We start from the raw sequence: 57,671 nt of genomic DNA, 5'->3' as shown, positions 1-57,671 counted from the left end.
TGCGGCCATGGATCCTCGTGCAAAACCGCTCAGGGAAGAGCGGCGAGCGCAAAGCCGATGCGCTCAAGCGAGTCGGCGAGTTTCTCTGCCTTTTCCGCCGGCAGGCTCGTCAAAGGCGGTCGCAGGATGCGCCAGCGGGGCCGGCCGGTATGCCGGGCGACGATCTCCTTCAACGCCGCCGATAGCGGATAGGCGAGAAACTCCTTGCGAACCGCCGTGAGCCGTGCCTGTGCCTCCTCCGCGGCCGCCCGGTCGCTGCGTCGCCATGCCGAGAATACGGCCGCTGCCAGCCGGGCCGCGACGTTGGACACGCCGGTGATACAGCCAGCGCCGCCGGAACGGAGCAGCGGCAGCAACAGTTCGTCCGAGCCGCTGAACACGTCAAAATTGGCAAAGCGCTTCGCCACGCCGGTCATGTTGGCGAGATCGCCGGAGCTGTCCTTCATGCCGACAACTGTCTCGGGGTAGGTATCGCGCAGCCGTTCGATCAGCGCGTGAGAGAAGGGAACGCCGGTCATTTGTGGGAAGTGGTAGAGATAGATTCGCAGCCGGCTATCGCCGACCTTCTGGATGACCTCGGCGATTGCCGCGAAAATCCCGTCGTCGCTGACGTTCTTGTAATAGAACGGGGGCAGCATCAGGACGCCGACAACGCCCAGGTGTACCGCGCGTTGCGTGAGGCGCACCGTGTCGCTGATCGCGCAGCAACCGGTTCCAGGCATCAGCACCTTTGCCGGAATGCCGTCGGAGACCAGCCGCTCGAGCAAGCCGATGCGCTCGTCGACCGACAGCGAATTCGCCTCGCCGGTGGTGCCGAGAACGGACAACCCGTCGCAGCCGTTGCTCAAGAGCCAGCGGCAATGCAGGGCCAGGGAAGCAGAATCCGGCGCGCCGGCAACAGTAAACGGCGTAAGCACTGCGGCGAATACGCCGGCGGGGCGGTTGAGGTTCAGGGCGTCCATGGCTGACGGTTGCTCCGACAACGCCCGGTCATGCGGGCCAAGTAACGATATGGTGCTCCAGTGGGCCGGCGCGATTTTCCGGCACCGCTCGTCCGCGAACGGACGCGCCAACGCGGTGGACGAGTTCCGGGTCCATCGAGATCAGATGATGCCAGAATGGCAAGTCCTTACCCTCCGCCAGCAGGCGGTAGGCGCAGGTCGACGGCAACCAGGAGAACATCCGCACGCTCGACGCATCGAGTTTTTCGCAGTTGGGCACGAAACGATGGCGCTCGCTATAGCGGGAGCATCGGCAGGTGCCGATGTCGAGCAGCCGACAGGCGACGTTGGTGTAACTGATCGCGCCGGTATCCGCATCTTCCAGCTTTTCGAGGCAGCATTTGCCGCAGCCATCGCACAACGATTCCCACTCGGCGCGGCTCATCCGCTCAAGCGGCTTCGTCTTCCAGAAGGGTTGCTCGGTCGGGCTCTCACGGTTCATGGCGCGCAATCATTCCGTAAATCGGCGGGCGCATCAATGTCGTCGGCGCGATTGATGAGATGAATAAACGATCCGCAGATACGGCCTTGAGCCAGCCCAGTGGTGCCAAGCGACCGGCCCGTGGCGTCATCGCAGTCGAACAGGGGCACGCCGGGCCCCTCGCAAAGCGTCCGCGCATAATGAAATTCGTGGCCAAAGATCCGTGCGCCGGCAGGGCCAAGCGGGCCGTCGGCGAGCACTGTTGCCATCCGGTAGCCGAGGTGCAGCCGCCGGTCGGCGAACGACGTCTGCAGGCGCAAGAGGCCGGCCATCGTGTGGTGTGCGCCTTCGGCGTCGATCAGTCCGTCACCCATGGTCATATACCCGCCGCACTCGCCGAAGACGACGGCGCCGCGCGCCGCGGCGAGGCGCAGTCCGCCAAGGAATGTGCCGTTGGCGGCGAGACGGCCAGCGTAAAGCTCGGGATAGCCGCCGGGAAGATAGATGGCGTCCGCGTCGGCGGTCGGCGCATGGTCGGCCAGGGGCGAGAAGGGAATGATTTCGCTTCCGGCTGCTCTCCAGCCATCGATCACCAGGGCATAGCGGAACGCGAAGGCGTCATCGTCGGCAACGGCAATGCGCTGGCCGGGTGGCGGGATAGGGGGAGTGGAGGGTAACGAGCCTGTTTCGGTTGCCGCTGGCCGAGCAAGTCCGCGCAAGCGGCGCACATCGACGTGCTCGGCGATGAGGTCGGCGGCGCGATCAAGGAAGACCGCGAGGTCCGGGTGCTCGCGCGCCTGTACGAGGCCCAGGTGCCGCTCCGGCAGCCTGAGACCGTCTGCGCGCGGCACCGCGCCGAGCACGGCGATGTCAGGGACGAAATGTGCGCACGCCTCGCTCAGGACTTCGGCATGGCGCCGCGAGCCCACGCGGTTGAACACGACTCCGGCAATGCGTACCTCGGCGCGGTGCGTGGCGAATCCGCGGACGACGGCGGCAACGCTTGCCGCCTGCGCCTGGACGTCGAGGACGAGGATGACCGGCCAGCCGAGGGCCGCTGCGACGTCGGCGGTCGAGCCGCGCGTGGCGGTCGCACCGTCGAACAGGCCCATCACACCCTCGCAGACGACGATATCGGCGCCCGCGGCAATTCGCGCCGCCGCGCCGGCCAGTCGCCCGACGGGCATGGCCCAGGGATCGAGGTTGATGCAGGACCGGCCGCTTGCGGCGGCGTGGAAGGCAGGGTCGATGTAGTCCGGTCCAACCTTCGCGGAGACGACAGTGCGCCCCGTACGCGTCCAATGACGGATCATGCCAAGGGTTAGAACCGTCTTTCCGCTGCCGGATGACGGTGCCGCGATGATCAGTCCGGGCGCGCTCACAACAGCCCTTTAATCTGCTCCGCCATTTCCTGCGCGCTTGTCTCATGCCGGAAGAACTGGACGAACTTTCCGTCGGGGTCGACCAGGTAGGTGAAGGACGAGTGATCCATAAGGTAAGTGGGCGAATCCTTCTGCTCGGCCTTGGCGTAGTAGACCCGATATGCCCGAGTGACCGCCTTGATCTGTTCCGGCGTGCCGGTCAGGCCAACCATGCGCGGATGAAAGAAGGCAATGTAATCCTTGAGTTTTTCCGGCGTATCTCGTTCCGGATCCACGGTTATCAATATCGGAACGACCGCTTCACCCTCCTTGCCCAGAAGATCGATCACGTCGGCGTTGCGGGCGAGGGACGTCGGGCAGACATCCGGACAGTACGTATAGCCGAAATAGACCAGCAACCACTTGCCGCGAAAGTTCTGATCGGTGACCGTGTGGCCGTCCTGGTCAATGAGGGTGAAGGGACCGCCGATTAGCGCGCCGCCGCTTCGCTCAGCCGTTTCGGCCGCGTTGCCGGCGTTCACGTCCCAAAATTGCCGGGCGGCGAGGACACCGACGACAAGCAGACCCGCAACGGCGAGTACGACCGTCAGGCCGTTGAATTTCGTGCCACCAGAGCGGGGTTTGTTCGGCTTCGCTTGAGTATTCATACGTCCTTGCGACCTTAAGGTTGAGCGATCATTACGCGAGTGTCCGCCAAGCGAGGTAGCTCAGCGCCGCGGCATTGATCAGCATGAGCGCCGGAGCCAAGCGCAACGCCGTGGCGCGGAACCGGTTTCCGGAGACGTGTCCGGCAAGGCCGACGGCGAGCAGCGCCGGGATGGTGCCCAAGGTGAATGCCAGCATCGCCAGGGCGCCCGCGAGCGGCCGTCCGCTCGCCGCCGCCGCTGCGAGCGCGCCGTAGAGGAGACCGCAGGGAAGGAAGCCGAGTGCGACGCCCAGCCCGTAACCGCGCCACCCGGTGGGGCGGGCAAACAGAGGCGCGGTGACGCGACTGATGGCTCGCGAAACGGTGCTAACGCGGCTTGGTGGACGCTTGGAATCGCGATCGACGACGGCGGGTTCACGCGCCGGTGCGCGATGCCAGCGCACACTTGCTTCTCTTAGCGCGTAGCCGAGAAAAAATACGGCGGCGCCAATCAGCAAGGCTGGCGAGATCCATTGCAGCCCGGACACGGCAATCGTTCCGGAGGCAAGCGCCGCGGCCATGGCCCCGAGGAATGCATATGGCGTTGCGCGGCCGAGGTGGTACGGGAGGAGCGCCGCGCCTGCCAAACGGTGCCATTCGCGCATCTGTGATGCCGGCAACCCCTCGAGGCGGGCGACGGTCTGTGCCAGGACGAACGGCCCACACATGCCGACGCAGTGGGTTGCACTGCCGATCAGGCCGGCGAGGAACAAGCTTGCCAGCAGGCCACCGTTCTCGATCGCGACCGTCCGGCAGTGGGCAACGCCGGAATTCAACAAGGTGAGCAGGAAAGGGTCGGGTTGCATCAATCACGAAACGCACGAGGAGCGCCGAGCGCCCGGAACGACGGTAGCCTTGATCCAAATCGCGGCAATGTCAAAGGCGTGTCTTTGTTCTCGGCTCACAGTTCGGTTATCCGTCGCCGGACGAACCCGGGTACTATCGGCGCATGAGCGATGACGTGGAAAAGCGTGCCTTGCGCAGAGGCTGGACGACGGGGACGTGCGCGACGGCGGCAGCGGCGGCAGCCTATCAGGCATACCTGACCGGTGCGTTCCCCGACCCCGTGACGGTACAGCTTCCCCGCGGAATGACGGCGACCTTGCCGCTCCATCGTGCCGAACTCGGTCTCGATTCCGCGACCGTCGGGATCATCAAGGACGCGGGGGATGATCCGGACGTGACCCACGGCGCCGAGGTGATCGTGACCGTCGTTCCCGGTGTGGTGGGGAGCGGCGTTACGTTTCGGGGCGGTGTGGGGGTTGGCACGGTGACACTCCCCGGACTGCCCATTCCCCCCGGCGAGCCGGCGATCAATCCCGGTCCGCGGGCGATGATCCGCTCCGCGGTGACCGAGATCGCCGCGCGCTGCAAAGCCGCGGGCGATGTCGTCGTGACCATCGCCGTTCCTGCCGGCATCACGCTCGCGGAGAAGACGCTGAACGGCCGGCTCGGCATCGTCGGTGGCCTGTCGGTTCTCGGGACGACCGGCATCGTCGTGCCGTTCTCCTGCTCGGCGTGGATCCATTCGATTCACCGCGGGATCGACGTCGCCCGCGCCGCCGGGCTCGAACATCTTGCCGCCGCGACCGGCAGCACGTCGGAGGCGGCGCTCAAGCGTCTTTACCGCCTTGCCGATCCGGCATTGATCGATATGGGCGATTTTATCGGCGGCACGCTCAAGTACTTGCGCGCGCACCCGGTTCGTCGGCTGACGATCGCCGGTGGCTTCGCCAAGCTTGTCAAGCTGGCGCAGGGGCACCTTTACGTCCATTCGGCGAAATCGCAGGTCGACGTCACGTCTCTGGCGGCGACGCTGGCCGATCTTGGCGCCGGGCCGGCAGCACTGAGCCAGGCCCGCGCGGCGCGATCGGCGGCGCAGGTGCTGGCAATCGCCCGCGCGGATGGTATCGCGCTCGGCGAGCGGATCGCATCCGACGCGCGCAAGGTCGCGGCGGCGACGCTGGCGCCGGCGTCGATCGCGCTTGAAGTCATCGCCTTCGATCGCGCCGGGCAGATGATCGGGCGCGCCGGCTTTGATGCCTGAGCGTGTGCTGATACTCGGCGGCACCGGCGAAGCGGCGACGCTGGCCGAGCGCGCCCTTACCGCCTTCGCGGGCCGGCTCGAGGTGACGACGTCGCTCGCCGGCCGCCTGGCGCGCCGCCCGGATCTCGCCGGGCGGGTGCGGGTCGGCGGCTTCGGCGGCGTCGAGGGACTTCTCCATTACCTGACACAAGAGCGTATCGAACGCGTGATCGACGCGACGCACCCGTTCGCCGCGACGATTTCGGCGAATGCGGCCGATGCCTGCGCGCGAGCGGGCGTTCCGCGGCTGATGTTGATCCGCCCGGAATGGCAGCCGCGGCCGGGCGATCGCTGGGTCTCGGCGGCAAGCCTCGGCGAGGCGGCGTTGCTGGCGCCGAGCCTGGGTCGCCGTGTCTTTCTTGCCGTTGGCTCCGGCGGTATCGGAGACTTTGCTGGCGCCCCTGGGGTCTGGTTTCTCGTCCGCCTGTTCCAGCCGTCCGTGGGCGCGCTCCCGCTCGCTGCATACGAGACGATCATCGCCCGCCCGCCATTTACGTTCGCGGGCGAGCGTGATCTTCTGGCCGGCCACCGCATCGACCTGGTCATCGCCAAGAACTCGGGCGGAACGACTGACGCCAAGCTTGCTGCTGCGCGCGAGCTTGGACTGCCGGTGCTGATGGTTCGGCGCCCTTTACCCCCATGGGGCGAATCGGTGGGCGATGTGGGCGGCGCGCTGACGTGGCTGGCTGGCATGGCTCGCCCGTAGCGCCTGATCCGCGCCGCTACAGCCGTGGGCGCAGGACGTGATGGTGATCCGCGGCGTAGAGCCTGCTGTTGGAAAAGTCCGACGCCGCGAAGACGCGGCCGACGAGGATAAGCGCTGTTCGGGTGAACCCTGCCGCCTTCACCTGGGCGCGGATCGTGGCGAGAGTGCCGCGCAGGAACGCCTCGTCTGGCCAGCCCACCCGATAGGCGACGACGACCGGACAGTCGTCCCCGTAATGCGGGACGAGATCGCGGATGACTTTTGCAAGGTTGGTGACCGAGAGGTGGATGGCTAGGGTCGCGCCGCTGGCAGCTAAGGCCGGAAGGTCTTCGCCCGCCGGCATCGGTGATGAGCGGGTTGCCGTGCGGGTGAGCACGATCGTCTGAGAGATGCCGGGCAAGGTCAGCTCGCACTTAAGCGCAGCCGCCGCGGCGGCGAACGACGGTACGCCCGGGGTGATGTCGTAGGCGATGCCGAGCGCGTCGAGCCGGCGCATCTGTTCGCCGATGGCTCCGTAGATCGAGGGATCGCCCGAATGCACCCGGGCGACGTCCTGCCCGCTGGCATCCGCCGCCCGCATTTCGGCGATGATCTCATCGAGATGGAGAGGCGCGGTATCGATGATCCGCGCGCTGTCCGGTGCTTCGGCGATGACCTCGCGCGGAACCAGCGAGCCGGCGTAAAGGCAAAGCGGGCAGCGGCGAATGAGGTTCAGCCCGCGCACGGTGATCAGGTCGGGAGCGCCGGGGCCGGCGCCGATGAAATGAACGGTCATTCGGCAGCCTGCTCCTTGCCTTGATCTGAAAAAGTGGGAATGCCGTCGGCGGTGCGTCCGGCGTGCTTTGCGGCGTAGCCGCGCGGGGTATAGACGAAGCGGTGCTGGCCGCGTTCGATCACCCGCGTCGTGCTGGCGCCGACGAGCACCAGGGTCAGCATATCGACGAGATCGGCGTTCAGATCAGCGAGCGGAACGACGCGGATCGTCTCTGCGTCGCGCCCGAGGTTGCGGGCGAGTACGACCGGTGTCGTTCCCGGGCGATGACGCAAGAAGATCTCCTTCGCCTGGGGCAGTTGCGTGCGCCGCCGCTGCGAGACGGGGTTATAGAGGGCGACGACGAAATCGCCTGCCGCCGCCGCTTGAAGTCGTCGCTCGATCTGCTCCCATGGCGTCAGGAGGTCGGAGAGCGAGACAGCGCAGAAATCGTGGCCGATGACCGCGCCCGCCCGGGCGGCGGCGGCCTGCAGCGCGGAGATCCCCGGAGCGACGGCGATCGCGAGCCGATTCCACTCATCGCGGTTCTCGCGGTCGAGCAGTTCGAACACCAGGGCGGCGAGCGCATAGATGCCGGCATCGCCGGAACAGACGAGCGCCACGTGTCGTCCCTCGGCGGCAAGGTCAAGGGCGACACGGACGCGCTCCTCCTCCTGTGCCAACGCCGTCGTATGCTGTGCCTTGCCGGCGATGAGGTCGGCGATGAGGTCGAGATAAAGACCGTAGCCGACGACGTCGCTCGCATCGCGCAGGATCTCGGCGACCTCCGCGCTTCGCCATGCCGACGAGCCCGGTCCGATGCCGACAACGCTGAGCCGGCCGCGCGCCCGTCCGATCGCGCGCGGCTCGATCGCTCGGATCGCCCGTCCGATCGCGCAGGTGGTGCGGGCGCCGCGTACCTTGGCGACGACGAGGCTTCCCCGGGCACCCACGGCAGCAAGTGCTGCCCCCTCGCAGACGCCGTGGCAGCCGACCTCTCGGAAGACGACATCGGACGGGTTTGCCAACCGCGGCGCTTCGGCTTCCAGATCGGCAACCGAAAAGAACCGGGCTGGAACGCCAAGGACGTCGGCGACTGCGTGCACGGCTTGCTCGTCGGCTTTGACGGCAATCGAGGCGACGCAGGCCACCGCCCCTTCGGCAAGGCCGTTGGCGGCAAGCGTCTCGCGGACAAGAGCGATGAGCTCGCCTGGCTCCGCTCCGCGCTCGCAACCGACGCCGATGGCGAGCACCGGCGGATGCAGAACGAGAGGCGACGCCGCCTGCGTCTCGTCGTCCTGTCGCGGCAGGCGATCGGTGACGATGATCGCGTGCTGCGCCTCGGGGGCGAACTGGATGCCGGCTGCCGAGAGCCAGTCCGCCTCACCGGCTTCGATCCGCAGAGTAACCGGCACTCCGCCGAGCATCGCCGCGGTGACCGACTTCGCCGCCTCGGGATTGGCCACCCGCCATCCCTGCGGCGGTTCGTCAAGACCGAAGCCGAGGCGGGTGTCACCGGCGGTGGTCACCGCTGCCGTGCCGCCCAGCGTCGCAGCAATGGCGCGCGCCAGCCGGTTGGCGCCGTGGTGACCACCGAGAAGCGGCACCGCGGTGCTGCCGTCCTGAGCGACGGCGAGGACGGGCGGCTCGCGGTGCTTGTTGGCGAGCAACGGGGCCAGCGCACGGACAAGGATGCCCGCGGCGCAGATGCCGACGATCGGTGTTCCGGCGAGGAACAGGGCGTGCAGATGGGCGGAGACGTGGGAAAACAGCTCATCGGCACCGTCCGCCCGACCGGCCAGGCCATGGACCCGGCTCGATGGCAGTCGCGGCTGCAGCCGGCGCGCCAGCGCCAGGCCGCCGGCGTCAAGGGCGACGAGCGCCACACCGTTCGGCAGCTCCGACGGGGTAAGCGCGGCCGCCGCCCGTGTCCGGCGGACGAGGATTGTGGCGAAGTAGGGAGCGGACGCGTCGTCGGCGAGGTCCGCCAACGGCGTGATTCGCTCATTGTGCATCGTCGCCCGCTCGACGTACGCGGCGTGCTCCTCCAGCCCCAGCCGGCGGAGGACACGGCGCACCTTCGCCAGATGTCGCCCCACCTTTAAAATCGCTATGGCGTCGGCGCGAACGATGGCGGTTTCGATCTCGGCCTCGGGCAGTGGCGCCGGCAGGACGGTGAACACCTCGTTGCGCGAGACGAGCGGCGTGCCGGCGGCGGCGGCGACCGCGCCCAGCGAAGAAACGCCAGGAACGACGACGGTCGGATGACGGGTCGACAGGCGTTCATAGAGGTACATGAATGAGCCGTAAAAGAACGGATCTCCCTCGCACAGCATGGCGACGTCGCTGCCGTCCTGCAGGTGTTGCGACAAGATGGCGGCGTAGCGGTCGTAGACCTCCTGTGCCGGGAAGCGTTCGATCGCCATCGGCGTTTCGATGACGACCTCGATCCGCCCGTCCGGCACGTTCGGCGCGGCGATCCGCCGGACGAGGCTCTCGCCCCCCTCCGGCGCCGGGTAGGCGATCACCGCCGCGCGGGCGAGGATTTCGCGCGCCTTGACGGTGATCAGATCCGGATCGCCCGGTCCGATGCCGAGGCCATACAAGGTTCCACTCATAACGGTTTCGTTCCCTGATATTGCGTAACCTCCATCAGCGCGCGCATCGCTGTCAGCCGGCCGACCGGTTCAGCGCGCGCGATGGAAAGTCGGGTAAGGTCGCCGCCGTGCCGGGCGTGAAACGTGATGAGCACCGCGAGCGCGTCGACGGTGACGACATTGGCGACGAGGCGCCCACCAGGCGCCAGGACATCCCAGCAGCGATCGAGGAGGCCGGCTCCGGTCGTCCCGCCGCCGAGAAAGATCGCATCGGGCGGTGGCGCATTTGAAAGCACGCCGGGCGCTTCGCCGTGAATAATTTCGAGATGAGGAACTCCAAGCGAGGCGGCATTGCGGGCGATGATTGCGCAACGGGCGGCGTCGCGCTCAATGGCGATCGCGCGGGCCGCGTTCCCCTCGGCGACGCGGTACGATGGCACGGCGCGCAGCCATTCGATCGCGATGGACCCGCAGCCGGCACCGACGTCCCAGAGGGTCTGACCCGGCAGCGGTGCAAGCGCGGCGATGCTCGCCGCCCGTACCTCGCGCTTGGTGAGCTGGCCGTCATTCTCGAAGTAATTGTCCGGCAGCCCCGGCACGGACGGCAGGATGAGCGGCCGCGGTCCCGTCCGGCACTCGATCGCGAGAGTATTCAGATCGGCGGCGCGCGGATGCGCCCAGGTCTCGGCGATGCCCTCGAAGCGTCTTTCGCATGCACCGCCGAGGTGTTCGAGCACGGTAACGACGCTCGGCCCGAATCCTCGCCGAGTGAGCAGATCGGCGACGAGCGCCGGTGTCTCACCGTCCCGGCTGAGGGCGAGCAGGCGGGTCCCGGGTTGCAGGAGCAGGTTCAGTGAAGCGATCGGCCGTCCATGAACGGTCGCGCAGACGCAGTCGGCGAGCGGCCAGAGCATGCGCGCGGCGGCGAGGCTGTAGGCGCCCGGTTGCGGAATGACCGTCATCTCGTCGGCGGCGAAAATGCGGGCGAGATTGGCGCCGCCGCCGAACCACATCGGATCGCCGGTGGCGAGAACGACGACCCGCCGCCCGCGCCATGCCGCGATCGTCTCGGCGGCGCGGTGCACGCCGCCGGTCCAGGTAAGTCGCTCAGCGGCGGTCGTCGGCACCATCGCCTGGTGGCGATCGCCGCCGACCAGCAATTCCGCGGTCGCGATGAGCGCTTGCGTCGACGCATTGAGGCCGGCGAGGCCGTCGTCGCCGATGCCAACGACGGTGAGCCACGGATTCATTCCGCCTCGCTTGCCAAGGCGTTGATCGCGGCGGCGGCATAGGCGCTCCCGCCACGCCGGCCGCGCAGGGCAACGAACGGCACGCCCGCCGGATGGGCGATGAGGGCGTCCTTCGATTCCGCCGCGCCGATGAAACCGACGGGAAATCCAAGGATCAGTGCCGGCCGCGGAGCGCCTGCGTCGAGGTGTTCGAGCAGGCGGAACAGGGCTGTCGGCGCGTTCCCGATGGTGATGACGGCGCCACCCCAGCGGTGTGCCCAGCGATCGACGGCGGCAGCCGAACGGGTGTTGCCGATGGCGAGCGCGTCTTCGGCAAGGCCTGGCTCGCCGAGCATGCAGACCACCGCGTTGTTCGCCGGCAGCCGGGCGCGGATGATCCCGGCGGCCAGCATCTGCGCATCGACGAGGATCGTCGCCCCTTTGGCAAGCGCCGCACGGCCGGTCGCCCCCGCGCCATCGCTCCAGGCGAGGTCGCGGGCGATGGCGGGATCGCCCGCGGCGTGGACCAGCCGGACCGCTAGCCCCTCGAGGTCAGCCGGCATGTCCGATACGTCGATTTCGGCGCGGACCGTCGCGAACGAGCGCCGATAGATTTCCTGCGGATCGCGAATGTAGCTGTAGGCCGATTTCGCTACGGTGGCGACGCGTTTGGCGCGCGCCGACGTTTCGATGCCGAGAATCCACGCCTCTTCGCGCTCGATCATCCGCCGCTGCTCCTGGGTCAGGCTCGAAGGGCCGCCGAACAAAGCGGAAAGCCGTCCCGCGTCGTCGAGGCCGGCGAGCTCCGTGATCACCGCCAGGACCTGGCGGGCATCCTTGATCGCGTGCTCAACCCGCGAGGAATCGAAGATAGAGGGATAGATCTCAGCGAACAGCACTCGCCATCCCTCCGCCGACGGCCGTTCCAATCGACGCAATCCGGTCTCGAACGGCCAGATGCGCGCCACGGCCTCAAGCCAGGGGTGATGGCGCAACGCGAACAGGCGGGCGATACCGAGCAACGACTGGCTGCCGACGCTGCCCGGATATGCCAGCTTCCACACCGGGTGAGGTCCGCCCGCCGCCCGGTCGCAATGCCGCAATTCCGCGAGGCCTTCACAGAAGCCGGCGGGCTTGGTCGTCGTCAGCATCGGACCTGCGGCTGAAGGTGGGCAGCCCCAGAACGGAAACGGGCCGCCGGAGAGCCGCTCGTTCAGGGCGGCGGCTACGGCAAAGCGGTCGTTGGCATTGTCCTCGTCATCGCGCAGGCGGAACGCGAGGTCTTTCCAGACGCTGCGCCAATCGGCGCCGGGACCGCTCAGACGCTCGGCAAAGCCGGCGGGATAGCCGAACGCGAAGTCGAAGCCGACGAGGGCGATCTGATCACGAGCGATCAGATCGCTGAGCAGGTCGGCGAGAAATGCCATCGCCGCCGCGCGCGTCGGAGGATTGACGAGCCGCGGCGCGACGAGCGCGCCATCCCTACGCTCCGACGCGGCGATCCAGACGCTATCGGCGCCGTCGACCGGGACAGCGGCGGCGCTCCAGTCGACCATGACATAGGCATCGAACAGTGACGGCATGGCAGAGCGTCATCGCCCGAAGGAACAGCCCGTCACCGCTCAGCCTTTCACGGGACTGACCTTGTCGTCGTCGAGATGGTCTCGGGAATGGTTCGCGTGCGTGTGGCTGTGGGCGTGGTCATGACCATGACCATGACCATGACCATGACCATGATGGTGCGCGTCGTGTCCTGGTCCGTGATCATGATGATGGTGGCCATGATCGGCGTCGGTGCCAATGCCGACGACGTGGAAATGGTGTCCCATCTGCGGCGCGCCCTGGTCTTTCTCGTAGCCGAGGACCTGCTCGCGGTACTTGCACAGCAGGCAGTTCATCTGATTGGCGCCGTTGAGGGCCTCGTCCAGCCGCTCGACGAACGTATCGATGACCAGCGGGTGATCGTTGAGATACTCCGCCTTGACGATCTCGATCTGCGGATGCGTCTCCTGGCAGGCATCGGCATGCGTGTAGATGCGATCGACGAGAATGCCGGTGAACAGGAAATAGGGAAAGACGATGATCCGCCGGTAGCCGAGCTTGACCGCGTGGCGCAGGCCCTCGTCGACCAGCGGATAGGCAACGCCGGAATAGCAAACCTCAGTCCAGCCGAAACCCATGCCCTCCCACAGCATCCGGGCGACCTTGGAAACGTTGGAGTTGGCGTCGGGATCGTTCGTCCCCCGGCCGACGACCATCAGCAGCGTGTCCTTGCGCGGGATCTGGCGTTCGCACGCGGCTTCGGCGGCCGCGATGCGGGCGGCCGATGCGCGCAGAAGCTTGGTTTCGATCGCAAGTTCGCGCCCGAAGGTCAGGCTGATCTGCGGATTTTCCGCGGCGAACGCGTTGATCTCCGCTGGCAGGTCGTTCTTGACGTGACCGGCGGCGAAGAGCATGCCGGGCAGGCAGACGATGCGTTTGGCCCCCCGAGCCTTGAGGGCCTCCAAGCCGTCGCGGATCACCGGCCGGGCAAATTCGAGAAAGCCACTTTCGACATCGCAGGCCGGCATACGTTGCCGCAGGTGTTGTGCCAGCGTATGGAATTCATCGACGGCGGCGTTGGAGCGGCTGCCGTGGCCGCAAATCATGACGGCGAACGGATGATCCGCCAGGTTGTCGAGCATTGCGCTTGGTCCCTTGCCTTCGAGCGTCTGATTGAGACTCACATCCGAAGAACCGGTGCGAGTCCTCGCTGCCGGATGGTCATGGCCTCCGCCCGGCGCGAAGCGGGATCATAGAGGGGGCATTAGTTGCTGTCAGCAGGCGTTCGCGCGAGCGATCCGTCCCTATTACGCCAGAGCGGCGGCCAGATTGTAGTTCTGGCCGCCGTCATTGTCAGGGGTGCGTCTTCAGCAGCAGCGTCCGCCGTTGGCGCCGCCATAGCGGGCGTCAAGACGATTGCGGAAGAACGCCTGCCGGTCCATCGGCGGACGATCGGGGTGATGCCGCCGGCAGTGCTCGACGTAGACGTCGTAATCCGGCACTCCGATCATCAGATGGGCTGTTCGCCCCGCGGCCTTCCACAGGCGTTGCAGGCGTTGTGTGATGGGCTGCCGGGGCTTGCGGCGCTGTGGAATGATATCATGCATGTGCGGCCGCTCCTTTCACGCTCGCTGGTGTCTCGCGAGCGGTCGGATTCGGATTGGCGTAGGCGCGCCACGCCGCCGTGACTCCGAAAATGGCCATTGCCATGACGATGGCAACAAAAACCGCGCAGAGGCTCGCATTGACATAGTCGTTGAAAACGATGCGCTGCATCTGTTCCATGGTCTTGGCGGGTGCCAGAACCTCGCCGCGGGCGACAGCATCGCCGAACTTGCCTGCGTGCGCGAGGAAGCCGATGCGGACGTCGGAATGGAAGAGCTTTTCCATCCCCGCTGTCAGCGTGCAGATCATCAGCCAAATGGTCGGCATGATCGTCACCCAGGCATAGCGCTGCTTTTTCATCTTGAAGAGCACGACGGTGCCGAGCATCAGCGCGATCGCCGCCAGCATCTGGTTGGAGATGCCGAACAGCGGCCACAGCGTGTTGATCCCGCCGAGCGGATCGATGACACCCTGATAGAGGAAGTAACCCCAGGCACCGACGCACAGGCTCGTCGCGATGATGTTGGAGACCCATGAGCGCGTCTGCTTCAGCGGCGCGTAGAAGGCCCCCATCAGATCTTGGATCATGAACCGACCGACACGCGTGCCGGCGTCGATCGCCGTCAGGATGAACAGCGCCTCGAACAAAATGGCGAAATGGTACCAGAACGCCATCGTCGCGGTGCTGCCGAACACGCCGGACATGATTTGCGCCATGCCGACGGCGAGCGTCGGCGCGCCGCCCGCGCGCGATAAGATCGTCGTCTCGCCGACATTCGTCGCCGTTTGCGCCAGCACGTCCGGCGTGATGACGAAGCCCCACTCGGAGATGACTTGCGAGGCGTTCTCGACGGTCGTCCCGATGAGGGCGCCCGGGCTGTTCATCGCGAAGTATTCACCCGGATCGAGGATGCACGCGGAGATCAGCGCCATGATGGCGACGAACGACTCGGTCAGCATGCCGCCGTAGCCGATGAAGCGCGCGTGGGTCTCGTTCTCCAGCATCTTCGGCGTCGTGCCGGATGAGATCAGCGCGTGGAAGCCGGAGACGGCGCCGCAGGCGATGGTGATGAACAGGAAGGGGAAGAGCGCGCCGGAAAAGACCGGTCCGCTGCCGTCGATAAAGTGGGTTACGGGCAGCATCTTGAGTTCGGGGCGAACCCAAAGAATGCCCAGCGCCAATGCGACGACGAAGCCGACTTTAAGGAAGGTCGAGAGATAGTCGCGCGGCGCGAGGAGGAACCAGACCGGAAGCACCGAGGCGACGAAGCCGTAGCCGATCAGCATCAGCGCGAGGTCGGGTCCGGAGAAGGTGAAGGCCGGACCCCAGACCGGGTCCTGGGCGACGGTGCCGCCAAATATGAGCGAGGCCATGAGCAGAACGAAGCCGATGATCGACATCTCTGCCACGCGTCCCGGCCGGATGAAACGCAGGTAAAGGCCCATGAAAATGGCGATCGGCACCGTCGCGGCGAGGGTGAACGTGCCCCACGGGCTCCCGGCCAGCGCCTTGACGACGACCAGTGCCAGAACGGCAAGGATGATGATCATGATCATCAGCACGCCGAACAGGGCAATGATCCCTGGCACCGATCCCATCTCTGAGCGGATCAGATCGCCGAGCGAGCGGCCGTCGCGGCGCGAGGAAATAAACAGGACAATAAAATCCTGAACCGCTCCAGCAAAGACGACGCCGGAGAGGATCCATAGCGTTCCCGGAACGTATCCCATCTGCGCCGCCAGCACGGGGCCGACCAGGGGGCCGGCGCCAGCGATAGCGGCAAAATGGTGCCCGTAAAGGATGTATTTGTTGGTGGGAACGTAATCCAGGCCGTCGTTGTACTTGACCGCCGGTGTCACTCGATTGGGATCAAGCCCCAGCACGCGCGAAGCGATGAACAGGCTGTAGAACCGATAGCCGATAAGAAACACACAAATAGCGGAAACGAGTAGCCAAACGGCGTTGATGGTCTCTCCTCGGCTCAGTGCGACATAACCAAGCGACACTGTGCCAAGAATAACGACTCCGATCCAGATTGCAGACGAGCGTAAGCGTTCCATAATCGAGCTTCCTCCCGCCGGCCGCTTGAGCGAGCGCGGCTTTTCAAACGCCCCCAATTTCGCAATTATTTATCGGGGCACTCGCATGGACCACATGACCACGCTGCAAAAATCTTGTGGGCGGGACATCGTGGTAAGACGAAAATGACTGGCCAGCGTCACTCGACCTCCCACCTGCAAACGATCTTTGTGCCTCTCTAGGCGTTGATTTTAGCTCTCATTCAAATTTGATGTCAACGCGCGGACATCTTCGCCGCTCTCTTGCCGGCGACAGTTTTTTAATGCCAACTTTGAGGCTTGGCGTCATCCGATCTCCGGAATGCGCGCGCCCGTGGCGTGGGATCGCGCAAATGTCGATCGGCTTTACTGGTCTCGGGAACAGCTTCCGGTCGGCGGATTCGAGGGCAGGCTGATCCAATCCGATCGCGGGGGGGACTGTTGCGCGCCGCCATCTGCTTCAGCGCGCGAAATGGGGTGACGGAAGGACTGGGCGCCTACGGCTGATTCAGTCCGCCATAATCGGCACGGTTGACCTGCCAATCCCGCTGAGGATTTCGTCGGCGCGCGCGAGTGCGCCGGCCGAACGGTACCACTGCACCGCTTCGTAGCGCTCCTGCTCGTTTCGGTCCTCGGCGCAGAGCAAGTCCGCAAGCGCCAGTTGCGCCGACCTGTGCCCGTTTTCTGCGGCGCGACGATACCAGTCGGATGCTGCCTGCGCGTCTGCTGGAACGCCGATGCCGAGCCGGTAGCAAACGCCGAGATTGAACGCGCCGTCGACGCTGTTCTGGGACGCCGCGCGGCGGAACAGCGCCACCGCAGCGGTGGGATCGGCTGCGCCTGCCTTGCCCTCGAGGAGCACCCCGCCGAGCAGAACCTGGGCCGCGGTGTTTCCCTGTCGTGCCGACGCGTCGAGCCACCGGGCCGCGTCCACCGCTCTCGGCTCGGTTCCGATTCCGCGAAGGTAGAATTCGCCAACAATGCGTTGTGCCAGCGCATCTCCAGCTTCTGCCGCCTTCAGCCAAAGTGCGAAATAGCGCGGCAGGTGTTCGGCACTCGACTTGCCGCGCCGGGCTTTCTCAGTGAGCACCGAAAGCGCGCCGAGGTGTCCTTGCGTCGCCGCTCGTTCGTACCAGGCCGCGGCGGCTTCGCGGTCGACAAGAACGCCGTGGCCCTGGCTGAGCACATCACCCAGCCACGCTTGAGCGGCGGCATTGCCGGCCTCGGCGGCGCGGGTAAACCAGCGTAGCGCTGCCGCTTCGTCGCGCGGCACATGCTTTCCGTCGTAGAACAACGTCGCGAGTGCGCTCTGTGCGAACGGATCGCCGGCTTCGGCGATCCGAAGCAGCAGGTCGACGACGCGGGCCGGCGATGGCCCGGGCTCGCCGGAATCGAGACGCAGGGCGAGGCGGCACGCCGCGCCGCCGCTCCCCATTTCGGCGGTTCGCTCCAGCCATTCGGTGGCGATGCGCGCATCCACCGGAACGCACACCCCGTCGGTGTGCAGGTTGTACAAGGCCCAGGAGGCGCTGCGACTGCCCGCCGCGGCGGCCTCTTCAAGACGTCTCAGCCCGCCGCTTAAATCGGCCGGAACGCCGAGGCCGCGAATGTGAAGGAACGCAAGATTGAACTTGCCGTCGAGGTTGCCCCGTTCGGCTGCGCGCTGATACCACGTTGCGGCAAGTTCATAGTTCTGCTCGACGCCGTCGCCGGTGGCGTAGAGCACGCCGAGACGCAGGCAGGCATCGCTGCTTCCCTGCTCGGCGGCGGCCGTGTAGCCGGCGAACGCCGCCCCGGGGTCACGCTCGATGCCGAGGCCCAATGACAGGAAATGCGCCAGATGAAAGGTCGCGTGGGCGCTGCCGGCTGCTGCCGCCTCGCGAAAGCAATCTTGGGCTCGCGCGAAGTCCTGCGGCACCCCCGTGCCTTCAGCGTAGAGGCGGCCGAGGAGATCGAATGCTTGCGGCAACTCCTGTTCAGCCGCGCGGGTCAGCCACATCGCCGCTTCGGCCGGGTCGAGGGGGACGCCCCAACCGCCAAGACAAAGCCGGCCCAGGGCGAACTGGCCGTCAGCGTCACCCAGTTCGGCCGCTTGCCGGTAAAGGATGGCGGCCGAGTCCCAGTCCGGGCGGTCGCGTCCTTCGGTCAGCAGCCGACCGAGCAGGACGAGTGCTCGGACATATCCCTTCGCCGCCGCGCGGCGCGTCCAGGTTTCCGCATGGGAAAGGTTACGTTCGACGCCGCGACCGGTTCGGTAGAGTTCGGCCAAATGGAACATCGCCTCGCGATGTCCCGCTTGCGCCGCCTCGGACAGGAGCCCGGCCGCTCGCCCGTCGTCCTGGGGACACCCGTCGCCGCGCAAGTGGAGCATTGCAAGACATGCCTTGGCGGCGGCACTCCCGCGTTCGGCTGCGCGCTCGAAGCACGCAGCCGCAGCAACGAAATTGGGCGCACCGCCGCAGCCACCGGCGAACAGCATGCCGAGAGCCAGTTGACCCAGGTCGGAGTCCTGGTCGGCGGCGGCGCGGAACAGGCGTTCGGCCTCGGCGGAATCGCTGTCGACTCCCATTCCGGTGGCGAACTGGTAGCCCAGGCGCACCTGTGCCAGGGCGTCTCCCGCAGCGGCGGCCTTTCCGTTCCACCGGGCGGCTTCCGTGAAGTTGGGGGTGATCGATAATCCATCGGGAAACAGACGGCGCAGAACATTGTCATCGTCGCCGCCGGCCGTCTCGTCGAGCTGCGCCGCGGCGGAGGCCGTTACGCGCGCGGGAACACCGCGGCCGCACAGGTAGATTTCCCCGAGGCGTGCCTGCGCCGTGACCGAGCCAAGTTCGGCTGCCGAAAGAAACCACTCGGCAGCGCGGCGGAAGTCTTGAGGTACGCCGCGGCCGCTTTCGTAAAGATCTGCCAGTCTGACTTGTGCTTCGATGTCGCCGTGTTCGGCGCAGGACCGATAGAATTCCGCGGCGCGGGCATGGTCACCCGTTTCAAGCGCCGCGTCGGCTTGTTGCAACGTTGAGACGCGTCGCGGCCAGAAGCGGGAGAAGAAACCACGAGTCATCGGCGGGATCGCTGTCGATGAGGATCAAGCGCTATAGTGCTCACGGTTCGCGCATCGCCTCTGATCCGGTTCGCAGGGCGCCTTCGATGATATACGAGATGATCGAGCGCTTGCCGACGATGATGTCGCCGGTGAGAGTCATGCCGGGGATCAGTCGGAAGGTCTCCGGAACGTCACGAAGATGTATGTCTTTCAGCGTCACGTTGGCGCGAAAATAGGGAGGCCGCGGCTGGTTGTTGTCGTCCTTGGCGAACGAACCCTCGCTGATGGCGCGAACCTCTCCTTTCGCGGTTCCGTGCTCAAGGAAGCGATAGGCATCGAGCTTGATCTCGACCGGATCGCCCGTGCGGATGAAACCGATGTCGCGCGGTTCGATGTCGATCTCCGCTTCGAGCGGCGCATCGAGGCGGGCAAGCGTGAATAGAGGATCGCCCGAGCCGTCGCCTTGGCCGTCGATGACTGAGCCGACGGAGATTTTGCCGATGTCGGTTACGATCGCATCGGCGGGTGCCGTCAGATCGACAAGATCGCGCAGCTTCTGTGCCTTTTTGATCTCTTCGTTGATCTCATCGAGCGCCTTGCGCGCATCGACGAGGCTCGTGCCGGTATCCGAGCGCCAGCGGTCTATGTAGACCGCCCGCTGCGCCTTCAGCGCGTCGGCCAGGTGCTGGTTTTCAGCAATCTGGTTTGTCGCTTGGGTCAGCAGGCGGTCGACTTCCATGCGGTTATCGGTTGCCGCCATGGTTTTGAGCTTGCTGTTCCATCCCTGGCGTTCGAGGGTCAGGTTCATCTGCTCGACGTTTGCGGCGATCTGCCGACGGTCCCCATAGGTTTTGGCGTCGTGCTCGAGTCGATTGATCGTCGCCTGTGCGTTCTGGATACGGGCATCGAAGTCGGCGAGCGACGAGCGGTATTCTCCCTGGCGCTGCTGGTAGATCGACTGTTGCAGAATCTCGTACGGGTTTCCGGCGGTCGGATGGTAGGGCTCGCCTGATTGCTCTGCCTCCAGGCGAGCGAGGTTCGCTGCGGCGCTTTGCTGTTTCTGCTCGAGCTGGGCGAGGTTTGCTCCGGCGAAGGTGGGATCGAGCGTGCCCAAAATCTGGCCTTGTCGCACGACGTCGCCGACGCGCACGCGGATGTCGCGGACGATGGCCCTCTCGATGGGCTGGACATAAAGGACGCCCTGGCTGGGAACGATGCGCCCGCTGCCATCGACCACACGGTCGAGATGGCCGACAAACATCAGCACGACGGCGAGTACGATCATGCCAACAAGGACGTGCAGGATCGCATGCTCGCTATAAGGGCGCGTGCGAAGGAAGACCGCCTGGGTGTCCGACTCGAAGGCGCCAACCAGCGCCGCGGTCGAAGCGTCAGACGTTCGGCGAGCGAGCGATGGCAAGCGGGACATGCGCGGCCCCTCGGTCAATGTGGCGATTTTGCTGAAACCATAAGTGCTTATAGATATCGCAGCGGTGCAGCAGTTCCTCGTGCCGGCCGATGTCGTAGACCTTGCCGCGCTCAAGCACGATGATCGCGTCTGCCGGCACAAGCATCGACAACCGGTGCGAAATGCAGATGATCGTCCGACCCTGCGCGATCCGCTGCAGGTTGGCGTTGATGATTGTCTCGCTTTCGGCGTCGAGTGCGCTCGTCGCCTCGTCGAGAATGAGGACAGGCGGGTCAATTAGCAGGGCACGGGCGATGGCAAGGCGCTGGCGCTGGCCTCCGGAGAGATTGGTCGCTCCTTCCTGCAGCCCCGTATCATAGCCTCGCGGCAGGCGTTCGATGAATTCCTCGGCGCCGGCCAATTGCGCCGCGCGCACGATTTCGGTGAAGGAAGCCCCAGGCTTCGCGATGGCGATATTCTCGCGAATGCTGCCGCTGAAAAGGAAATTCTCCTGTGGAACCACGCCGATATTGGTCCTCAAGTGGGCCAGATCGATCTCGCGCAGGTCCATTCCATCGATCTTGATAATGCCCTCGTAGGCCGGATTAAGCCCCTGCAGGAGCCGGGTGACGGTCGTCTTGCCCGACCCGCTCCGGCCCATGATGCCGATCATCTGGCCGCAGGCGACGTCGAAGCTCACGCCGTCGAGCGCCAGCGGTGCCGCCGGCGCGTAACGGAAGCGGACATCTTGAAAGCTTATCGCGCCCTTGACCGGTAGCCGCAGACCGGTCCCGGCGCGGCTTTGCTCCGGCGGCGTGTTCATGATACTGGCGACTTCGCCAATCGCGCCACGCACCTCGGCGAGGTCCTGCTGCAGTCGCGCGAGCCGGATCAGCGGCGCGCTCAGACGCATTGACAGCATGGCGAATGCGATCATCGCGCCTGCCCCCATCGAAGCGGGATTGGTCAGCATCAGCCAGGCGCCGAGCAGTAAGGATCCAGAATAGATCATCCGTTCGAACGGTAGGGTCATCGTCGTTGGGTAGTTGGCCAAAAGACCCAAGTCGTGGCGCGCCGAAATCGACTGGGCGACGAGCCTGTCCCACTCCTGCCGCCGCCGGCCCTCGAGAGCGAGGGATTTGATCGTCTTCATCCCATAGATGCTCTCGACGAGGTGCGCGCCCTTCGCCTGTTCGGCCCGAACGACCCGGGCATACTTTCGGCCGATTGGCCGAACAAAGACGAGAACGATTATAAAAACAACGGTGGTCAATGTAAAAACAAATAGTGACAGCTTCCAGTTAAGAATAACTAGTGCAGGAATCAGCCCGACAAGTGGCACAAGGTCGAGAATCGTTCCGAACATCTGCCCCGTTAGGAAATTGCGAATCTGCCATATCCGGCCGAGCTTGCTCAGAATCATGCCGGTTGGATTTTTCTCGAAATATTCCATTGGCAACGCGAGCATTTTTTCCAGGATATAGAGATTGAGCCTTCCGTCGATCCGGGTGGTGGCGATTTCAGTGAAAAACCGCCGCAGATGGCCGAGCGCCGTTTCGAACGCCACTATCAGGATGAGAACGACGCCGATGACGATCAGCGTCGACATCGAGTGATTGGTAAGCACCCTGTCCATGACGATCATGAATATGAACGGCGGTGCCATGGCGAACACCGTGCTTACCAGCGCCGCCGCGGCGATATCCGCGAACAGGCGACGTTCGCTAAGAGCCTGCCAGATCAGCCAGGCGAGACCGAAAGGGCGATCCTGATCCGCGACCGTGAAGCGGCGCTTAACGAGGATGATATCGCCGTCCCACACGGCCATGAGGTGGCCTTCATCAAAGGCAACCATGGCATCTGACGATGTCGTCGGATCACTAAGGACGACGACGCGCCCGACGGTTGGATCCTCGCGCACAGATTCGAGGACAAGCGCGGTGCCGTCCTTGAGCCGGAGGATCGCCGGCAGAGACTTCTTCAAGCGCGGCATATCCGACCATTTTGTCTTGACCGCCCGCGCGTCCAGGCCGCCATCGCGCGCCATGGCGACAAGGATCTGATTGTCGATGTGCCCAGCCGATAACACGTAAGTTCGGCGAAGATGTTCGACGGTGATCGTAACGCCGCAGCGCGATGCGACCTCCGTGAATGCGCGCAGGATGCTGTTCTGTGTTACGGCATCCCGACGCTCCGCCGCCGTATCGCCAGGTAACTTCGCTAATTCCCCCACCACGGCGCGAACCTTCCCCCCAACCCGCACGACGCCCATTATACGCGATGCGTGCCGTGAGCAACCCTCTCCCGTTCGTGTTTGTTGAGTGGACCCCGGAAGACCGGGCTGTTTTGGCAACAGGGAGGGGCGGTCGCGCGAGCGGAATCCCCGGTTACAACTTAATAAGCTCAAATAATGATGGTTATACGCTTATGACGCGACCAGTCAAAAATCATTAACCGTTTGGCATCATGCTGACACATTAATTTAGATTATTCGTTGAGTGAACCGGGGCTAAGGCACCGGGGGCGCGCCGGGCAACGGTGACAGGGGTGGAGGTTGGGACAAGCCGAGGCGGACGCTGCTGTTCGCTCGGTCAAGCAATAATCCGACAACGAAACATCCGTCCTTTCCGTACTCGCTTCAGCGTAGCGCACGGCCGCCCGAACGCCGAGCCGACAGATAAGGGAGCTATCAATGGCGGACGTTTCTCTACCGATCACGTTATCGGATCAAGGCCGATTCCTCTGGGATATCAGCAACAATGGCAGCATTGCTGATGGAACCGACGACGCGTTTGACGGAGGTGTTGTTTTATCCGGCTTTCCCGCCTTTGGAACGGGTAATACAGAAGACAACGGCCGCGAAGTTTTTATCGGTACGGCGACCGCTGGTGACGTCGATATCAGCCGTAAGGTTTTGGTTCCAACCAACCAATCCTGGGCACGGTTTCTTGATTCATTCACCAATACCAGTGCAACGACAGTCACCTACACCGTAACGCTGACGACCAATCTCGGCTCCGACAGCCAGACCCACGTCGTTGCCACTTCGGACGGCGATACGTCCTTCACCACGGACGACAACTGGATCGTCACCGATGACGTTGACGGGGCGGGTGATCCAAGCGTGCTGCATGTCATCGCCGGTGACGGCGCGCTGCGTCCGTCGTCAGTCGCACAGTACGGCGATATCGTCACCTATCAGTTCGAACTCACGCTCGATCCCGGCGAGACGCAAATAATCATGCACTTCGCGGCGCAGAGCCGGAACGGCGATGCCGGGATCACCAAGGGACTGGCGCTCGAGGATCTCGGCGGAAACGCCCTTCAAGGGATCAGTCCGGAAGAACGCGCGGCGATCGTCAATTTCGGCCTTGGACAGTTTTTGGAAGGGACCGACGGCGCCGATACCCTGATCGGATCCGATTTCGCCGATGAAATCACTGGATTGGCCGGGGAGGATCTGCTCGACGGTGGCATCGGCACCGATACGATCGACGGCGGGGACGGCAACGACACCGTTATTGGCGGCGACGACGACGACAGCCTTCTCGGTGGTGCGGGCGCCGATTCGCTGGATGCCGGTGCGGGAGTAGACTACCTCGATGCGGGCGCTGGCAGCGATACGCTCTCGGGCGGGGCCGACGGCGACTTTTTCTTCTTTTCCGCCGAAGCCGCGGCCGATGGCATCGCCGATATCGACGTGATCACCGATTATGACGGTGATTCCGGAGATGTTCTGATTCTGGCCAAGGGCGTCGAAGTCGAGTCCTCCGCCGTTGTCGGTGGCAATCTCGTCCTCACGCTGACGGGCGGCGATCAGATCCAGCTCAACGGTGTCACCGACCGGGCCGATGTCGCGGCGCTCATGCCCTCCCAGGGGAACGAACGCAGCGAAACGCTGGACGGCACCGATGCCGACGATTCGATCCAGGGGCTGCTCGGCAACGATACCGTTCGCGGTCTCGATGGACGCGATCTGCTTCGCGGCAACGAAGGCAACGATGTGCTGATCGGCGGCACCGGAAGCGACAGTCTGTTCGGCGGCGCCGGCAATGATTCGCTCGACGGCGGTGTTGGCAACGACGTCCTCGACGGCGGGTTCGGCGCCGATACCATGATTGGCGGCGTGGGTGACGATCAATACTTCGTCGGTGCTTCCGACGATCGCATCGTTGAGGCGAGCGGCGAAGGCACCGACGTCGTCAACAGTTTCGTTAACTTCGATCTGAGCGCGCCGGACAATCTCAATATCGAAAACCTCAATCTGCTGGGTGTCGCCAACATTGCCGGCACCGGAAACGCTGGCGGCAACATCATCGTCGGCAACGATGGTGATAACACCCTCGACGGCCTTGCCGGCAACGATACCATTGACGGTGGTCTCGGTGACGACTGGGTCCGTGGCGGAGCAGGCGCGGATCTTCTGACCGGCGGTGACGGCGGCGATCTTTTCTTCTTCGATCCGGAACAGGCGAGCGACGGCGTCGCGGAGCAGGATACCATAACCGATTACGACGCGCTGACCGGGGACATCCTGGCGCTGCGTCCTGGTGTCTCCGTCGTCTCCACCGCTACGGGCGCAGGCGGATTGCTGGTGACGCTCACCGGAGGGGACACGGTCCTGCTCGAAGGCGTGAGCGATCCCGCCGATGTTGTCGTCGCAATCGCCGGGACGAACGATTCAGACTCGATCACGGGAACGGGCGATCCGGACACCATTCTTGGATTCAACGGCAACGATACGATCGAAAGCTCCGGCGGCGGCGATTCCGTGCGCGGCTACGCCGGCGAGGACCTGATCGCCGCGGGTGACGGCGACGATACCATCTCGGGCGATAGCGGTAACGATACGCTCGACGGGGGCGCCGGGGCCGATTCGTTGCTGGGCGACGAAGGCAACGACAGTCTTTTCGGCGGTGCCGGCAACGATACGCTGGACGGCGGGACATGGCAGGATCAGATGTTCGGCCTCGACGGGGACGATACCTACCTCGTCGATAACAATGGCGACGTCGTTCTCGAATTGCTTGGCCAGGGCATCGATACCGTCGTCAGCACCGCGAGTTTCGTCCTCGGAGACAACGTCGAAAACCTCATCCTTGCGGGCAGCAATGCGATCGGTGAGCCGCTGAATCTGAACGGCAGCGGCAATGCGCTCGCCAACGCCATTACCGGCAACGACGGCGAGAACAGTCTCCAAGGCCAGGACGGAGACGATACGATTTCCGCCAACGGCGGCGACGATTCGCTCGTCGGCGGCGACGGCGCCGATGTTCTCGATGCGGGCGATGGCAATGACAACGTCCTCGCCGGTACCGGTAACGATACTGCCGATGGCGGCGCCGGCAACGATTCGCTCGAGGGCGATGACGGGGCCGACGACCTTACCGGCGGCGATGGCGACGATACGCTCGAAGGGGGCGGCGACGTCGATACGCTGACAGGCGGCACGGGACGCGACCTGTTCGTCTTCCTAGCAGCATCTGGATCGGCGTTCGGCTCCGGAGACCAACTCACTGATTTTGTAAGCGGTACCGACAAGCTCGATGTCGGCGGCGTTGCGCCGCTCGGCGTGTTCATCGGCGATGCCGCATTCACCGGCGGAGACGGGATCATCGAGATCCGCTTCGACGCCGGTGCCCAGCAGGCGCAGGTCGACGTCAACGATGACGGGGTTTTCGACGCCGGGGACCTAGAAATCAATGGCGTCAGCTCTCTGACGGTTGACGACGTCCAGTTCGTCACGCGGATAATCGGCACGACGGGCAGCGATACCCTCACCGGCACACCGGGTGACGACAGCATTTCCGGTTTCGCCGGCAACGATTCCCTGACGGCGCTCGGCGGCAACGATACTCTCGACGGCGGCGACGGCCGCGATACGCTGAACGGCAGCGAAGGCAACGACCTGCTGATCGGCGATAGCGAAACCTTCGGCTTCAATAATGCGGACTCGCTGTCGGGGGGCGATGGTGCGGATACGCTGCAAGGCGGCACCGATGCCGATACGCTTGCCGGTAACGTCGGCGATGACCTTCTCGACGGCGGCGACGGCAACGACAGCCTCTCCGGTGGGGACGGCAACGACAACCTGATGGGCGGCGACGGTGCTGACCGGCTCTCCGGCGACGAAGGCAACGACTCCCTCGACGGCGGTAAGGGAAACGACCGGCTTGCTGGCGGCGGCGGCGATGACACCCTGGTCGGCGGCGCGGACAACGACAGTCTTGATGGAGGTTTGGGCGAGGATCGGCTCGATGGAGGCGACGGCAACGACACGCTGATCGGCGGTGAAGACGCCGATCTTTTGATCGGCGGTGATGGCAACGACAGTGCCGTCGGCGGCCTCGGCGACGATTCACTCGATGCCGGCCTTGGTGCCGATGTGCTGACGGGCAACGATGGCAACGATACCATCGCCGCTGGACTGGGCGATGATACGGTCTCGGCCGGAGTTGGTGATGATTCCGTCGACGGAGGCGACGGTGCCGATCGCATCGCCGGCGATCAGGGGAATGATACGGTTTTCGGTGGCGCCGGCGCCGATATCTTCGTTTTCGAAGAGATCGAGGGACTCGACGGTATTGTCGACATCAACGTCATCAGCGATTACAGCGCGGCGGAAGGCGACGTCATCGGCCTCTCACGTGGTGTGCGCCTCGCTTCGTCGGCGACGGTTGGCGGCGAGGTGGTCCTGACGCTGGTGGGTGGCGACGAAATCCACATCACTGGCGTTACCGATCCCAACGACGTGCAGGTCGCGCTGCTGGGCACGGCCGGAAACGACGCACTGACCGGAAGTCCCGGCAATGAGTTGATCCTCGGCTTCGACGGCAACGACACGCTCGACGCGCTCGGCGGCGATGACGAGTTGCAAGGCGGAAACGGAGCGGACGTGCTCATGGGCGGATCGGGGGCCGACACGCTCGATGGCGGAGCCGGTGCCGATACGCTCGATGGCGGTGACGGCAACGACCATATGGTCGGCGGCGTTGACGATTTTCACCAAGACACAAGAGACTTCCTGCACGGTGCAGCCGGCAACGATACCCTTGAGGGTGGCGCCGGTGGAGATGGCCTGTTTGGCGACGACGGCGACGACCTCATTCAGGGCGGAACCGGCGCTGACGGGTTGTTCGGTGATGTCGGTAACGACACGCTTGTCGGCGGTGACGACAACGACCGGGCGTTTGGCGGCGATGGCAACGACAGTCTCGACGGTGGCCTCGGCGCAGACAGCCTCGATGGCGGTGAAGGGAACGATGCGATTGACGCGGGGGACGGCGATGATCGGGTGCTCGCCGGATTGGGCGCGGACACCGCGATCGGCGGCATCGGTGACGATACGGTGGCCGGCAACCTGGGCGACGATATCGTCCAGGGTGGGGATGGTAACGACAGCCTGATGGGCAATTTCGGCAACGATATGGTTCTGGGAGAAGCCGGCAACGATACGGTCAATGGCAGTGAAGGGAACGACAGCATCGATGGCGGCGAGGGCGACGACTGGATGCTGGGCAAGAGCGGCAGCGACGTCATCACCGGCGGTGATGGAGCCGATACGTTCGTTCTCCGACTGGAGGAGGCATCCGACGGCGTCAGCGATGCCGATGTGATTACCGATTATGACCGCGCCGAGGGCGATATTCTCGAACTCGTCAACGGCGTTCACATCGAAGCCTCCGCGGTTGTCGCCGGCAACCTCGTCCTGACGCTGACCGGTGGCGATCAAGTTCGGCTCGACGGGATCACCGATCTTGCCGACGTTAACGTGGCGAGCACCGGTACCATCGGCGATGACACCCTGATTGGCACCACCGGAAGCGATCAGCTTCTCGGTCTTGCCGGCAAGGACAGCGTCGATGGCGGCGCGGGAGACGACATTGTCGACGGCGGGAGCGGCAACGACACGGTCATCGGTGGCGACGGCAACGATACAATCGTCGCCGGTCAGGGCAGCGACTCGCTCTCGGGGGGTGACGGCAACGACCTCTTCGTCTTCGAGCTGCAGCGCGGCTATGCCCAGGATACCGTCACCGACTTCCAGAACGGCGTCGACAAGATCGATCTCACGGCGTTTGGCTTTGCCGACTTCGACTCGCTGGCGGCGGTCGTTCAGAACCGCGGTGCCGATACGTTTCTCAACCTCTCCAGCGTCGGTGGCGAAAATCTTCTGATCACGGGACTCAACGTCTTCGAGCTTTCCGCCTCCGACTTCCTCATCTAACCGCCATTTGCGGCGTCTTCCTGGAAAGGCCCGGGTTTCCCCCGGGCCTTTTTTCGTCGCGCGTGAACACGTGTGAACCGGCGCGCGGAACCGGGAACACAAGATCTGCCGACCGGGAGTTGCCGTCCCGCAAGCCAAACCACGGCCGTTTTCATCGGCGCGCGGCTGTGCGATGGCGTCAGTGCGTGGGGGAACAATCGGAAAGAGTGATGGCTGCGTAAAATGTGCGAGCCGGCTCGCCGGTCTGGTCGTCGTCGCTGATCAACGCCACGTAACGCAGCCGCTGCTTGGGCGCATGGCCGAAAGCGGCGCGGTAATCGGCGACAAGGTCGCGGGTTTCCTCGCGCCAGGTTCCGACGGCGTCGTCTCCCTCGAGTTTGACGATCACGAGGCTGTCAGGGTGGCGGGGATTGCGGATGAGGGTGCCAATTTCTCCCGGGGTGGCGGTCCATGCATAGGCAAGCGTCGGGACATCGGGGGCCAGCAGGCTCGGCTCGCCGAAACCGAAGAAGACCACTCCGGAGAAATCCTCGCTCTCGCTTCGGCGCAGATCCGCCGACGGCTGCAACTGGTCAAGGCGCCAGCGCCAATGAACGATGGCGAAATCGCGGAGATCGGCATTGACCTTGGCGTAAAGCGCCGATGCCCCGGCGGGGGTGGCTTCAATGACCGGAACACCGTCGAGCCGGGTGTTGTGAAACGCCGAATGACCGGTAAAATCGTGGCGCACCCAGGCTTGCTCGACCGGCTCCGCCGGATCGATCAGCGTCCGCTGGCAGACCGAAGGGTCTGCGCCGGCCGGCCAGCAGGCGCAAAGGGCGACGATCAGGCTGGCGGCGAGCGCCCCGGCGTGGCGGCACCCGCTGTTCGTCCCCGCGCGACGCTCGTCAGCCATCCGCGCGATCATGGCGTTGCGGAAAACGGCGCTGTGGTGTCGTTGAGATCCCAGTCGTAGTCGAGAAAGCTGATCGGGACCCGCCGCTCCCGGATCGCTGTGCGTGCGGTGGGATCATCAGCCAGAAGGTCGGCGTAAGCGCCGAGAGTCGCGGCAACTGATGTAAAGCCACGCTCCCCCTTGGAAAAATCGCCGCCGTACCAGTCAAAGATGCGCGAGATCTCAAGCGATCTTGGGGCAGGAACGAAGCGGTTGCGCGAGCGGTCGGCAAGGAAGTTACGCAGGCCGTCCTCGAGTTGGGCATCGAGATGGTCGGCCGTGTAGGCCTCATTGCGCAGCATCGGGCAGCCGATCGAAGCGCAGACGAGGGCGAAGTGAACACGCGGCTCATCGAACGCCCCCGGCGCGCGGATCATTTTGTGCTCGATATCGTCCAGGCTGTGACGGGCGCCGAGCAAGGTGAAGAACGGGTGCTGCCAGGGCGAGGCGGCCAGTGATCCCAGGTCACGGATCAAGTGGAGGTTGGGATAGGCGGTCAGAATGAGGTCGATGGTGAATGCGTTGTAAGCGTTGATCAGGAAGGCAAGCCGCTCATCGCGGCTCCAGGCGTCGAAGTCAGCCTCGCTGATCGCGGAGAGCTCCGCCAGGTAGGCATCGAGCGCGCTGCGTTCTGCCTTGAAGCCCTGGTAATCGACGCGTGATTCGGTGCCGTCGGGGGAAACCACGACGTGCTTGCGGAGCAGAGCATCCCAGGCGGCATGATGGTGATCGAAGTCGGCAGCCGAGAAGCTTGCGGGTGTGACCCAAAATCGGCGTTCGATGAGGTCGGGGCTGTCGAAATGGCGGCGCGCGGTGAACGCCGTGGCGTGGCGGCCCCATTCGCGCATGGCGCCGGCGCTGTCGATGCCCATCGGCCAGAACAGAAATCGCTCGCCGCGCTCCGTTCCCGGCACCAAACCGTCGGGTCCGAAGGCACTGCGGCTGCCGGTCGCGGTTGGCAGAGCACGAAGGGTCCGGTAGTCGAGGAGCGTGTAGGCAACGCCAGCACCGCCGGGGTCCGCGCCGACGTGGATGACGAAATGGGTTCGGCTCTGGGTCGTAACGGCGATGCGCTGCGGCGGAACCGTCGACGGGGCCTTTGCCGGGATGAATGCCCATTCGCTCTCACCCTCTGGCGCCGGCCGGGCGGTGACCCGCTCGGTCGGGAAGAACGTATGATAGCAGCCGCACGGATGGATCGTATCGTAGACGAGCGGCTGGCCGGCTTCATCGAGAGTGATGCGAAAGACCACACCATCGAGATGTCCGGCCAGCGTGTCGATCCAGCCGCGCTCGGGGCGCTCGGGAAACCACAGTGTGTAGACAAGCTGGAGCAGAACCTGATCACGATAGCGGGTGAACGCAACATCGCGGTAGATGGCGGGGTGGTCGATGGCGACGGTGGGGGCGGTTCCGCCCTGCCAGGTGAGCGGTCCGAACCGATCATAATCGGCGGCGGTACCGACAATGAATACCGGCGCGTAGGCGTCGAGCAATGTTGTCTTCTGGTCTGAGGTGAGCCGGGGGATGCCGAGCGCGTCCTTATTTGCATGGGCGAAGATCGCGGCGATATTGTCGGCGTCGACGGCACCGACCGCCGGGACGAATCGTACGGTGGGGCCGCCCGCGGCGTCGGTGATGCCGGTGTAGGTTCCGACATCGGCGTTGGCGCGCTCGACGAGCACTACCGTCTGCTTCTGCGCGGCGTCCACTCCCATTGAGAAGGGAACGCTGACCAGGGGGTAGAGGCCGAGGACGCGCTGCCAGTCGTTGTAGTCGTCGGGAACGTGGGTTCGTGAGATCAACAGCGCGCGCTGGTCTGTCGATGCCAGGTCGCTTGCGATCAGAACCGTCCGGCAGCGTTCGGTCTTGGTCGCTATATCCTCCCCCTTGCCGTCGCCCTTCGCAGAAACGAGGGCAGCCTGCTGCTTCGGCGAAAGATTGCTCACCTCATCCTGGCGTGCCTCGGCGTCGAGCGACGCCAGGCGTTCGACCCAGGCGGCGAACGCCTGGTTATCTCGCGCCGCTTCGGCCGCGAACGACGCCGAGAAACGGTCGGCGCGCAAATAGGGAAAGCCCGGTATGTGGTAGGCGCCAGCATCGCCAATACCGGCGCGATCGACGGCGGAGTCGAGATCGGCGAACCACCGGGCACAGTCCCGGACCTCGCCGGGCGGCGCTGCGAGGTCCGATGACAGCGGTGCCTCGATGCCGGCGCAGGCCGCCGCCAGAACCGGTAGTAGAACCAGCGCGGACCGCCAGACTTGACGGCAGCGAAAAAAGAGGCGGGCCGAAGTCATCACGAGGGACTTTCTGCTTTGAGATTGCGAGGCTGCGGCGGATGGCGCTTAGCTCTGGTTGGCTGCTCGCGCGCGCCGCTCGATCTCGTCGATCATGCTGCGGAACTGATCGCGGATGTTCTGGCGGATCGCCCATTCGGCGATGAAATCCGGCAGATCGATGTCGGGACGGATGGGCCCATTCCAGCTGAGGACGAACTCATTCTCGTTCTCGGCGCCAGCGACTTTCTGAATGTGATAGGCACCGTCCAGGGCGCGAATGTTGCCGCTGACGATTTTTGCGGTGATTGTCGAGGGCGGGTATTCGTCGGATTCGATCACGACGTCGATCGGATAGCTGAGAAAACTGTTACCGGCATTCCCCTCCTGTTCGACGATCGCCCCCGTGCCGAACCGCTCAATCACCCGGCTCGAGTTCATCCCGGGAATGAATTCGGCGAGATGATCGTAGTCGGTCAGAGTCTGCCAGATGATCGCGAAGGGGGCGTGCACCTGTGCCGATGCGGTGACCGCGACGCTGACGTCGGTCACCTTCGCGTCGACGGCCAGGTGATCCGAAGCTTCGGCGGTGAGGGTTGCGAAGAAAACGCCGACCGTCGCAAAACCTAAAGCAATCGGACGGCGCAGAGAGGGCGCAAAACCCATGGTCATCATCGATCCAGTCGAGGGCCGTACATATCGTCGCCGATTGCGCCTGGGGTGTCTAATCACATAGCTGAACATTTTGCGAAGCTTTGGACCGATCGTCGCCTTTCGCCGTCCACCCATGAGTTGGGATCAGCACAATCGACAAAACATCTATCAGCATGGGGCAGGCGCCATACAATCACTGTGACGTGATCGTATAGCGCGAGATTCGACGTATCGCTCTCGTCTAGAATTCCCGGCGCTCCGCATGACATTGGAGTTTGCGACCGCCAAAGGAGGGCGAGACGTTGTGGACCTGGGCGAAAGCTTGCGATCGCCAATCCCGCCACCCCCGCCCGGCGCGCGGGCGGCGCGGAAGAACCGGAGGGCTCACTGGACAGCTTAGGGCGATCGTCGTTGCCATCGTCGCCGCTATCTTCGTGCTGCCGGTCGAAGGACGGCCATCCGCTGCGGGTGACGGGCGGGCGCTCGCCGCAGAAGGCAGCGCCAGCGAGCCCTGGATCGTTTCGGCCGATGCTGCGCGCGAGTTGATCGCGAACGGCGCCATCGTGCTCGATGCCCGTGAGCCGCATCTCAAGGCGGCGCGCCGGCTGCCGGGGGCGGTTACGGTGCGCTGGGAGGCGTTCTCGCAGACACTCGCCCCCAATCAGGGTCTGCTGCTCAGCGACGATGCGGCAATGACCCGGCGCCTGCAGGCCCTCGGTCTTAGTGCCCGCCGTCCCGTCGTCGTCGTCGCCGACCCAGTCCGTGGCTGGGGGGAAGATGGGCGGATCGTCTGGATGCTGCGCACTCTCGGTCATCCTCGGGCGGTTCTGATCGACGGTGGGATCAGGGCGCTGGGGCGCGGGGGTTTTCCCCAGATCTCTAAGCCGGCAGCGCCGGGTGATTTCGTCGTCCATCGCGATCCGCGCTGGCTTGCCGATCGCGAGCAGGTGCGCGCCGAGCTCGGCTCGCCCGCCGCCGTATTCGTCGACGTCCGCGAGCCGCGCGAGTTCGCCGGGGCAACGCCGTACGGAGAATCGCGCGGGGGCCACCTTCCCGGTGCCCGACCCCTTTATTACAAGGATCTCCTCGATGGCGACGGCCGCCTGCTGCCGCAAGCGCAGCTCGTTCGGCTGCTTGCGGCGCAGGGCATTGATGACGGCCACGAAGTCATTGCCTATTGCACCGGCGGCGTCCGTGCCGCCTGGTTCACCAGTGTGCTCAACGACCTCGGCATGAGCGTTCGAAACTACGCCGGTTCGATGTGGGAATGGTCGGCGCAGCCAGCGGCGTCATATCCACTGATCTCGGCCGCCGAGTGAGGCCTCAGCCGGACGGGATCGCCCGAGAAAATGCGGGTGCCCGCGCTGTCATTCGCCAGCGATGACGCCCGATTCTTCCAACGCGCTTGACGGTCGCGCGTGGACGCGCGCGTGCGAGCCGGTCAGCCGCGTTCGCGCCGGCGTCTTTGCGGTCTGCCTCGTGCTGGCGTTCGCACTTTGCGCCGTAACCGGGCAGTTTCTCGCCACCCGTTCAACGCCCGTCGCGGTGATGATCGCCCACGGGGCGATGTTCGCCGCTTGTATCCTGGTGTGGCTGGCCGGCCTGCAGGCGTCGCTCCGGCACACCGGCCTCGTCCTCATTCTCGCCGCGGTGGCTGCCCGGCTGGTGCTGCTGCCATTCCCGGCATCGGACGACGTCAACCGTTATCTGTGGGAAGGCCGCCTGGTGCTGGCCGGCGAGAGCCCTTACGCGGCGCTGGCAGCCGACGTGGGCGAGGCGCAGCGCGACACGGTCTGGGAGGGTATCAATAACAAGGCCAAGCGCACCGTCTACCCGCCGCTGGCCGAATTGATGTTCGCCGCCGCTGTCGCGCTCGGCTATCACCCTTTGGCCGTGAAGCTGCCGTTGGTGGCGGCGGAGATCGGCATCCTCTGCCTGCTGCTCGCCGAATTGCGGCGGCGGCGGCTCCCCGAGGCCAACCTTGCCCTCGTCGCCTTCAATCCGGTGCTGCTCCTCGGCACCGCCGGCGAGGGCCATTACGACGCGCTGTTCGTCCTGGCGATGCTGGTGGCGCTGGTGGCGCACGCCCGGGGCCGTCGCGGTTGGGGATGGCTCGCGCTCGCCGTCGCGGTAGAACTCAAGCTTGTCGCCATTTTGCTCGTTCCGCTGCTGTTACGCCGAGGGGGCTGGCGCGCTGCCTGGATTTTTCTCCTCGTATCGGCGGTTCCGGCGCTGCCGTTCGTCACCGATCTTCCCGATCTCGCTGGCGGACTCTTCGCCTTCGGCGTGGAGACCTACCATGACGGCTTTCTGCCGGCGATCCTGCGTGCCGCCGGCCTCGACGCGCGAACCGCGGCCTGTGTCAGTTTGCTCGTGCTCGCGCTATGGGCGGGCCTCATCGCGTGGCGAGTGAGCGATGCCTGGCGCGGGGCGTTCCTCGTTCTCGGCGGCCTGCTCCTGCTCTCGCCGGTTGTCCACGTCTGGTATTTCATCTGGATCGTGCCGTTCCTCGCCCTGCGACCGCAGCCGGCGTGGCTGCTGGCGAGTGGCCTGCACGGCTTCTATTACGTCGCTTGGGCGCACGCACTGACGGCCGGCGCCTGGCTTCAGCCCGCCTGGGCGTGGTGGGCGCAGTGGGCGCCGTTCGCGGTGGTCCTCGTCCTGACGTCCTGGCCGGCGGCGTGTCGGCTCCTCGCCGTGCGCCGAGCGTGCGAGCGCGAGCGTCCACCCCCGTGCAGCATCTCCGCGGTTGTCCCGGCGTACGAGGAAGCCGAGGGCATCGCCGCCAGCGTGCGGGCGCTCCTCGATCAAGGCCCGTCACTGATCGAGATCATCGTCGTCGATGGCGGCTCGCGCGACGCGACTGCCGAGCGCGCCTGGCAAGCCGGCGCGTGCGTCATCAACGGGCCGCGAGGGCGGGGTGGGCAGATCGCGGCGGGGATCGCCGTGGCCCGCGGCGACGTGGTCTGGGTGGTCCATGCCGACGTCCGGCCGGCACCGGGCACTGCCGCCGCTATCCTCGGCGCGCTACAAGCCGACGATGCGGTCTGCGGCGGTGCGGTGGGGCTAACGTTCTCACGCGCTGATCCGCTGCTTCTCACCATTGAGGCGCTGAACGCCGGACGTTCGGCACTCTTTGACCTGAGCTTTGGCGATCAGGGTCAGTTCGTTCGCCGGGACGTCCTGGCCGGTGTCGGCGGCTTTCCGGAGGTGCCGTTGATGGAGGACGTCGAGCTGGCGCTGCGGCTGAGGCGGGCTGGTCCCCTCGTGCATCTCGGCCGCAATGGCATCGCGTCAAGCCGGCGCTGGGAGTGTTCGCCGCCGCTCGCCCGCATCGGCGTCGTCCTGCACTTCACGGCGCGCTATCTGCTCTCTCGTCGCCGCGCCCGGCTCGCCGAGGACCTCTTCACGCAGTACTACGGCGGCGACGCCACGCCCGTGGCGCCGATCCGCACCGCAGTCGAGACAAGGTGATCGGATTTCGCGAGCTGTCTATGGTCAGACGGGCGCGGCTCTGCTACCCACGATGCAGGTTTCGGCGGCGACGAGTCCGCGCTTCTCCCCGCGCGGCGGGTCTCTCGCCGGCAAGTGGATGCCGTCCATGTTCGAGTGGGCTCAGCACTATTACCGCTGGTTGCACGGCCAATGGCCCGCGGGCGTCGTCGAAAAGCTGCCGGCGCTCGGGGAAAATGGCGCCACCAACCTTGCGGGCGTGCGGATCGTCGGCGATCTCACCGGCATTCCGCTGCTGAAGTTCGCCGCCGACACCGGCGCGCGGGCGGTGCAGGCGATTCTCGCCGAGCCCGGGTTCTTGCCCGGAGGCGGCGGTCCCGACGTTCTCGACCTCGCGATCGTCGGCGGCGGCGTGTCAGGGTATGCTGCGGCCGCCGAGGCCCGCAAGGCCGGCCTGCGTTTCGCCTTGTTCGAGGCGCAGGGGCCGTTCGCCACGATCGCCGACTTCCCCAAAGGCAAGCCGATCTACACCTATCCCACGCAGATGACGCCCGAAGGCGAGATCCGCTTCACCGCGACGGTCAAGGAGGACCTCTTCGACGAACTCCAGGCGCAGACGGCGGGGATCGAGGCGACGATTCTGCGCGTCGAGAGGATCGAGCGGCAGGGGGGTCTCCTCCAGCTTATTGCCGGCACGCAGAGAATCCGCGCGGAACGGGTGATCGTCGCCATCGGTCGCAGTGGTCATTACCGCAAGCTGGGCGTTCCGGGGGAAGACAGCGACAAGGTCTACAATCGCCTGCACGACCCTCGCGATTTCGCCGATCGTGATGTTCTCGTCGTCGGCGGCGGCGACTCGGCGCTGGAGGCCGCGATCGCGCTCGCCCGCGCCGGCGCCCACGTTACCCTCAGCTACCGCCGAGCCGGCTTTGCCCGCGCCAAGGCGGAGAACGTCGAGGCGATCAAGCGACTGGGCGGTTCTGTACGATTATTGCTCGGCAGCACGCTGACGCGCATCGATCCCGAAAAGGTCCAACTCGCCAATGCCGCCGGAAACGAGTTGAGCCTCGTCAACGACGTCGTCTTCGCGATGACCGGCCGCGAGGCGCCGCTCGATTTCTTTCGCCGCAGCGGCCTCGCCATTGCCGGTGAATGGGGCTGGCGCGGCTGGGCCGGGCTGATGCTGATGCTTGCCTTCAGCGTCTGGCTGTTCCACTGGAAAAAATTCGGCTTTTCGATCGGCGGCGAACTGTTTCCCGCGGTCAACCTGCCCTGGCTCAACCCCGCGCTTTGGGTCGAGGGTGCGCGCGATGTGCTGGGCGTGGCGGCGGGTGATCCAACCAGCCTGCTCTATACGCTGCTCAGTTCGGCGCGCGATCCCAACTTCTGGTATGCGCTCGCCTACTGCACCCTCGTCGTCGTCTTTGGCATCCGCCGGGTGCGCCGCCGCAGGACACAATACGTTGCTTGGCAGACCCTCACTCTCGTCGCCATTCAGTGCGTGCCGCTGTTCGTTCTGCCGCAGATCCTGCTGCCGTGGATGGGTCGCAACGGCTTTTTCCATGACGGCGCCGTCCTGCAACCGTTCGCCGACGTCTTTTTCGAGCGCTACGACACGCTGGGCGAGGAGCGGGCCTACTGGCGAGCTTACGGCTTCGTCCTCGCCTGGCCGTTGTTCGTCTACAACTGGTTCACCCAGCAACCGCTGTGGGGATGGCTCGCGGTCGGCTCGATCCAGACCTTCGTGGTGATCCCGTTTCTTGTCCGCGCCTACGGTAAGGGCGCCTACTGCGGCTGGATCTGCTCGTGCGGTGCGCTCGCCGAGACGCTGGGCGACGTCCATCGCCACAAAATGCCACATGGCCCTGGCGTCAATCGCTGGAACATGGTGGGGCAGACGTTTCTCGTTCTGGCGACGCTGATCCTCGTCCTCAGGATCCTCTCCTGGGTGCTGCCGGAGAGCGGGTTTGCCACAGCCTATGATGCCCTCGTCGCCGGTGTGCCGGTACTGAATTACGAATACTTCGTCGATTTGCTTTTCGCCGGCGTTCTCGGCATCGCCTTCTATTTTCACTTCTCGGGTCGGGTGTGGTGCCGGTTCGCCTGCCCGCTTGCGGCACTGATGCACATCTACGCGCGGTTTTCACGGTTCCGCATCTTTGCCGAGAAGAAGAAATGCATCTCGTGCAACGTCTGCACCAGCGTCTGCCATCAGGGTATCGACGTGATGAACTTCGCCAACAAGGGCCTCGATATGATTGACCCCGAGTGCGTGCGCTGTTCCGCGTGCGTGCACGCCTGCCCGACCGGGGTCCTGACCTTCGGCTCCATCGGCAAGGACGGCCAGCCGGTTTACGATCGCCTCGCCGCCCGTTCCGCGCCGACTTCACCCGGGGAATAAGATCGACTTAGTCGCGCATCCGATCGCGCTCAGAATGGAATCTCGTCATCGAAGTCAGGGGAAGGACCGGCCGGATCGCTTCGTCCGGACGAGCGTCCGCCGCCGCCATAGGCGCCCGCGGACGGCTCGTATGAATCGCCGCTCCCGCCGAATCCGCCACCGCTGCTACCGCCACCGCTGCTACCGCCGCCCTCTCCGCGGCCGTCGAGCAACGTCAGCTCACCGCGGAATCGACCAATGACAATTTCCGTGGTGTAGCGCTCCTGCCCATCTTGGCCGGCCCATTTGCGCGTCTGCAAAGCGCCTTCGAGATAAACCTTGGAACCCTTGCGCAGGTAGCGCTCGGCGATCTCACCCAGCTTGTCGTTGAAAATGACCACTCGATGCCATTCGGTGCGTTCCTTGCGGTCACCGCTGCCCCGGTCCTTCCACGACTCCGAGGTGGCAACCGAAAGGTGGACGATCCGGCTGCCGTCCTGGGTATTGCGGACCTCCGGATCTCGCCCGAGATTGCCGACGAGAATGACCTTGTTGACCGATCCTGCCATGTGCCTCGACCCGAAAAGGCGCGCGCCGCCTTGCGCCCAAGTATGTTCGTGCTACGTTCACTCTTAGCGGGCTGCAGCGCGCCAGCCCGAAGCGCCGAACACTACAATCGCCGAACACTACAATCAAAATCAAACTCGCAAGCGCTGCGAGCGGCAAACTAAGGAGCTGCATCGCCATATCAGGCCGGCACGCATGATCGCACCACCGAGGGGATCTATCAGGCGAGCACGACGGGCGGTATTCTCTCGTTCCACAGGACGGAGCAGGTATGGATAAGATCGTCATCCGCGGCGCACGTGAGCACAACTTGCGTAATGTCGATGTCGACATCCCCCGCGATCGCTTGACGGTGATCACCGGCCTTTCCGGTTCAGGGAAGTCAAGCCTGGCGTTCGATACGATCTACGCCGAAGGCCAGCGCCGGTATGTGGAATCGCTCTCGGCCTACGCCCGGCAGTTCCTCGACCTCATGCAAAAACCGGACGTCGATTCGATCGAAGGGCTGTCGCCGGCAATATCGATCGAGCAAAAGACGACATCGAAGAACCCGCGCTCGACCGTGGCGACCGTCACCGAGATCTACGACTACATGCGCTTGTTATGGGCGCGCATCGGCATTCCGCATTCGCCAGCGACCGGCCTTCCGATCGAGAGCCAGACGGTGAGTCAGATGGTCGATCGCATCCTTGCCATGCCCGAAGGCCGCCGTCTGCTGATTCTTGCCCCGGTCGTTCGCGGACGCAAGGGCGAGTACCGCAAGGAACTGGCGGAGTTCCAGAAGCGGGGATACCAGCGGGTGAAAATCGACGGCGCGTTGTGCGACATCGATCAGGTGCCCGCCCTCGACAAGAAGAAAAAGCACGACATCGACATCGTTGTCGACCGCATCGTCGTGCGCGGCGGAATCGCCGGGCGCCTGGCCGAGAGCCTGGAATCGGGCATCGGCCTTGCCGATGGACTGGTCTATGCCGAAGACGCCGACAGCGGTGACCGCACGACGTTCTCCGCCAAGTTCGCCTGTCCAGTTTCGGGCTTTACCATCGACGAGATCGAGCCGCGCCTGTTTTCTTTCAACAACCCCTTCGGCGCCTGTCCCGCCTGTGATGGCCTTGGCACCGAGATGTATTTCGATGTCGAGCTGGTCGTTCCTGACGACCAGCTGACGCTTGCTCAGGGAGCCATCGCCCCGTGGGCGAACAGCAGCTCGCAATATTACCGGCAGACATTGCAAGCGCTGGCGACACACTTCCACTTCGAGCTATCGACACCATTTCACGCCCTTTCGGAACGGGTCCGCCAGATCATTTTGTTCGGCGCGAAGAACGAAGCAACGACGTTTCATTACCACGACGGCGTGCGAGACTATCAGGTGACCAAGCCGTTCGAGGGCGTCGTCCCCAATCTCGAACGGCGCTGGCGCGAGACCGAGAGTTCGTGGGTTCGCGAGGAAATGTCGCGCTTCCAGACGGTCAGCCGCTGCGAGACGTGCGCCGGCAAGCGACTGAAGCCGGAGGCCCTGGCGGTGAAGGTCGACGGCCTCGACATCAGCGCCGCCACGGATTTCTCCATTGAGGCGGCCGTCGGCTGGTTTGGCGCGCTCGACGGGCGGTTGAACGTGCAGCAGCGGGAAATCGCACGTCGTATCTTGCGCGAAATCAACGAGCGGCTCGGGTTTCTCGCCAACGTCGGACTCGGTTACCTGTCGCTCGGGCGAGCGTCCGGTACGCTCTCCGGCGGGGAGAGCCAGCGGATTCGTCTTGCCTCGCAGATCGGATCGGGATTGACCGGCGTTCTCTATGTGCTCGATGAGCCGTCAATCGGCTTGCACCAGCGCGACAATGACCGATTGCTTTCGGCCCTCAAGCGCTTGCGCGACATCGGCAACACGGTAATTGTCGTCGAGCACGACGAAGACGCCATTCGCCAAGCCGATTACCTGATCGACATGGGCCCGGGCGCCGGCGTGCACGGCGGCCGCGTCGTCGCCCGTGGCACGCCAGAAGAGGTAATGTCCAACCCGGAGAGCCTGACCGGCCAGTATCTCGCCGGATTCCGGCAGATCCCCCGGCCGTCGCGCCCGAGCATGGCGCCAGCGCGGGCGGTGCTGACCGTTGTTGGTGCGCGCGCCAACAACCTGCGCAATCTGACCGTCTCCTTTCCGCTCGGCGCGTTCGTTTGTGTTACTGGCGTGTCGGGAGGCGGCAAGTCGACGCTGGTGATCGAGACCCTCTATAAAGCACTGGCCCGCCGGCTGATGGGCGCCCGTGAGCACCCTGGCGAGCACGAGCGCATCGACGGCATTGAGCTGATCGACAAGGTGATCGACATCGACCAGTCGCCGATCGGCCGCACGCCCCGCTCCAACCCCGCCACCTATACCGGCGCGTTCACCCCGATCCGCGACTGGTTCGCGGGCTTGGCCGAGGCCAAGGAGCGCGGCTACCGGCCCGGCCGCTTCTCCTTCAACGTCAAGGGTGGGCGCTGCGAGGCCTGCCAGGGCGACGGTGTGATCAAGATCGAGATGCACTTCCTGCCCGACGTCTACGTGCAGTGCGATACCTGCAAGGGAAAGCGCTACAACCGCGAGACCCTCGAGGTGATGTTCCGCGGCAGGTCGATCGCCGATGTCCTCGATATGACCGTCGAGGAGGGGGCGGAGTTCTTCAAGGCCGTTCCCGCCATCCGCGACAAGCTGACGACGCTGCAGCGGGTCGGCCTCGGCTACATCCACCTCGGCCAGCAGGCGACGACGCTGTCCGGCGGCGAGGCGCAGCGGGTCAAGCTGGCGAAGGAGCTGTCGCGCCGGGCGACCGGCCGCACTGTCTACATCCTCGACGAGCCGACCACCGGCCTGCACTTCGAGGACGTGCGCAAACTGCTCGAAGTGCTGCAGGCGCTGGTCGAGCCTGGCAACACCATCATCGTCATCGAGCATAATCTCGAGGTGATCAAGACCGCCGACTGGATCATCGACCTTGGCCCGGAGGGTGGCAGCGGCGGTGGCGATCTCGTTGCCGCCGGCACTCCCGGCGAGGTAGCGGCGTGCGCGCAGAGCTACACCGGCCGCTACCTCGCTCCATTCCTGGACAAGACCAGCCGGCGCAAGACTGCGTAGCGCCGTGACGCCGGCAAGTGCCGGGGCAGGGCCACGCCCGCGCTGGGCTCAGGCAGCCGGCTGGTCGCCGTGCCGGGGGGGTGGGGCGCGGTCGAGTTCGGCGAGCTCGTCGTCGGTGAACAGGCGCGAGCGGGTCAGAAAGCGCACGCCTTCCGGGCTTTCGAGCGAAAAGCCGGAGCCGCGGCCTGGCACCACGTCGATGATGAGCTGGCTCTGGGTGAAGAACGCGTACTGCTCACCCCACATCCAGAAAGCGCTGCCGGCGAGCGCGCCGAGAAGGATGTCGGCGCCGCCGACCCTGAATTCTCCGGCGGGGTAGCACATCGGTGCGCTGCCATCGCAGCAGCCACCGGACTGGTGGAACATCAACGGTCCGTGGACGAGCTTCAGCCGCTCGATGAGGGCCACCGCTTCGGGGGTCGCGATGACGCGGTCAACCAAGCTCACACCTCCGCATCGGATGGCGCCCGGGCGAGCCATCGCCGCCCGGGCCAGTGGACGCGCCGGCCCTAGAAGAAGCCGAGCGCCTTGGGATCGTAGCTGACCAGCAGGTTCTTGGTCTGCTGGTAGTGATCGAGCATCATCTTGTGGTTCTCACGGCCGATGCCCGACTGCTTGTAGCCGCCGAACGCCGCGTGGGCGGGATAGAGGTGATAGCAGTTGGTCCACACCCGTCCCGCCTGGATGGCGCGGCCGACCCGGAAGTAACGGCTGCCGTCGCGGCTCCACACGCCGGCGCCGAGGCCGTAGAGCGTGTCGTTGGCGATGGCGATCGCTTCTTCCTCGGTCTTGAAGGTGGTTACCGAGACGCACGGGCCGAAGATCTCCTCTTGGAACACCCGCATCTTATTGTGGCCCTCGAAGACCGTCGGCTTGACATAAAAGCCGCCCTCGCACTCACCATCGAGATGGGCACGCTCGCCACCGACCAGGATCTTCGCTCCCTCCTTGCGGCCGATGTCGATGTAAGAGAGGATTTTCTCCATCTGATCATTGGACGCCTGGGCGCCGACCATCGTTTCCGGATCGAGCGGGTGGCCCTGCTTCATCGCCTTGACGCGGGGGATCGCCTTTTCCATGAACTTATCGTAGATGCTCTCGTGAACCAGGGCCCGTGACGGGCAGGTGCAGACCTCGCCCTGGTTGAGCGCGAACATGGCAAAGCCTTCGATCGCCTTGTCCTGGAACTCGTCATCCTCGGCCATGACGTCGGCGAAGAAGATGTTCGGCGACTTACCGCCAAGCTCGAGGGTCACCGGGATGATATTCTCGGCGGCGTACTGCATGATCAGCCGCCCCGTGGTGGTCTCGCCGGTGAACGCGACCTTGGCGATGCGCTTGTTGCTGGCGAGCGGCTTGCCCGCCTCGACGCCGAAGCCATTGACGATATTGAGCACGCCCGGCGGCAACAGATCGCCGATGATGTCGGCGAAGACCATGATCGCCATCGGCGTCTGCTCGGCCGGCTTCAGCACCACACAATTGCCGGCGGCGAGCGCCGGCGCCAGCTTCCACACCGCCATCAGCAGTGGAAAATTCCACGGGATGATCTGGCCAACCACGCCGAGCGGCTCGTGGAAATGGTAGGCGACGGTATGGTGGTCAATCTCGGAAAGGGTGCCTTCCTGGGCGCGGATGCAGCCGGCGAAGTAACGGAAGTGGTCGATGGCGAGCGGCAGGTCGGCGGCGGTGGTCTCGCGGATCGGCTTGCCGTTGTCGAGCGTCTCGACCATCGCCAGAACCGACAGCCGTTCTTCCATACGGTCGGCGATGCGGTTGAGGATCAGCGCCCGCTCGGCGACCGAGGTCTTGCCCCAGGCGTCCTTGGCGGCATGCGCGGCATCGAGGGCTAATTCGATATCTTCGGCGGTCGAGCGGGCAACTTCGCACAACGGCCGGCCGGTGACCGGCGTCGGGTTGGTGAAGTATTGGCCGCGCACTGGCGGTGTCCACTGACCACCAATGAAGTTGTCATACTTCGGTCGAATAACCACACTCTTGTTAAGTGTCTCGAGGGCTTGATGAATCATTCGTCGCCTCCCTCGCGTCTCGGTTGCGCGCATTAACGTCGCAAAATCACCGCCGCGCACGATCAACGCGTTCAGAAACATTCCATTGATTGCCAACAATCAGCCTTGCATCGCTGACAGTAAATTCTACCTTCGTCGAGTGCACTGGAATGAAGATAGTCTTGCACGTCAGCGACTTGTCCATCGGTAGTGATGACCCGCGAGCATTCGTTTAATCATTGGTGTCTGCCGTCCAAAGCATGCGGTGAACGACAGGAAATCCGAGCTCTCATAGGTTCGCGCGCGTGGCTGGTGAGTCCTGTTGGAAAGAACGAGGGGCGGACCAGCGATCGGCCTTCGACCTTTTGCCAGTTGCCGGCGAACGCCACAGTAGGATAAGCCCCCTAGAATAGAGCCCTCGGCTCACGGCCGCCGGAGGCGTGGCGACAAATGCCGGGCGGCCGCCAAAGCGACACATTCATTGCCCCGGTCCCCGTGCGCCAGAGCGGCGGGTGCCGTACGGCCGGAGGGCGCATGGTGACGTCGACGAGTAGCTATGGCTTTTCTCGTCCCCAGTTGGCAAATCAAGTGCGGCTGACCTTCGATCGAACACGCGGGCGGTGGGTCATTCTCGCACCGGAACGCTTGCTTGTGCCCAACGATGTCGCCGTCGAGATCTTGCTGCGGTGCGATGGCATCGCGTCTGTCGAGGACATTGCTGACGATCTCGCCGGAGCGTTTGATGCCACGCGCGAAGTGATCGTCCACGACGTCCGGCATCTCGTCGATGACCTTGGCGCACGCGGACTGCTCGTCGGATGACACGAGCGACGAACAAAATCCCAGCCTCGGTAGCCCGAGGTCGGATCCGGCCCGGCGGCGGGATACAAAACCACCGTTTGGCCAGCGGGCGGACGTCCTGATGTTCAATGTGCTTCTAGCCGACGATCATCCTTTGTTCCGCTCCGCCCTTCGCCATGTCATCGCCGGGGTCTTTCGCGAGTATCGGATCTACGAAGCGAGTACCCTCGACGAGGCGAGGCAGGTCGTCGGCGGGGAAACCGCATTTGACCTCGACATGATCATGCTCGATTTGCAGATGCCAGGCTCGTCGGGGTTTTCCGGGCTGGTGACGTTGCGTAACGCGGCTCCCGAGGTGCCGATCGTCGTCGTCTCGGCGGCGACGTCTCCGGAAATCATGCGCGATGCGATCACCTACGGTGCCGCTGGCTTCATTCCCAAGTCCTACTCGAAGGATCAGATCGGCGAAGGAATCGCTCGGGTATTAAACGGCGAGGTCTATCTGCCGCTGGTAGCACTCGGCAGCGACGGCGAGCGACCGACACAGTCCGAACGCTTGCGCGACCGCATTGCCGCGCTGACACCGGGCGAACTTCGGGTGTTTGAACTGCTGGCTCAGGGCAAATCGAACAAAATTATCGCCTACGAACTCGGCATCAAGGAATCGACGGTCAAGGCGCACATAACCGCGATCCTTCGCAAATTGCGCGTTCACAGCCGCACGCAAGCAGTTATCGCAGCCCGCGAATTGAGCGACGGCTGACTGCAAGCATCGTCAGGCCGCGACCGAATGCCCGGTCTCGTGGGTTTTCGGCTTCTGTCCGTCGACCAGATGCGACAAGAGCGCCCGCAGCTTCGCTGGCTTCAGCGGTTTTCGCAGCAGATGCAGACCTTCCTGGCGGACGGCGTCGGCGACGACCCGGCCGCAATCGGCGGTAATGATTAGTGCCGGCGTTTTGGTGCCGAGGGCGGCGCGGATCGCGCGAATGGCATCGATGCCGGTGAAGCCGCCATCGAGATGATAGTCGGCGATGATGACCTGCGGCGCGGGTGCGCCGCGGTGCAGATGCTCCAATGCGGCTTGCCCGTCGATCGCCGGTAAGACGGAGCATCCCCAACCGGAAAGCAGTTCACGCATGCCATCTAGGATATTCGGCTGATCTTCGATGACCATGGCCCTGATGTCGCGCAGCGTATCGCACACCAAGGCCGACGCCAGCCGATGCTGGCGAATTGCCTGCGGTGTTGAGCCGACCGGGAGCTCGATGAAGAACATCGAGCCCTTTCCCAGCCGCGATCGTACGCCGGCGGGATGGTTGAGGACGCGGCAGATATGCTTGACGATGGCAAGGCCGAGCCCGAAGCTTTTTTCGCCTGGACGGTCGCGATGCGCGAGCTGGTGGAACTCTTCGAAGATTTCTTCCCTGGCGTGCTCGGGAATTCCGGGCCCTGTGTCCCACGTTTCGATCCGCACCGCGCGGCTGTGCCGTCGGCAGCCGAGGAGAATGCGTCCGCTCACGGTGTAGCGGATCGCATTGCTGAGAAAGTTGCGCAGGACGCGGGCGAGGAGCGCCGAGTCGGAGCGTACGACGCACGACGATGGCACGACGACAAGCTCGAGGCCGGCCTTGTGCGCCATGGGCGTGTATTCCTCCGCCAGTGACGTCAGCAGATCGCCGATGATGAAATCGGTCTTTTCTGTGGTGACCGCTCCGGCGTCGAGCTTGGAGATGTCGAGCAACGTGCCGAGCAACGCCTCGACGCTCTCCAGCGCGCGATCAATGTGGGCGACGAACTCTTGCTCCCGCTCGGCGAGAGGCCGCTCGCTCAGGGTTGTCACGAACAAGCGCGCCGCATTCAATGGCTGCAGGAGGTCGTGGCTCGCTGCGGCGAGAAACCGTGTCTTGCTCATATTCGCTTTTTCCGCGTCGGCCTTGGCGCGCAAAAGCGCCCCCTCCACGGCGGCCCGCTCAAAAATCTCTTGGCGCAGCTTGCTGTTGACCGCGGTGAGTTCGGCGGTGCGTTCGGCGACGCGGCGTTCCAGCGTTTCCTTGGCCTCGCGTAGCTGCGCGGCGGCCATCTGTCGATCCGTGATGTCGCTGTAGGTGGTCACGAAGCCCCCGCCCGGCATCGAATCGAGGCGGACGTCCAGCATCGTCCCATTTACAAGTGTTTGTTCGCCCTTGATCGGGTCTTGCAGCCGAACCTCGTCCAATCGCGCCTCAATCGCAGCGGCGCTGGCGTCATTGAAGTCGCCGCGCGCCGCGCGATAGGTCAGGTAGTCAGAAAATGAAGCGCCCGTTTGCGCCAGCCAGGCGGGCAATTCCAGCAATTCGACGAAGCGGTCGTTCCATGCGACCAGACGCAAGTCGCGATCAAACACCGAAACGCCTTGAGCCAAGCTATCGAGCGTCGATTGAAGCAGGATCGATTTCTCGGCCAGTTCCTGTTCGCGGCGCTGCTCCTCGACGATCTTGATTTCAGTGATGTCGGTATAGATTCCGACCGTACCGCCGTCGCGGGTCTGCCGCTCGCGCACCTGCAGCCAGCGGCCGTTGGTCAGGTGCACGATGATCGGCTCGGAGGGACGGGCGTGGCGATGTGTCCGGTAATCGATCCATTCTTCCGGCTTGTCGCCGGCATCGGCGATCAATCCGTTCTCGACGGTCCAGCGACAGATGTCGCGAAATTGCACTCCCGGCCGGATGATTTCCCGGATGTCCCGACCTTCCGACGACCAGAACTCGATGAATTTGGTGTTGCAGAGCACCAGCCGGCCGTCGCGGTCGAAGTGGACAAACCCTTCGGAAATACTCTCGATCGCCTCCATCAGACGGGTTTGCGCCGTTTCCGTCTGGGCATTGGCGAGGCTGAGGGCGTGATTGCTGCGTTCGAGGTCGCGGAGCGCCATTTCCAGACGCCGGGTCCGTTCCCGAACCTTATCTTCAAGGAGGATCGCGGTCTGGAACAGACTGTAGGCGTTGCCCTGAAAGTCCATTCCGCGCTCGACCTGATCCATCAGGACCTTGACGATCTTTTGTAACTTGATGCCGTCGGTCAGCGGGAATGAATGCGTGGCGCCCATACCCATCCTCCGCTCAGGTGCTGCGGTTGACGACGCCGATTCCGATCGCGGCGCCGGTGAACGTCTGGTTGACGTGCATTGCGTGAAATTGCTCTCCGAACGTGCTGAACCCAACGACGTTGTTGGCGACGAACATATCGTCAGCCTGTGCCGTCAATTGTTTTTCTTCGAGCTCAAGGGCACGCAGGATGCAATCGCAACCGATAACCAGTTGCGGCGGCCCGATCTCGACGGCGATGTCGTCGAACAATTGCCGCATGTTGTGCAGGAGGTCGGTGCCTTTCGCAACTGTCAGAACGATCCCTTTGTCGATGGCGCAAAAGAAAGTCAGACTCTCGTCGGGATTAACTTTCTGGATGGATCGCGTGTAGTAGCGACCGCCGACTTTGACGACGACCGGATGCGTTGCAAAGATCATCGGCGTCAGCGCGTCGACCTCCAGTCCGACAAGGCGCGCGTATTCTCGTCCGGCCGGTTCGGCGTTGATTTCGGTGACGATCCGCCGCGCCGGGTCGGCTTCGGTAACGACCATTTTCGTCTCCGAACTGACGAAGTGGTCGACCGTGAACAGCTTGATCGGCAACCGGGTGCTCACCAGAACGAGAATGGCGGCATCGGCGTGAAACTGGCCGCGATGGAAAACGTAACTCCGTTGGAACGTCATGCCGCCACTTGCCGACCCCCCGAACAGCGGGATATCGCCCAGAGCCGAGGAAATCGCGCTGAGGACGACTTCCTCGCGTTTGCACAACCCGTCGATCAACAGCAGGGCGAACGTGTTATCCGTGGCGGAGCCATCGCAGGATGCTTCAAGTTCATCGCGTAGCGTGCGCACCATCTCCTGGCCGTCGGCAATGGAAAAACGGCGCAGGTTGCGGATGGGCGCGGCGACGGCGGCGAAATCCGGACGCGCGAGGGAAAATCCGGCGACGCTGCCTTTCATGTATCCGGCTGGGGTGATCTCACCGGCGCTAGTACAACCGATGAGCGGTATGCCGGTAAATCGTGCGTCCAGCTCTGCGGCAAGCGCGGGCAGATCGTAGTCCGTGGAACAGAAGAAAACACCGAGCGACGCATCCGGATGGTAAATGCTGTCGAACAGCTCGCGCGCCGCGCGAGCCGGGTCGCGCGAACGCGAATACCCCCTGCGTACGCAAGTGCCCTTACCGACGTACATGACGCCTCCCGTCATTTCCGATTCGAGTGCAGGTTGCGTCCCCACATCATCGACCGGAAACCATCAGTCTTTTCATTTTAGTCGTGTGGCAGCCGACGACGACCGACAACTGCGCAAAAATTCTATCGGCTGCATGGCCAAACTGCCACAACTATCTGGGCATATGTTTCGGTCTCAATTGCATTAAGAGTTGCTCCCGGCGTGCGTATGCGGGGCGCTTGCCAGCCCGTTGACGGTGTCGCTGCCGTGATCCTGACGGGATGATTTGAACGGCATCAGCTACCGATGCGCGTTCCCGGTTCGGGTGCTGATCTTCTTGTGCCGCCGCTTAGTCTTACTGCGTCACAAACGCCGGTGAGCGATCTGGGTTTTGTATGATGCGTGGCAGCATGGACATCGGTGGAGGGTTTTGGCGAGGGCGACGGTGAGGCGCCGCCTGAGGGTGGCGATCGAGTTCGGGATATGCCGTTCGGGCCGGATAGGTAGCGCCTCGGGGTCTGCAATCGCCGGGAATGGTAGACTTCGCGAACTTCGCGGCGGTGTTTGGTCCGGAGGGGGGAATCGTCTCCCGCTCGGAGATCAGAAACCCGTAGGCAGCGATGCACAAGGTGGCGTGGTGATGGAAGCCGCGCCAACCTCGTCCTTCGTAATGGCCGAGCCCGAGTTCCTGCTTGAGTTCCTGATAGTCTCGCTCGATCCGCCAGCGCAGTTTCGCGAGATCGACCAGTTCGGCGAAGGCAATGTCGGGCGGCAGGGTAGAGAACCAATATTTGGTCGGCTCGGCCTCGCCTTCTGGCCATTCGATCAGGAGCCATTCCTCGGGTCTGGGCTTCTCGAGCTTCTCGTCGCGGTGAGCGGCCCGGACCCGGACCCGAGCGTAGCGCGAGGTGAGCCAGTCGGCCGAGCCTTCACGCCAGGTGATCGTCTCCCAGGCTTCGGCAGACAGGTTCGTGGCGAGCGCCTTGGCCTGGATCGGCCGGTGCCCGGCATCGCGCCGCATCCGGCTGGTCGGGCGGCCGCGCCCGGACCACGGCTTGGGCGGCAACGGCCCGCTTCCCGGTGCCCAGACGCTCGTGTGCGGCTGGATGCCCGCGACATAAGGAAGGTCCAGCGACGTGAGTTCGGTGCGCAAATCCGTGTCGGCGCCGTAGCCTGCATCCATCAGCACGACGCCCTTCGGGATCTCGGCGGCGAGCGCCGCGCGGATCTGGTCGAGCGCGATCTCGGGCTTGGTTTTGAAGGAGACCGTCGCCGGCACGCCCGCTTTGGCCCGCCGGTCGGGGTCCGCCGCCCAGTCCTCCGGCAGATAGAGCCGGTGCGCCACCGGCAGGCTGGCTGCGTGATTGGCGACCGACAACGTCACCGCGACCTGGCAGTTGTCCTGCTTGCCAAGCTGGCCGCAATACTGCCGCGTCACGCCGACGGAGTGCCGCCCCTTCTTCGGAAAGCCTGTGTCGTCGATGATCCAAGCCTCAATCGGTCCCGCTCGCTCGATCGACGGCAGAACCAGTTCGCGCACTTGGCCCAGGACCCGCTCGTCCGACCAGGGCGCGTTCCCGACAAAGTGCAGGAGCGACTGGTGCTGCGCCGCCACCCGTGCCGGTGCCGTCACCGCCGCCATCGGCTCGACGCTCTTGCGCTCCCCCGGCAGCAGAAGCCCCAGGCAGTAGTCGCGGAGCGGCACAGCCCGATCTGCATGCCCGATCGTTCCCACAAGCCCCTCGATATACGCCAAAAACCGCGATCCACTCTCCGCGTTCGCCATCGTCGCCTCGGATACAGCCAGATCGGCTCGGCAACCACTACATCCTGGCCAAGAAAGCCCCAATACCACGACATAGTGAGATTTGTGACTCAGTAAGATTAGCCGCCTTCTTGTCATTCCGGCGCGGCGGCCGGCGCGTCGGTTGGGCCAGTCTCGCGGTAGAAGATATCAACGCCATCGATGCTGGTCGTCCGGTAATGTGCAATCGGCGCTGAGCTGTTTGCGGCGAGCGCGCGCTGGCGGCGCTGGAAAGCCATGTCGGCACCCAACTCGTGCACCGGACGACACGCCGGCTCCAGCTGTCCGAGGCTGGAGAGCGTTATGCGGCGGGATGCCGCCATGTGCTGGCCGAACTCGATGAAGCCGCTGTTCGCGGCAGGCGAGCGTGCCGCGCCCCCTGGCGTGCTGACGGTCACCGCGCCGGTTACGTCCGGCACCCGGATCTTGCGCCCCATCGTCGGCGAGTTTCTGAACTGCCATCCGGCGGTGCAGATCCGCTATCTGCTGCTCAACCGTCTCACCAATCTGGTCGATGAGGGAATAGACGTCGCGCTGCGGATCGCGGCGCTCCAGGATTCGGTGCTGATCGCCCTGCGGGTCGGCGAGGTGCACCGCGTGCTCTGCGCATCGCCCCGATATCTTGCCGATCGGGCGGCGCCCACCACGATCGTAGACCTTGCCAATCACGCTTGCATCGCCGTCGAGCCGACGAGCGCAGACGATATCTGGAGCTTTCCGCCGCTCCCGGGACGGAAGATGTCCCGTACCGTGAGGATCCACCCGCGGCTCATGGTGAACGTCGACGAGGCGGCGGTCAGCGCGGCGGTGAACGGAGAGGGCGACCGAAACGGAGTGTGCGGCGCAGCCTCATCGCGAGAATGTCCAGGTCCGTGCAACAACGTGGACGAGCCCTTAAATTCCACGCCTTGATGAAGAGGCCGCCAGCCCTCTCGGCCTCGGCTGCCTGGGCTCGCCACGGCAGCTTCATTCGGCGCCGCCTTCTTCCAGACTGACTTCGGCGGTGTTGCGGCGGCCGGCATCATCTTCCCTTGGGCGTCTCCGTGGTATGGGCGCTCATCGCTCACCATCGCTCGCAGTGCCTGGCTCCGCACCAGGACACCGAGTACGGAGCCACCCCAATCGAACGAAAGTCAAGAAGCCCTAATGCCTTTCGTATATAGCGTTATCTCAGCCGATTAAGGAGCTAGCGAATGGCCGACGGGCGCAGCGAGAAGATCACCTTTACCGGTGCCGACGACAGCAGCCGGTTGGCGGCGCGGCTCGACCTGCCGGCGGGACTGCCGCGGGCGCACGCGCTGTTCGCCCATTGCTTTACGTGCGCATCGAACGTGTTCGCCGCCTCACGGATCGCCGCCGGCCTCGTCGGTCACGGCTTCGCGGTCCTGCGCTTCGACTTCACCGGCCTCGGTGCCAGCGAGGGTGAATTCGCCAACACCACCTTCTCATCCAACGTCGGCGACCTGGTGGCGGCAGCGGCATGGCTGCGCCGGGAGCATGAGGCGCCGGCGCTGCTCGTCGGCCACAGCCTCGGCGGAGCGGCGGTCCTCGCCGCCGCCGGGCAGATTCCCGAGGCGCGGGCGGTCTGCACCATCGCTGCACCGGCCGAGCCGGCGCACATCACCCGGCTGTTCGCACCCGCCGTTCCCGAGATCGCGGCACGCGGCGAGGCGGAGGTGGTGCTCGCCGGCCGGCCGTTCCGCATCAAGAAGGCGTTTCTCGACGATGTCTCGGGACACCGGCTTGCCGCCGACATCGCCGCGCTCCGCCGGCCACTGCTGATCTTCCACGCGCCCGGCGATAGCACCGTCGGCATCGATAACGCCTCGCGCATCTTCGCCGCTGCCAAGCATCCGAAAAGCTTCGTCTCCCTCGACGACGCCGATCATCTGCTCACCCGGCGGGAGGACGCGGCCTATGTCGCCGACGTGCTCACCGCCTGGGCCGCGCGCTACCTCGCGAGCGAAGCGGCAGCCGCGAGCCAGCCGGTGCCCGACGCGCCTGCCGATGCCGTCGTCGTCGCCGAGGCGGGAACCGGAAGGTTCGCCGAGGTGGTGAACGTCGGCGGTCGGCACATCCTCGCCGCCGACGAGCCGGAAAGTGTCGGCGGTACCGACACCGGCCCCGGTCCCTACGACTATCTGCTGGCCGCCCTCGGGGCGTGCACGGCGATGACCATCCGCATGTATGCCGACCGCAAGGGCCTGCCGCTCGACAAGGTGAGCGTCACGTTGCGCCATGCCAAGGTGCACGCCGAGGACTGCGCCGAGTGCGAAACCAGGCAGGGCATGCTCGATCGCATTGAGCGCGAGATCACCCTTGACGGCGCGCTCGACGACGCGGCGAGAGCGAAGCTGCTGGAGATCGCCGATAAATGCCCGGTGCACCGTACCCTGCACTCGGAAGTGTGGATCACCACGACGCTGAACGACTAAGCGCGTGTTTCGTCCCGGGTTTTGATGAATTGGATTGAGGCTGGGGTGACACGCCGTCAGCCTGTCGGCGCAACCTACACCGTCAGTTACACCGGCGGATCGCCGCGATCGCCCAGCGTCGCAGCGTACCCCCGCCAGTTCTCAATGCGATCGCGCGACTTCGGGACCGTGTGGCGGCGCGCTCCGGTCGCTTTGTACGGCATCTGGGCTCCGGAGCAGATGAACCGCATCCCCACTCCAGGCCCATCCGCCAGTCGGTCCGGCGATAACCGATTTGTGCGCCTACGCCCCTGGCGGTCTATCCGCTGACAACGATGCGGGGTGCTTTCGCCGCTTGCGCCGCACGCGATTGCGCCACTTTTCCCGCCACAGCCTCGGCGATCGACAGGTAAGCGCGCGCGTGCTCGCTCTGCGGCTCGGAGGCGACGATCGGACGGCCGGCATCCGAGGTCTCGCGGATAACGATGTCGAGGGGGATCTCGCCAAGGAAGTCCATTCCGAGTCGCTCCGCCTCGCGCCGCGCCCCACCGTGACCGAAGATCTCGGTGCGATGGCCGCAGTTCGGGCAGCAGAAGTAGCTCATATTTTCGATCAGCCCGAGAACGGGGACATCGACCTTCCGGAACATATTTAGGCCCTTGCGCGCATCGATCAGGGCGATGTCCTGAGGAGTCGAAACGATCACGGCGCCGGCGAGCGGAACCTTTTGCGCCATCGTCAGCTGCGTATCTCCGGTGCCGGGAGGCATGTCGACGACCATCACATCGAGCGGTCCCCATGCAACGTCGCGCATCATCTGCTCCAGCGCCGATTGCACCATCGGTCCGCGCCAAACGATCGGCGTTTCCTCTTCCACGAGAAATGCCATCGACATTGCCTTGATGCCGAATTTTTCCATCGGATCGAGCCGGGCGCCGTCGCGCGACTGCGGCTGTCCCTCAACGCCGAGCAAACGACGCATCGAGGGACCATAGATATCGGCATCGAGCAGGCCGACGCGATAGCCAAGCGTAGCCAGAGCAATGGCCAGATTTACCGCCGTCGTTGACTTTCCGACCCCCCCTTTGCCTGACGCAACGGCGACGATCGCGCCGACCTCGGGTAGCAGAGCGTTGGCAGCAGCCGCGTGCGGTGGGGGGGTCTGAGCGCGCGCCGGTTGCGCCGGGGCGCGCTCGGCGGTTAAAACGACGGTCGCCGTAACAACCCCCGGCAGCTTGTGAACGAGCGTTTCTGCCTGCTTTCGCAGTGGATCGAGATGCGCGCCCCGTTGAGGATCGACTTCGAGGGCGAAGGCGACGTGACCATCTTTAATTCTCAGGCCTTGAACCATGCCAAGGCTGACGATGTCCTTCTTGCGGTCGGGATCAACGACGCACTTGAGCGCATCGAGGATTTGCTGTTCAGTTACTTCGGTCATCCGCGTCTCCCACTTCCTACTGCGTGTAATTCCTGAGGTCGAAGTCCCGCATTCGACCATCACGCCTTACCGACGCAAATCGCAACGAGACCGCAACTTGGCCTGCCATTCGAGCCGGAGCGGCGTCTGGTCATTTCGGCGCGCCAATATCCGGCACGCACCCTCGCGTTGCGTGCTGTTGCCCGCTCGCTTATATACCCCGACGTACGATATACGCGCGGCAGGCGGTGGCGCCAAGCAACGTCAGGGGTCGTCGGGGTCATTCGGTCACTCGGCGCATAGTGGAGAGAGTCCGGCATGGCCTGGAATCCCAAAGGTGGTGGCCCGTGGGGCGGTAACGGCGGCGGTCCTTGGGGCGGTGGCCCGGCCTCGCCTCCACCGAACATCGAGGAGATGATGCGGCGCACGCAGGAGCGGGTGCGTCGCATGGTTCCCGGCGGCCTCGGAACCGGCCGCGGCATCGCTCTCGTCGTGGTGGCCATTCTCGCCATTTGGCTGGCGACGGGCTTTTACCGCGTGCAGCCCGGCGAACAAGGAGTCGAGCTGCTGTTCGGGAAATTCGTCAAGACGACGACTCCCGGCCTGAACTACTGGTTTCCGGCGCCGATTGGTGAGGTGCTGACACCCAACGTCGAGCAGACCAACCAGATCACGATCGGATACCGGGGCGGAACCGAAGGTCCGCGCGGCACGGGAGCGCGCGATGTCCTCCAGGAAAGCCTGATGCTCACCGAAGATCAGAATATAATCGATATCGATTATATCGTTCAGTGGCGGATCAAGAACGCGGCTGATTACCTGTTCAATATCCGCGATCCGGAAATCACGGTGAAACTTGCCGCTGAGAGCGCCATTCGCGAGGTGATCGGGCAAACCCTGCTTGAGGATGCACTGACATCAAAGCGACAGGAAGTCGATGAGCGGACGAAGGAGCTGCTTCAAGGTATTCTCGACAGCTACGGGGCAGGGATTTTCATTGCCGAGGTCAAGCAGCAGAAGGTCGATCCGCCGGCGGAAGTGATTGACGCGTTCAACGATGTGCAGCGCGCCCGTCAAGATCAGGAACGCTCGGTCAATGAGGCAAATGCCTATCGCAACGATATCGTTCCGCGCGCAAAGGGCGAGGCGGAGCGCATCATCCAAGATGCCAACGCTTATAAGGAAAAGCTGACGCGCGAGGCCGCCGGCGAAGCCAACCGGTTCCTGTCGGTCCTGAGTGCCTATCAGGCGGGACCGGAGCTGACGAAGCGGCGATTATATCTTGAGCGGATGCAGAACATCTTGAGTAATACCCAGAACGTGATCATCGACACCAATGGCAAGGGCGGACAGGACGTCGTCCCCTACCTGCCGTTGCCGGAAATCCAAAAGCACCGGCGGGAGGCGGGCAAATGAACAATCGCACGCTCATCGCTCTTGGTGTCGCCGTCGTCATTGCCGTAATTCTGCTGTTGAGTTCAGCGTTTACCGTCCGACAGACGGAACAGGCATTGATCTTGCAATTTGGCAACCCGGTACGGGTGGTTCGCGATCCGGGTCTCCATTTCAAGGCGCCGTTCATCCAGAACGTCGAATTCTTCGACAAGCGGATTCTTGATCTCGATCCGCAGCCACAGGAAGTCCTTCTCGCCGATCAGAAGCGAATCAACGTCGATTCTTTCGCCCGCTTCCGCATCGTCGATCCGCTGCGCTTTCGCCAGCGGGCGCAGAACGAGCGCAACTTCCGACAGATTTTTGGTAGCCGGATCAATTCGGTCGTACGGACTGAGGTCGCCCGCGTCGGTCTTGCCGAGGTGCTATCCAGCGAGCGCGCCAAACTGATGGGCCGGATCGCCGATCAACTCAAGGCGCAAGCGCCCGAGTTCGGCGTCGAGGTGGTCGACGTCCGTATCGGTCGCACCGATCTTCCCGAGGCCACGAGCCAGGCGGTTTATAATCGCATGCGCTCCGAGCGCGTGGCGCAGGCGGCGAAGCTTCGGGCCGAAGGGGAGCAACAGAAAGCGCGCATTCAGGCGGAAGCCGATCGGGAGCGGACGGTCATCCTCGCAGACGCCACGCGCCAGTCCCAAATCCTTCGCGGTGAAGGCGACGGTGAACGCACGCGGGTGCTCAACGAAGCCTACAGCAAGGATCCGGAATTCTTCGACTTCTTCCGCTCGCTCGACGCCTACAGCGCACTGGCCGGGCAGGATACAAGCATGGTGCTGAAACCGGACTCCGATTTCTTTCGTTTCTTCTTCGGCGAACGTCGTTCTTCGCCGGCCGAGCCCGCATCGCGCTAGCGCAACGACGGGGAAATGTACCCAAGGTCAACACCTCGACGGGTGCGTTGCCAACCGCCGCGATCGGCTGACTTGAACGAACGATGGAAGAACTTTTCCAGGCTAGTCACTCAGGCAATTGCGTACCAGTCGTAACAGGGGAGCGGAATGATGGGTCCGGTCGCGTTTCATCGCCAGCCTGTGGTTGGCCGTCGAGGGGAAGTCTCCGCCGCTTGGATCAGCTTCGGCATGGCGCTGGTTGCCGTCGTACTGGCCGTTTCAACATCCACCGCCTCGGCCAAGGCCGCGCCCGAGAGTTTCGCCGATCTCGCGGCACGCCTGTTGCCGGCCGTCGTGAACGTCTCGACGACTCAGACGGTCGAAGGCAATCCCGGCATTGAGATGCCGCAGTTGCCGCCGGGCTCGCCGTTTGAGGAGTTCTTCAAGGAGTTCATGGAGCGCAACCCGTCGCGTCAGCAGAAGCGGCGGGCGACATCCCTGGGCTCAGGCTTCATCATCGACGACAAGGGGCACGTGGTCACCAACAACCACGTCATTCAGGACGCCGACGAAGTGA

The 57,671-nt window shown here is 64.4% G+C and carries 40 protein-coding genes and 1 pseudogene (1 of these 41 running past the window's edge); 14 read left to right on the top strand and 27 right to left on the bottom strand.

Annotated elements, in window-relative coordinates:
• The 6 genes in view from IPK66_00205 to IPK66_00180 are tightly spaced (at most 31 nt apart) and all read right to left on the bottom strand, a layout consistent with a single transcriptional unit that may run on beyond the window.
• Nucleotides 1-9, bottom strand: partial view of a M48 family metallopeptidase gene (locus IPK66_00205; protein ID MBK8173758.1) — the beginning only. It extends 735 nt beyond the left edge of the window; the window shows 9 of its 744 coding nt (coding positions 1-9); its start codon is at nucleotides 7-9; its stop codon lies beyond the left edge, outside the window.
• A gap of 20 nt (nucleotides 10-29) precedes the next feature.
• Nucleotides 30-962 carry a dihydrodipicolinate synthase family protein gene (locus IPK66_00200; protein MBK8173757.1) on the bottom strand — a complete coding sequence of 311 codons (933 nt, stop codon included), beginning with the start codon at nucleotides 960-962 and terminating at the stop codon, nucleotides 30-32.
• 28 nt (nucleotides 963-990) lie between these two features.
• The gene (locus IPK66_00195; GenBank protein MBK8173756.1) at nucleotides 991-1,443 is read right to left on the bottom strand and encodes a YcgN family cysteine cluster protein; all 453 of its coding nucleotides are present in this window, start codon (nucleotides 1,441-1,443) and stop codon (nucleotides 991-993) included.
• On the bottom strand, nucleotides 1,440-2,804 hold the full coding sequence (locus tag IPK66_00190; protein MBK8173755.1) for a cobyrinate a,c-diamide synthase: 1,365 nt from the start codon (nucleotides 2,802-2,804) through the stop codon (nucleotides 1,440-1,442). Before IPK66_00190 ends, IPK66_00195 begins: the two co-directional genes overlap by 4 nt.
• Entirely contained in the window at nucleotides 2,801-3,451 is a 651-nt protein-coding gene (locus tag IPK66_00185) for an SCO family protein (GenBank protein MBK8173754.1), read from the bottom strand. The genes IPK66_00190 and IPK66_00185 overlap by 4 nt, the downstream gene beginning before the upstream one ends.
• A 31-nt stretch (nucleotides 3,452-3,482) precedes the next feature.
• Complete coding sequence (locus IPK66_00180) at nucleotides 3,483-4,295, bottom strand: sulfite exporter TauE/SafE family protein (protein ID MBK8173753.1); 813 nt, start codon at nucleotides 4,293-4,295, stop codon at nucleotides 3,483-3,485.
• Nucleotides 4,296-4,438: 143 nt separating this feature from the next.
• On the opposite strand from IPK66_00180, the gene IPK66_00175 reads away from it, so the two are divergent.
• The gene (locus IPK66_00175) at nucleotides 4,439-5,536 is read left to right on the top strand and encodes a cobalt-precorrin-5B (C(1))-methyltransferase (GenBank protein ID MBK8173752.1); all 1,098 of its coding nucleotides are present in this window, start codon (nucleotides 4,439-4,441) and stop codon (nucleotides 5,534-5,536) included.
• The gene (locus IPK66_00170) at nucleotides 5,529-6,281 is read left to right on the top strand and encodes a cobalt-precorrin-6A reductase (GenBank protein ID MBK8173751.1); all 753 of its coding nucleotides are present in this window, start codon (nucleotides 5,529-5,531) and stop codon (nucleotides 6,279-6,281) included. The genes IPK66_00175 and IPK66_00170 overlap by 8 nt, the downstream gene beginning before the upstream one ends.
• A 16-nt stretch (nucleotides 6,282-6,297) precedes the next feature.
• On the opposite strand, the gene cobM is transcribed toward IPK66_00170, so the two are convergent.
• The 10 genes from cobM to IPK66_00120 form a co-directional block, all read right to left on the bottom strand.
• Nucleotides 6,298-7,056, bottom strand: a complete 759-nt coding sequence (gene cobM, locus IPK66_00165; GenBank protein ID MBK8173750.1) for a precorrin-4 C(11)-methyltransferase — start codon at nucleotides 7,054-7,056, stop codon at nucleotides 6,298-6,300.
• Entirely contained in the window at nucleotides 7,053-9,047 is a 1,995-nt protein-coding gene (gene cobJ / locus IPK66_00160; GenBank protein ID MBK8173749.1) for a precorrin-3B C(17)-methyltransferase, read from the bottom strand. The genes cobM and cobJ overlap by 4 nt, the downstream gene beginning before the upstream one ends.
• Before the next feature lie 599 nt (nucleotides 9,048-9,646).
• Nucleotides 9,647-10,879, bottom strand: a complete 1,233-nt coding sequence (gene cbiE, locus IPK66_00155; GenBank protein MBK8173748.1) for a precorrin-6y C5,15-methyltransferase (decarboxylating) subunit CbiE — start codon at nucleotides 10,877-10,879, stop codon at nucleotides 9,647-9,649.
• Nucleotides 10,876-12,441 (bottom strand): precorrin-8X methylmutase, encoded by a 1,566-nt coding sequence (locus tag IPK66_00150; GenBank protein ID MBK8173747.1) that lies wholly within the window; start codon nucleotides 12,439-12,441, stop codon nucleotides 10,876-10,878. Before IPK66_00150 ends, cbiE begins: the two co-directional genes overlap by 4 nt.
• A 39-nt stretch (nucleotides 12,442-12,480) precedes the next feature.
• Nucleotides 12,481-13,506, bottom strand: coding sequence for a sirohydrochlorin chelatase (locus tag IPK66_00145; protein MBK8173746.1), 1,026 nt, complete (start codon nucleotides 13,504-13,506; stop codon nucleotides 12,481-12,483).
• A gap of 261 nt (nucleotides 13,507-13,767) precedes the next feature.
• Nucleotides 13,768-14,007, bottom strand: coding sequence for a YbdD/YjiX family protein (locus IPK66_00140; protein MBK8173745.1), 240 nt, complete (start codon nucleotides 14,005-14,007; stop codon nucleotides 13,768-13,770).
• Nucleotides 14,000-16,066 (bottom strand): carbon starvation protein A, encoded by a 2,067-nt coding sequence (locus IPK66_00135; GenBank protein MBK8173744.1) that lies wholly within the window; start codon nucleotides 16,064-16,066, stop codon nucleotides 14,000-14,002. Before IPK66_00135 ends, IPK66_00140 begins: the two co-directional genes overlap by 8 nt.
• A gap of 505 nt (nucleotides 16,067-16,571) precedes the next feature.
• Entirely contained in the window at nucleotides 16,572-19,124 is a 2,553-nt protein-coding gene (locus tag IPK66_00130; protein ID MBK8173743.1) for an SEL1-like repeat protein, read from the bottom strand.
• A gap of 40 nt (nucleotides 19,125-19,164) precedes the next feature.
• Entirely contained in the window at nucleotides 19,165-20,535 is a 1,371-nt protein-coding gene (locus IPK66_00125) for an HlyD family type I secretion periplasmic adaptor subunit (protein ID MBK8173742.1), read from the bottom strand.
• Nucleotides 20,498-22,747: a peptidase domain-containing ABC transporter gene (locus tag IPK66_00120; GenBank protein MBK8173741.1), complete on the bottom strand. Its 2,250-nt coding sequence runs from the start codon at nucleotides 22,745-22,747 to the stop codon at nucleotides 20,498-20,500. Before IPK66_00120 ends, IPK66_00125 begins: the two co-directional genes overlap by 38 nt.
• A 459-nt stretch (nucleotides 22,748-23,206) precedes the next feature.
• On the opposite strand from IPK66_00120, the gene IPK66_00115 reads away from it, so the two are divergent.
• Nucleotides 23,207-28,741, top strand: coding sequence for a M10 family metallopeptidase C-terminal domain-containing protein (locus IPK66_00115; GenBank protein MBK8173740.1), 5,535 nt, complete (start codon nucleotides 23,207-23,209; stop codon nucleotides 28,739-28,741).
• Between the two features lie 178 nt (nucleotides 28,742-28,919).
• On the opposite strand, the gene IPK66_00110 is transcribed toward IPK66_00115, so the two are convergent.
• The 3 genes from IPK66_00110 to IPK66_00100 all read right to left on the bottom strand — a co-directional run bounded on the left by IPK66_00110 (nucleotide 28,920) and on the right by IPK66_00100 (nucleotide 32,626).
• Complete coding sequence (locus IPK66_00110) at nucleotides 28,920-29,636, bottom strand: DUF3047 domain-containing protein (protein ID MBK8173739.1); 717 nt, start codon at nucleotides 29,634-29,636, stop codon at nucleotides 28,920-28,922.
• A gap of 8 nt (nucleotides 29,637-29,644) precedes the next feature.
• Complete coding sequence (locus tag IPK66_00105; protein ID MBK8173738.1) at nucleotides 29,645-30,523, bottom strand: DUF547 domain-containing protein; 879 nt, start codon at nucleotides 30,521-30,523, stop codon at nucleotides 29,645-29,647.
• A 1,500-nt stretch (nucleotides 30,524-32,023) separates the two neighbouring features.
• Nucleotides 32,024-32,626, bottom strand: coding sequence for a hypothetical protein (locus IPK66_00100; protein ID MBK8173737.1), 603 nt, complete (start codon nucleotides 32,624-32,626; stop codon nucleotides 32,024-32,026).
• Between the two features lie 419 nt (nucleotides 32,627-33,045).
• On the opposite strand from IPK66_00100, the gene IPK66_00095 reads away from it, so the two are divergent.
• From IPK66_00095 to IPK66_00085, 3 genes are all read left to right on the top strand, one after another.
• Nucleotides 33,046-33,927, top strand: a complete 882-nt coding sequence (locus IPK66_00095) for a sulfurtransferase (GenBank protein MBK8173736.1) — start codon at nucleotides 33,046-33,048, stop codon at nucleotides 33,925-33,927.
• Between the two features lie 61 nt (nucleotides 33,928-33,988).
• On the top strand, nucleotides 33,989-36,082 hold the full coding sequence (locus tag IPK66_00090) for a glycosyltransferase (GenBank protein MBK8173735.1): 2,094 nt from the start codon (nucleotides 33,989-33,991) through the stop codon (nucleotides 36,080-36,082).
• Between the two features lie 118 nt (nucleotides 36,083-36,200).
• Nucleotides 36,201-38,462 (top strand): NAD(P)-binding domain-containing protein, encoded by a 2,262-nt coding sequence (locus IPK66_00085; GenBank protein ID MBK8173734.1) that lies wholly within the window; start codon nucleotides 36,201-36,203, stop codon nucleotides 38,460-38,462.
• Nucleotides 38,463-38,491: 29 nt separating this feature from the next.
• Here IPK66_00085 and ssb read toward each other — a convergent pair whose 3' ends face one another.
• Nucleotides 38,492-39,010 carry a single-stranded DNA-binding protein gene (gene ssb / locus IPK66_00080; protein MBK8173733.1) on the bottom strand — a complete coding sequence of 173 codons (519 nt, stop codon included), beginning with the start codon at nucleotides 39,008-39,010 and terminating at the stop codon, nucleotides 38,492-38,494.
• A 269-nt stretch (nucleotides 39,011-39,279) separates the two neighbouring features.
• Here ssb and uvrA point away from each other — a divergent pair, with 269 nt between their 5' ends.
• The gene (uvrA, locus tag IPK66_00075) at nucleotides 39,280-42,126 is read left to right on the top strand and encodes an excinuclease ABC subunit UvrA (protein ID MBK8173732.1); all 2,847 of its coding nucleotides are present in this window, start codon (nucleotides 39,280-39,282) and stop codon (nucleotides 42,124-42,126) included.
• Nucleotides 42,127-42,174: 48 nt separating this feature from the next.
• On the opposite strand, the gene IPK66_00070 is transcribed toward uvrA, so the two are convergent.
• On the bottom strand, nucleotides 42,175-42,606 hold the full coding sequence (locus IPK66_00070; GenBank protein MBK8173731.1) for a DUF779 domain-containing protein: 432 nt from the start codon (nucleotides 42,604-42,606) through the stop codon (nucleotides 42,175-42,177).
• A gap of 29 nt (nucleotides 42,607-42,635) precedes the next feature.
• Nucleotides 42,636-44,156, bottom strand: a complete 1,521-nt coding sequence (locus IPK66_00065; protein ID MBK8173730.1) for an aldehyde dehydrogenase family protein — start codon at nucleotides 44,154-44,156, stop codon at nucleotides 42,636-42,638.
• 513 nt (nucleotides 44,157-44,669) lie between these two features.
• On the opposite strand from IPK66_00065, the gene pqqD reads away from it, so the two are divergent.
• Together pqqD and IPK66_00055 are read left to right on the top strand one after the other, a co-directional pair.
• Nucleotides 44,670-44,957 (top strand): pyrroloquinoline quinone biosynthesis peptide chaperone PqqD, encoded by a 288-nt coding sequence (gene pqqD / locus IPK66_00060; protein ID MBK8173729.1) that lies wholly within the window; start codon nucleotides 44,670-44,672, stop codon nucleotides 44,955-44,957.
• 100 nt (nucleotides 44,958-45,057) lie between these two features.
• Nucleotides 45,058-45,699, top strand: coding sequence for a response regulator transcription factor (locus IPK66_00055; GenBank protein ID MBK8173728.1), 642 nt, complete (start codon nucleotides 45,058-45,060; stop codon nucleotides 45,697-45,699).
• 12 nt (nucleotides 45,700-45,711) lie between these two features.
• On the opposite strand, the gene IPK66_00050 is transcribed toward IPK66_00055, so the two are convergent.
• The 4 genes from IPK66_00050 to IPK66_00035 form a co-directional block, all read right to left on the bottom strand.
• Nucleotides 45,712-48,021, bottom strand: a complete 2,310-nt coding sequence (locus IPK66_00050) for a PAS-domain containing protein (protein MBK8173727.1) — start codon at nucleotides 48,019-48,021, stop codon at nucleotides 45,712-45,714.
• Nucleotides 48,022-48,034: 13 nt separating this feature from the next.
• Entirely contained in the window at nucleotides 48,035-49,198 is a 1,164-nt protein-coding gene (locus IPK66_00045; protein ID MBK8173726.1) for an FIST C-terminal domain-containing protein, read from the bottom strand.
• A 334-nt stretch (nucleotides 49,199-49,532) separates the two neighbouring features.
• Entirely contained in the window at nucleotides 49,533-50,963 is a 1,431-nt protein-coding gene (locus IPK66_00040) for an IS701 family transposase (protein ID MBK8173725.1), read from the bottom strand.
• Between the two features lie 113 nt (nucleotides 50,964-51,076).
• Nucleotides 51,077-51,304, bottom strand: a complete 228-nt coding sequence (locus IPK66_00035; protein MBK8173724.1) for a hypothetical protein — start codon at nucleotides 51,302-51,304, stop codon at nucleotides 51,077-51,079.
• Between IPK66_00035 and IPK66_00030 the strand changes: the two are divergent.
• Together IPK66_00030 and IPK66_00025 are read left to right on the top strand one after the other, a co-directional pair.
• A pseudogene (locus IPK66_00030) lies at nucleotides 51,200-51,893 on the top strand (hypothetical protein). The gene IPK66_00035 and the pseudogene IPK66_00030 overlap by 105 nt on opposite strands.
• Nucleotides 51,894-52,174: 281 nt before the next feature.
• Nucleotides 52,175-53,416, top strand: a complete 1,242-nt coding sequence (locus IPK66_00025) for an alpha/beta fold hydrolase (GenBank protein MBK8173723.1) — start codon at nucleotides 52,175-52,177, stop codon at nucleotides 53,414-53,416.
• Between the two features lie 298 nt (nucleotides 53,417-53,714).
• On the opposite strand, the gene IPK66_00020 is transcribed toward IPK66_00025, so the two are convergent.
• Nucleotides 53,715-54,833, bottom strand: a complete 1,119-nt coding sequence (locus IPK66_00020) for an Mrp/NBP35 family ATP-binding protein (GenBank protein MBK8173722.1) — start codon at nucleotides 54,831-54,833, stop codon at nucleotides 53,715-53,717.
• Between the two features lie 297 nt (nucleotides 54,834-55,130).
• Between IPK66_00020 and hflK the strand changes: the two genes are divergently transcribed.
• The 3 genes from hflK to IPK66_00005 all read left to right on the top strand — a co-directional run.
• Nucleotides 55,131-56,228, top strand: a complete 1,098-nt coding sequence (hflK, locus tag IPK66_00015) for an FtsH protease activity modulator HflK (GenBank protein ID MBK8173721.1) — start codon at nucleotides 55,131-55,133, stop codon at nucleotides 56,226-56,228.
• The gene (locus tag IPK66_00010) at nucleotides 56,225-57,115 is read left to right on the top strand and encodes a protease modulator HflC (GenBank protein MBK8173720.1); all 891 of its coding nucleotides are present in this window, start codon (nucleotides 56,225-56,227) and stop codon (nucleotides 57,113-57,115) included. The genes hflK and IPK66_00010 overlap by 4 nt, the downstream gene beginning before the upstream one ends.
• A 150-nt stretch (nucleotides 57,116-57,265) precedes the next feature.
• The coding region (locus IPK66_00005) for a serine protease (GenBank protein ID MBK8173719.1) at nucleotides 57,266-57,671 on the top strand (406 nt) is incomplete at its 3' end.

The organism is Rhodospirillales bacterium (assembly GCA_016712595.1).
Classification (GTDB): Bacteria; Pseudomonadota; Alphaproteobacteria; order Rhodospirillales; family Defluviicoccaceae; genus Defluviicoccus.
The sequence above is the reverse complement of the archived record's forward strand: the minus strand, read 5'-3'. Positions and strand labels throughout refer to the sequence as shown.

Coding starts and splice junctions, on each gene's coding strand:
- IPK66_00200 (MBK8173757.1), bottom strand. CDS start 962: ATGGACGCCCTGAACCTCAACCGCCCCGCCGGCGTATTCGCCGCAGTG.
- IPK66_00195 (MBK8173756.1), bottom strand. CDS start 1,443: ATGAACCGTGAGAGCCCGACCGAGCAACCCTTCTGGAAGACGAAGCCG.
- IPK66_00185 (MBK8173754.1), bottom strand. CDS start 3,451: ATGAATACTCAAGCGAAGCCGAACAAACCCCGCTCTGGTGGCACGAAA.
- IPK66_00180 (MBK8173753.1), bottom strand. CDS start 4,295: ATGCAACCCGACCCTTTCCTGCTCACCTTGTTGAATTCCGGCGTTGCC.
- IPK66_00175 (MBK8173752.1), top strand. CDS start 4,439: ATGAGCGATGACGTGGAAAAGCGTGCCTTGCGCAGAGGCTGGACGACG.
- IPK66_00170 (MBK8173751.1), top strand. CDS start 5,529: ATGCCTGAGCGTGTGCTGATACTCGGCGGCACCGGCGAAGCGGCGACG.
- cobM (MBK8173750.1), bottom strand. CDS start 7,056: ATGACCGTTCATTTCATCGGCGCCGGCCCCGGCGCTCCCGACCTGATC.
- cobJ (MBK8173749.1), bottom strand. CDS start 9,047: ATGCACAATGAGCGAATCACGCCGTTGGCGGACCTCGCCGACGACGCG.
- cbiE (MBK8173748.1), bottom strand. CDS start 10,879: ATGAATCCGTGGCTCACCGTCGTTGGCATCGGCGACGACGGCCTCGCC.
- IPK66_00150 (MBK8173747.1), bottom strand. CDS start 12,441: ATGCCGTCACTGTTCGATGCCTATGTCATGGTCGACTGGAGCGCCGCC.
- IPK66_00145 (MBK8173746.1), bottom strand. CDS start 13,506: ATGATTTGCGGCCACGGCAGCCGCTCCAACGCCGCCGTCGATGAATTC.
- IPK66_00140 (MBK8173745.1), bottom strand. CDS start 14,007: ATGCATGATATCATTCCACAGCGCCGCAAGCCCCGGCAGCCCATCACA.
- IPK66_00135 (MBK8173744.1), bottom strand. CDS start 16,066: ATGGAACGCTTACGCTCGTCTGCAATCTGGATCGGAGTCGTTATTCTT.
- IPK66_00130 (MBK8173743.1), bottom strand. CDS start 19,124: ATGACTCGTGGTTTCTTCTCCCGCTTCTGGCCGCGACGCGTCTCAACG.
- IPK66_00125 (MBK8173742.1), bottom strand. CDS start 20,535: ATGTCCCGCTTGCCATCGCTCGCTCGCCGAACGTCTGACGCTTCGACC.
- IPK66_00115 (MBK8173740.1), top strand. CDS start 23,207: ATGGCGGACGTTTCTCTACCGATCACGTTATCGGATCAAGGCCGATTC.
- IPK66_00110 (MBK8173739.1), bottom strand. CDS start 29,636: ATGGCTGACGAGCGTCGCGCGGGGACGAACAGCGGGTGCCGCCACGCC.
- IPK66_00105 (MBK8173738.1), bottom strand. CDS start 30,523: ATGCGCGAATGGGGCCGCCACGCCACGGCGTTCACCGCGCGCCGCCAT.
- IPK66_00100 (MBK8173737.1), bottom strand. CDS start 32,626: ATGACCATGGGTTTTGCGCCCTCTCTGCGCCGTCCGATTGCTTTAGGT.
- IPK66_00090 (MBK8173735.1), top strand. CDS start 33,989: ATGACGCCCGATTCTTCCAACGCGCTTGACGGTCGCGCGTGGACGCGC.
- IPK66_00085 (MBK8173734.1), top strand. CDS start 36,201: ATGCCGTCCATGTTCGAGTGGGCTCAGCACTATTACCGCTGGTTGCAC.
- ssb (MBK8173733.1), bottom strand. CDS start 39,010: ATGGCAGGATCGGTCAACAAGGTCATTCTCGTCGGCAATCTCGGGCGA.
- uvrA (MBK8173732.1), top strand. CDS start 39,280: ATGGATAAGATCGTCATCCGCGGCGCACGTGAGCACAACTTGCGTAAT.
- IPK66_00070 (MBK8173731.1), bottom strand. CDS start 42,606: ATGGCTCGCCCGGGCGCCATCCGATGCGGAGGTGTGAGCTTGGTTGAC.
- IPK66_00065 (MBK8173730.1), bottom strand. CDS start 44,156: ATGATTCATCAAGCCCTCGAGACACTTAACAAGAGTGTGGTTATTCGA.
- pqqD (MBK8173729.1), top strand. CDS start 44,670: ATGGTGACGTCGACGAGTAGCTATGGCTTTTCTCGTCCCCAGTTGGCA.
- IPK66_00055 (MBK8173728.1), top strand. CDS start 45,058: ATGTTCAATGTGCTTCTAGCCGACGATCATCCTTTGTTCCGCTCCGCC.
- IPK66_00050 (MBK8173727.1), bottom strand. CDS start 48,021: ATGGGCGCCACGCATTCATTCCCGCTGACCGACGGCATCAAGTTACAA.
- IPK66_00045 (MBK8173726.1), bottom strand. CDS start 49,198: ATGTACGTCGGTAAGGGCACTTGCGTACGCAGGGGGTATTCGCGTTCG.
- IPK66_00040 (MBK8173725.1), bottom strand. CDS start 50,963: ATGGCGAACGCGGAGAGTGGATCGCGGTTTTTGGCGTATATCGAGGGG.
- IPK66_00035 (MBK8173724.1), bottom strand. CDS start 51,304: ATGGCGGCATCCCGCCGCATAACGCTCTCCAGCCTCGGACAGCTGGAG.
- IPK66_00025 (MBK8173723.1), top strand. CDS start 52,175: ATGGCCGACGGGCGCAGCGAGAAGATCACCTTTACCGGTGCCGACGAC.
- IPK66_00020 (MBK8173722.1), bottom strand. CDS start 54,833: ATGACCGAAGTAACTGAACAGCAAATCCTCGATGCGCTCAAGTGCGTC.
- hflK (MBK8173721.1), top strand. CDS start 55,131: ATGGCCTGGAATCCCAAAGGTGGTGGCCCGTGGGGCGGTAACGGCGGC.
- IPK66_00010 (MBK8173720.1), top strand. CDS start 56,225: ATGAACAATCGCACGCTCATCGCTCTTGGTGTCGCCGTCGTCATTGCC.